This is a genomic window from Kribbella sp. CA-293567, assembly GCF_027627575.1.
Classification (GTDB): Bacteria; Actinomycetota; Actinomycetes; order Propionibacteriales; family Kribbellaceae; genus Kribbella.
In genome coordinates this window covers 1991904-2048189 of the sequence record NZ_CP114065.1, presented here as the reverse complement: position 1 = coordinate 2048189, position 56286 = coordinate 1991904, and the positions used below count along the sequence as shown (strand labels likewise).

At 68.8% G+C, this 56286-nt stretch carries 54 protein-coding genes (2 of these 54 running past the window's edge); 19 read left to right on the top strand and 35 right to left on the bottom strand.

All coding sequences use genetic code 11. The features are described from left to right. The 5 genes in view from OX958_RS09925 to OX958_RS09905 are tightly spaced (at most 30 nt apart) and all read right to left on the bottom strand, a layout consistent with a single transcriptional unit that may run on beyond the window. Window positions 1–1965, bottom strand: partial view of a UPF0182 family membrane protein gene (locus tag OX958_RS09925; protein WP_270136962.1) — the 5' portion only. Its footprint begins 996 nt before the window's first position; the window shows 1965 of its 2961 coding nt (coding positions 1–1965); it begins with the start codon at window positions 1963–1965; the stop codon falls past the left edge of the window. After that, complete coding sequence (locus tag OX958_RS09920) at window positions 1962–2570, bottom strand: PPA1309 family protein (protein ID WP_270136961.1); 609 nt, start codon at window positions 2568–2570, stop codon at window positions 1962–1964. The genes OX958_RS09925 and OX958_RS09920 overlap by 4 nt, the downstream gene beginning before the upstream one ends. Continuing rightward, window positions 2558–3595, bottom strand: coding sequence for a YlbL family protein (locus OX958_RS09915; protein WP_270136960.1), 1038 nt, complete (start codon window positions 3593–3595; stop codon window positions 2558–2560). The genes OX958_RS09920 and OX958_RS09915 overlap by 13 nt, the downstream gene beginning before the upstream one ends. Then, the gene (locus tag OX958_RS09910) at window positions 3592–3831 is read right to left on the bottom strand and encodes a hypothetical protein (RefSeq protein WP_270136959.1); all 240 of its coding nucleotides are present in this window, start codon (window positions 3829–3831) and stop codon (window positions 3592–3594) included. The genes OX958_RS09915 and OX958_RS09910 overlap by 4 nt, the downstream gene beginning before the upstream one ends. A gap of 30 nt (window positions 3832–3861) precedes the next feature. Continuing rightward, complete coding sequence (locus OX958_RS09905; RefSeq protein ID WP_270136958.1) at window positions 3862–4290, bottom strand: molybdenum cofactor biosynthesis protein MoaE; 429 nt, start codon at window positions 4288–4290, stop codon at window positions 3862–3864. 169 nt (window positions 4291–4459) lie between these two features. On the opposite strand from OX958_RS09905, the gene OX958_RS09900 reads away from it, so the two are divergent. Together OX958_RS09900 and OX958_RS09895 are read left to right on the top strand one after the other, a co-directional pair. Continuing rightward, window positions 4460–5761 (top strand): zinc-dependent metalloprotease, encoded by a 1302-nt coding sequence (locus OX958_RS09900; protein WP_270136957.1) that lies wholly within the window; start codon window positions 4460–4462, stop codon window positions 5759–5761. Continuing rightward, window positions 5758–6306 (top strand): NUDIX hydrolase, encoded by a 549-nt coding sequence (locus OX958_RS09895; RefSeq protein WP_270136956.1) that lies wholly within the window; start codon window positions 5758–5760, stop codon window positions 6304–6306. Before OX958_RS09900 ends, OX958_RS09895 begins: the two co-directional genes overlap by 4 nt. A 182-nt stretch (window positions 6307–6488) precedes the next feature. On the opposite strand, the gene OX958_RS09890 is transcribed toward OX958_RS09895, so the two are convergent. The 10 genes from OX958_RS09890 to OX958_RS09845 all read right to left on the bottom strand — a co-directional run bounded on the left by OX958_RS09890 (window position 6489) and on the right by OX958_RS09845 (window position 17840). Next, window positions 6489–6968, bottom strand: coding sequence for a DUF2064 domain-containing protein (locus OX958_RS09890; RefSeq protein WP_270139024.1), 480 nt, complete (start codon window positions 6966–6968; stop codon window positions 6489–6491). Window positions 6969–7187: 219 nt separating this feature from the next. Next, window positions 7188–7826 (bottom strand): response regulator transcription factor, encoded by a 639-nt coding sequence (locus OX958_RS09885; protein ID WP_270136955.1) that lies wholly within the window; start codon window positions 7824–7826, stop codon window positions 7188–7190. A gap of 53 nt (window positions 7827–7879) precedes the next feature. After that, the gene (locus OX958_RS09880; protein WP_270136954.1) at window positions 7880–9859 is read right to left on the bottom strand and encodes a hypothetical protein; all 1980 of its coding nucleotides are present in this window, start codon (window positions 9857–9859) and stop codon (window positions 7880–7882) included. Beyond that, window positions 9856–10488, bottom strand: a complete 633-nt coding sequence (locus OX958_RS09875) for a PulJ/GspJ family protein (RefSeq protein ID WP_270136953.1) — start codon at window positions 10486–10488, stop codon at window positions 9856–9858. Before OX958_RS09875 ends, OX958_RS09880 begins: the two co-directional genes overlap by 4 nt. Next, window positions 10479–10958: a type II secretion system protein gene (locus OX958_RS09870; protein WP_270136952.1), complete on the bottom strand. Its 480-nt coding sequence runs from the start codon at window positions 10956–10958 to the stop codon at window positions 10479–10481. The genes OX958_RS09875 and OX958_RS09870 overlap by 10 nt, the downstream gene beginning before the upstream one ends. Beyond that, a complete protein-coding gene (locus OX958_RS09865; protein ID WP_270136951.1) occupies window positions 10958–12163 on the bottom strand; it encodes a type II secretion system F family protein in 1206 nt (401 codons plus the stop codon). Before OX958_RS09865 ends, OX958_RS09870 begins: the two co-directional genes overlap by 1 nt. After that, complete coding sequence (locus OX958_RS09860; protein ID WP_270136950.1) at window positions 12160–13500, bottom strand: GspE/PulE family protein; 1341 nt, start codon at window positions 13498–13500, stop codon at window positions 12160–12162. The genes OX958_RS09865 and OX958_RS09860 overlap by 4 nt, the downstream gene beginning before the upstream one ends. Continuing rightward, window positions 13497–14591, bottom strand: a complete 1095-nt coding sequence (locus tag OX958_RS09855; RefSeq protein ID WP_270136949.1) for a type IV pilus twitching motility protein PilT — start codon at window positions 14589–14591, stop codon at window positions 13497–13499. Before OX958_RS09855 ends, OX958_RS09860 begins: the two co-directional genes overlap by 4 nt. 246 nt (window positions 14592–14837) lie before the next feature. Beyond that, a complete protein-coding gene (locus OX958_RS09850; protein ID WP_270136948.1) occupies window positions 14838–15278 on the bottom strand; it encodes a type II secretion system protein in 441 nt (146 codons plus the stop codon). 276 nt (window positions 15279–15554) lie between these two features. After that, window positions 15555–17840: a rhamnogalacturonan lyase gene (locus OX958_RS09845; protein WP_270136947.1), complete on the bottom strand. Its 2286-nt coding sequence runs from the start codon at window positions 17838–17840 to the stop codon at window positions 15555–15557. Window positions 17841–18028: 188 nt separating this feature from the next. On the opposite strand from OX958_RS09845, the gene OX958_RS09840 reads away from it, so the two are divergent. Beyond that, window positions 18029–20284 (top strand): FdhF/YdeP family oxidoreductase, encoded by a 2256-nt coding sequence (locus tag OX958_RS09840; protein WP_270136946.1) that lies wholly within the window; start codon window positions 18029–18031, stop codon window positions 20282–20284. Between the two features lie 99 nt (window positions 20285–20383). On the opposite strand, the gene OX958_RS09835 is transcribed toward OX958_RS09840, so the two are convergent. Then, on the bottom strand, window positions 20384–22579 hold the full coding sequence (locus OX958_RS09835; RefSeq protein WP_270136945.1) for an MMPL family transporter: 2196 nt from the start codon (window positions 22577–22579) through the stop codon (window positions 20384–20386). 393 nt (window positions 22580–22972) lie between these two features. Then, window positions 22973–23509 carry a M48 family metallopeptidase gene (locus OX958_RS09830; RefSeq protein WP_270136944.1) on the bottom strand — a complete coding sequence of 179 codons (537 nt, stop codon included), beginning with the start codon at window positions 23507–23509 and terminating at the stop codon, window positions 22973–22975. Window positions 23510–24016: 507 nt separating this feature from the next. Here OX958_RS09830 and OX958_RS09825 point away from each other — a divergent pair. Beyond that, entirely contained in the window at window positions 24017–24175 is a 159-nt protein-coding gene (locus OX958_RS09825; RefSeq protein ID WP_012922897.1) for a DUF5679 domain-containing protein, read from the top strand. Between the two features lie 149 nt (window positions 24176–24324). Next, window positions 24325–25635, top strand: coding sequence for an ABC1 kinase family protein (locus OX958_RS09820; RefSeq protein ID WP_270136943.1), 1311 nt, complete (start codon window positions 24325–24327; stop codon window positions 25633–25635). Window positions 25636–25641: 6 nt separating this feature from the next. Here OX958_RS09820 and OX958_RS09815 read toward each other — a convergent pair whose 3' ends face one another. After that, on the bottom strand, window positions 25642–25809 hold the full coding sequence (locus tag OX958_RS09815) for a hypothetical protein (protein WP_270136942.1): 168 nt from the start codon (window positions 25807–25809) through the stop codon (window positions 25642–25644). Between the two features lie 30 nt (window positions 25810–25839). Between OX958_RS09815 and OX958_RS09810 the strand changes: the two genes are divergently transcribed. After that, complete coding sequence (locus OX958_RS09810) at window positions 25840–26373, top strand: NUDIX hydrolase (RefSeq protein WP_270136941.1); 534 nt, start codon at window positions 25840–25842, stop codon at window positions 26371–26373. Between the two features lie 216 nt (window positions 26374–26589). Here the strand turns inward: OX958_RS09810 and OX958_RS09805 are convergent, their stop codons facing one another. From OX958_RS09805 to OX958_RS09790, 4 genes are all read right to left on the bottom strand, one after another. Next, the gene (locus OX958_RS09805; RefSeq protein WP_270136940.1) at window positions 26590–26808 is read right to left on the bottom strand and encodes a hypothetical protein; all 219 of its coding nucleotides are present in this window, start codon (window positions 26806–26808) and stop codon (window positions 26590–26592) included. 35 nt (window positions 26809–26843) lie between these two features. After that, window positions 26844–27131, bottom strand: coding sequence for a WhiB family transcriptional regulator (locus tag OX958_RS09800; RefSeq protein WP_270136939.1), 288 nt, complete (start codon window positions 27129–27131; stop codon window positions 26844–26846). Window positions 27132–27283: 152 nt separating this feature from the next. Beyond that, a complete protein-coding gene (locus OX958_RS09795; protein ID WP_270136938.1) occupies window positions 27284–27481 on the bottom strand; it encodes a hypothetical protein in 198 nt (65 codons plus the stop codon). A gap of 374 nt (window positions 27482–27855) precedes the next feature. Beyond that, the gene (locus OX958_RS09790; protein ID WP_270136937.1) at window positions 27856–29976 is read right to left on the bottom strand and encodes an ATP-dependent DNA helicase UvrD2; all 2121 of its coding nucleotides are present in this window, start codon (window positions 29974–29976) and stop codon (window positions 27856–27858) included. Window positions 29977–30090: 114 nt separating this feature from the next. On the opposite strand from OX958_RS09790, the gene OX958_RS09785 reads away from it, so the two are divergent. After that, window positions 30091–30330, top strand: coding sequence for a mycoredoxin (locus tag OX958_RS09785; RefSeq protein WP_112243990.1), 240 nt, complete (start codon window positions 30091–30093; stop codon window positions 30328–30330). Window positions 30331–30337: 7 nt separating this feature from the next. On the opposite strand, the gene nudC is transcribed toward OX958_RS09785, so the two are convergent. Then, complete coding sequence (gene nudC / locus OX958_RS09780; protein ID WP_270136936.1) at window positions 30338–31261, bottom strand: NAD(+) diphosphatase; 924 nt, start codon at window positions 31259–31261, stop codon at window positions 30338–30340. Window positions 31262–31304: 43 nt separating this feature from the next. Between nudC and deoD the strand changes: the two genes are divergently transcribed. Both deoD and OX958_RS09770 read left to right on the top strand, forming a co-directional pair. After that, a complete protein-coding gene (gene deoD, locus OX958_RS09775) occupies window positions 31305–32018 on the top strand; it encodes a purine-nucleoside phosphorylase (RefSeq protein ID WP_270136935.1) in 714 nt (237 codons plus the stop codon). Window positions 32019–32038: 20 nt separating this feature from the next. After that, a complete protein-coding gene (locus OX958_RS09770; RefSeq protein ID WP_270136934.1) occupies window positions 32039–32581 on the top strand; it encodes a hypothetical protein in 543 nt (180 codons plus the stop codon). Window positions 32582–32639: 58 nt separating this feature from the next. Here OX958_RS09770 and OX958_RS09765 read toward each other — a convergent pair whose 3' ends face one another. Beyond that, entirely contained in the window at window positions 32640–33320 is a 681-nt protein-coding gene (locus OX958_RS09765; protein ID WP_270136933.1) for a GOLPH3/VPS74 family protein, read from the bottom strand. 117 nt (window positions 33321–33437) lie between these two features. Here OX958_RS09765 and OX958_RS09760 point away from each other — a divergent pair, with 117 nt between their 5' ends. Together OX958_RS09760 and OX958_RS09755 are read left to right on the top strand one after the other, a co-directional pair. Next, window positions 33438–36575 carry an ATP-binding protein gene (locus tag OX958_RS09760; protein ID WP_270136932.1) on the top strand — a complete coding sequence of 1046 codons (3138 nt, stop codon included), beginning with the start codon at window positions 33438–33440 and terminating at the stop codon, window positions 36573–36575. Between the two features lie 19 nt (window positions 36576–36594). Next, window positions 36595–37137, top strand: a complete 543-nt coding sequence (locus OX958_RS09755) for a hypothetical protein (RefSeq protein WP_270136931.1) — start codon at window positions 36595–36597, stop codon at window positions 37135–37137. A gap of 1 nt (window position 37138) precedes the next feature. Here OX958_RS09755 and OX958_RS35270 read toward each other — a convergent pair whose 3' ends face one another. Further along, window positions 37139–37390 (bottom strand): helix-turn-helix domain-containing protein, encoded by a 252-nt coding sequence (locus OX958_RS35270; RefSeq protein WP_333486505.1) that lies wholly within the window; start codon window positions 37388–37390, stop codon window positions 37139–37141. Next, complete coding sequence (locus tag OX958_RS09745) at window positions 37390–37974, bottom strand: DUF2975 domain-containing protein (RefSeq protein ID WP_270136930.1); 585 nt, start codon at window positions 37972–37974, stop codon at window positions 37390–37392. The genes OX958_RS35270 and OX958_RS09745 overlap by 1 nt, the downstream gene beginning before the upstream one ends. 136 nt (window positions 37975–38110) lie before the next feature. Between OX958_RS09745 and OX958_RS09740 the strand changes: the two genes are divergently transcribed. Then, entirely contained in the window at window positions 38111–38647 is a 537-nt protein-coding gene (locus tag OX958_RS09740; RefSeq protein WP_270136929.1) for a Uma2 family endonuclease, read from the top strand. A 43-nt stretch (window positions 38648–38690) separates the two neighbouring features. Continuing rightward, window positions 38691–38858 (top strand): hypothetical protein, encoded by a 168-nt coding sequence (locus OX958_RS09735; protein ID WP_270136928.1) that lies wholly within the window; start codon window positions 38691–38693, stop codon window positions 38856–38858. Here OX958_RS09735 and OX958_RS09730 read toward each other — a convergent pair. Both OX958_RS09730 and OX958_RS09725 read right to left on the bottom strand, forming a co-directional pair. Then, the gene (locus tag OX958_RS09730; protein WP_270136927.1) at window positions 38839–42060 is read right to left on the bottom strand and encodes an ATP-dependent DNA helicase; all 3222 of its coding nucleotides are present in this window, start codon (window positions 42058–42060) and stop codon (window positions 38839–38841) included. The two genes, OX958_RS09735 and OX958_RS09730, sit on opposite strands and share 20 nt — an antisense overlap. Beyond that, the gene (locus OX958_RS09725; protein ID WP_270136926.1) at window positions 42060–45284 is read right to left on the bottom strand and encodes an ATP-dependent helicase; all 3225 of its coding nucleotides are present in this window, start codon (window positions 45282–45284) and stop codon (window positions 42060–42062) included. Before OX958_RS09725 ends, OX958_RS09730 begins: the two co-directional genes overlap by 1 nt. Before the next feature lie 95 nt (window positions 45285–45379). Here OX958_RS09725 and OX958_RS09720 point away from each other — a divergent pair, with 95 nt between their 5' ends. Continuing rightward, window positions 45380–45841, top strand: a complete 462-nt coding sequence (locus tag OX958_RS09720) for an HIT family protein (protein WP_270136925.1) — start codon at window positions 45380–45382, stop codon at window positions 45839–45841. Here the strand turns inward: OX958_RS09720 and OX958_RS09715 are convergent. From OX958_RS09715 to OX958_RS09700, 4 genes are read right to left on the bottom strand one after another with little or no spacing between them, the layout of a single operon-like run. After that, window positions 45838–46338, bottom strand: coding sequence for a GNAT family N-acetyltransferase (locus tag OX958_RS09715; protein ID WP_270136924.1), 501 nt, complete (start codon window positions 46336–46338; stop codon window positions 45838–45840). The genes OX958_RS09720 and OX958_RS09715 overlap by 4 nt on opposite strands. A 42-nt stretch (window positions 46339–46380) precedes the next feature. Continuing rightward, window positions 46381–46677 (bottom strand): MGMT family protein, encoded by a 297-nt coding sequence (locus OX958_RS09710; RefSeq protein ID WP_270136923.1) that lies wholly within the window; start codon window positions 46675–46677, stop codon window positions 46381–46383. A 55-nt stretch (window positions 46678–46732) separates the two neighbouring features. After that, window positions 46733–47575: a TIGR03560 family F420-dependent LLM class oxidoreductase gene (locus OX958_RS09705; RefSeq protein WP_270136922.1), complete on the bottom strand. Its 843-nt coding sequence runs from the start codon at window positions 47573–47575 to the stop codon at window positions 46733–46735. A gap of 55 nt (window positions 47576–47630) precedes the next feature. Further along, the gene (locus OX958_RS09700) at window positions 47631–47897 is read right to left on the bottom strand and encodes a DUF2277 domain-containing protein (protein WP_020385754.1); all 267 of its coding nucleotides are present in this window, start codon (window positions 47895–47897) and stop codon (window positions 47631–47633) included. 86 nt (window positions 47898–47983) lie between these two features. Between OX958_RS09700 and OX958_RS09695 the strand changes: the two genes are divergently transcribed. From OX958_RS09695 to OX958_RS09685, 3 genes are read left to right on the top strand one after another with little or no spacing between them, the layout of a single operon-like run. Continuing rightward, window positions 47984–48610 (top strand): TetR/AcrR family transcriptional regulator, encoded by a 627-nt coding sequence (locus tag OX958_RS09695; RefSeq protein WP_270136921.1) that lies wholly within the window; start codon window positions 47984–47986, stop codon window positions 48608–48610. Continuing rightward, the gene (locus OX958_RS09690; RefSeq protein WP_270136920.1) at window positions 48607–49410 is read left to right on the top strand and encodes a maleylpyruvate isomerase family mycothiol-dependent enzyme; all 804 of its coding nucleotides are present in this window, start codon (window positions 48607–48609) and stop codon (window positions 49408–49410) included. The genes OX958_RS09695 and OX958_RS09690 overlap by 4 nt, the downstream gene beginning before the upstream one ends. Next, window positions 49331–49867, top strand: coding sequence for a hypothetical protein (locus tag OX958_RS09685; protein WP_270136919.1), 537 nt, complete (start codon window positions 49331–49333; stop codon window positions 49865–49867). The genes OX958_RS09690 and OX958_RS09685 overlap by 80 nt, the downstream gene beginning before the upstream one ends. Before the next feature lie 64 nt (window positions 49868–49931). Here OX958_RS09685 and moeZ read toward each other — a convergent pair whose 3' ends face one another. From moeZ to OX958_RS09670, 3 genes are all read right to left on the bottom strand, one after another. Further along, on the bottom strand, window positions 49932–51125 hold the full coding sequence (gene moeZ, locus OX958_RS09680) for an adenylyltransferase/sulfurtransferase MoeZ (RefSeq protein ID WP_270136918.1): 1194 nt from the start codon (window positions 51123–51125) through the stop codon (window positions 49932–49934). A 200-nt stretch (window positions 51126–51325) separates the two neighbouring features. Then, a complete protein-coding gene (locus tag OX958_RS09675) occupies window positions 51326–54064 on the bottom strand; it encodes a Calx-beta domain-containing protein (protein WP_270136917.1) in 2739 nt (912 codons plus the stop codon). Window positions 54065–54246: 182 nt separating this feature from the next. After that, window positions 54247–55164 carry an alpha/beta fold hydrolase gene (locus OX958_RS09670; RefSeq protein WP_270136916.1) on the bottom strand — a complete coding sequence of 306 codons (918 nt, stop codon included), beginning with the start codon at window positions 55162–55164 and terminating at the stop codon, window positions 54247–54249. An 18-nt stretch (window positions 55165–55182) separates the two neighbouring features. Between OX958_RS09670 and ligD the strand changes: the two genes are divergently transcribed. Then, window positions 55183–56109: a non-homologous end-joining DNA ligase gene (gene ligD, locus OX958_RS09665; protein WP_270136915.1), complete on the top strand. Its 927-nt coding sequence runs from the start codon at window positions 55183–55185 to the stop codon at window positions 56107–56109. Between the two features lie 106 nt (window positions 56110–56215). Beyond that, window positions 56216–56286, top strand: partial view of a TetR/AcrR family transcriptional regulator gene (locus tag OX958_RS09660; RefSeq protein ID WP_270136914.1) — the beginning only. Its footprint extends 559 nt past the window's final position; the window shows 71 of its 630 coding nt (coding positions 1–71); the start codon lies at window positions 56216–56218; its stop codon lies beyond the right edge, outside the window.

Genomic DNA, 56286 nt, shown 5'->3' with positions numbered 1-56286 from the left:
CCACGCGTACAGCTCCACCGAACCGTCGAAGGCGTTCACGATGGCCTTGACCGAGTTGCGGATGTAGTTGATCTCCTCGCTCGGCTGCTGCGCGACCGTGCCACGGCCAGTGGTCGTGTCGCGGGTGCTGTCGTCGAGCGCGACCTTCTGCGAGTACGGGAAGTTCGCCGAGGTGGTGTACCCGTCGACGATCCAGACCACCTGGCCGTCGACGATGGCCGGGTACGGGTCGCCGTCCGGGGTCAGCCACGGCGCGGCCTTCTCGACCCGCTCGCGCGGGTTGCGGTCGTAGAGGATCTTCGAGTCGTTGTTGACCCGGCTGGACAGCAGCAGGTTGGCGTCGCGGAACTTGGTGGCGTAGAGCAACCTGTTGCCGAACGAACCGATCGGTACGCCGCCCTTGCCCGCGTAGGTGTTCAGCGTGGGCGGGCCGCCGTCCTGGCCCTCCGGCGTGTCCAGCTCGACCGGAGCGCCGTCCTTCGGGCCGCCGACGATCGAGTAGTCCGGCGACTGCTCACCGAAGTAGATCCGTGGTTCGTAGTCCCCCAGGTCCCCGACCGGCGGCAGGTCCTTCTCGGACCACACCGGCGTACCGTCGGAAGCACGCTGGTTGCCGTTGGCGGCGACCACGCCGTAGCCGTGGGTGTAGACCGTGTGGTCGTTGTTCCAGTTGCGCTGCCCGGCCGGCAGCCGGTCGATCTCGACCTCGCGGACCGCGATCACGGTGTCGCGGGTCTCGTTGCCGATCTTGTACCGGTCGACGTCGAGGTCGGTCGGGAACGAGTAGAAGCCACGGACCTGCTGCAGCTGCTCGAAGGTCGGTCCGACCACGCTCGGGTCGATCAGCCGGATTCCCGGCAGCACGCCCGCGTCCGCCACCAGCTGGTCCGGCGAGGCCTGCGTCTTGGCCTCGTAGTTGATGATCTTGGTCTTCTCCAGACCGTAGGCCTGACGGGTCGCCTCGATGTTCTTGGTGATGTACGCCGCTTCCTTCACCGGCTCGCTCGGGCGGACCCGCAGCTGCTGGAGAGCAGCCGGCCAGAGCGCGCCGAGCAGGATCGCCGACAGGACCAGCACGACGGTGCCGACGCCCGGCAGCAGCCAGGTCTTACGGACGACGTTGGCGAAGAAGAGGCCGGCGCAGATCACCGCGATGACGGCCAGGATCTCCTTGCTGGGCAGCACCGCGTTGTCTCCCGTGTAGGAGATACCGGTGAAGAGCCTGCTGTCGGAGGTCGCCAGACCGTAGCGGTCGAGCCAGTAGCTGAACGCCTTGAGCAGCACCAGCAGGCCGAGCAGCACCGAGAACTGCACCTGCGCGGCGCCGGAGGCCTTCTGGCCCTTCGCCGACGGGCGGAAGCCGCCGTACAGGTAGTGGGTGATGATGGCCGCGACCAGGGACAGCAGCACGATCGAGTAGCCGAAGCCGAGCAGGACGCGCAGCCACGGGTAGTCGAAGACGAAGAACGCGATGTCCATGTTGAAGTGCTTGTCCGGGATGCCGAACGGGGTTCGGTTACGCCAGGCCAGGAAGACCTTCCACTCCCCCGACGCGGCAGAGCCACCGAAGACGAGCATCAGGGCCGCCAGAGCGCCGATCGCGATCTTGCCGCGTTGCTGCAGCAGATCGCCGTACCGCTCGAAGCCCGGGCTGGGCGACGGTGCCAGGGCGACCCGCGGACGGGTCCGGTAGGCGATGATCACGTTCGCCACCACCGCGGCCGCCATCAGCAGGCCGACCACGACGAACAGCAGCACCCGGGTGCCGAGCACCGTGCTGAACACCGAGCCGAGATCGACCGACCGGTACCACAGCCGCTGGGTCCAGACGTCGGTGAAGACGCTGAACAGGATGAGCAGCACGACCAGGGTGGCGATCGTTGGTAGCAGGGCCCGCGGGCGCTGGCCGGGCGTACGCCTCGACCGCCTCGGCTCCTCCGGCATGTCGTAGACGCCGTCACTCATGGCAGCTTCTCCTCGTTGTCACTGGTACCGCCCAACACGGAACCCGGACCGACCGCGGTCGAGGGCTCGAATGTCAATGACAGTACTTGGCAGAGCGTAGGGACCAAGTCGACGCCGGTCAGTACGGCGCTGTCCTCGTCGTGGGTTCGCAACCGGACGGCACCGAAGCGGTCGCCGTCGCGCAGGACGGCGGCCACCATCCGTACTTCGTGTCGGCGCGGGTCGCTGCCGGCCAGCTGGGCGAGCTCGGCATCGGTGTCGGCGCCGCTCTCGGCCGAGGCCGGCAGCACGACGCGCTCGACCGCGACGGCGCAACCGCTCACTCCGTCGGGCCACTCGATCCGGGCCAGCGCCTCGGCCAGGTGTTCGTCGTCCATGCCGCCGGGCAGCTCGCCCTGGGCCACCGGGGTGAGCGGCTGGGAGGCGTCATCGGCGCCCAGCTCAGCCGCCAGTTGCGGCTCGGCGGCCAGCAGGTCCTCGGTCGGAACCAGCGCGAACAACTGCGCGGGCTGGTCCCAGCCGGCGCTGCTGACGTGCCGCTCGATCTCGATCACCGCCTGGCCGAGCGCGTCGGAGTACTTGTTGTCAGGTCCTACTTCGTGCATGCCGGGACGTCTCCAGTTCCACTGGCCAGTGCTTTCAATGCCTCGACCGCCTCGTGCAGGGTGGTGATCTTCACCAGGCGGATACCGTCCACCCCGGCGTGCAGGGCGGCTTCACAGTTCGGTCCGGGGACCAGGAAGACGGTGGCGCCGTCGTCCTTGGCGCCGGCGATCTTCTGCTGGATCCCGCCGATCGCGCCGACCTGGCCGAGCGCGTCGATGCTTCCGGTCCCGGCGACGTGCTTGCCGGCCAGCAGGTCGCCGTCGGTCAGCTTGTCGTAGATGGCCAGCGCGAACGCCGTACCGGCACTCGGACCGCCGATGTCCTGCCCGAGGTTCACGGTGACCTTGACCGGCGAGTCGACACCGATCGAGATGCCGACCATCGGTCGGGTCTCCTCGCCAGGGGTCGCGGCGGTCTTCAGGACGACGGTCTGCTGCTTGCCGCCGCGGGTGATCAGGAAGCTGACGTTCTCGCCGACCTTGTGCTTGCGGACCAGCTCGCCGACCTGCGGGACCTGGCTCGGCACCACCCCGTCGATCTCGAGCACGATGTCGCCGGGCTTGAGCTTGCCGTCGGCCGGGCTGCCCTTGGAGACCGTCGAGACCTTCGGCTTGTACGGCACCTTGGCCTCTTGCAGGGCGGCCGCGACGGCACTGTCCTGCGAGCCGGTCATCTCCGCGGTGTTCTGCTGCTCGACCTCGTCGGCGCTCTGCTCCGGCGGATAGATGATGTCGCGCGGGAACAGGTCGTGGTGCGGGTCCAGCCAGTTGCGCATCGCCTGCGGCAGGGTCAGCTCACGGTCGGGCGAGGTGACCGAGACGGTGGTCAGGTCGAGCTGACCGGTGGTCGGGAAGGTCGCGTGGCCGGTGATCTCGATCACCGGCTTGCCCTTGGACTCACCGAGGGTGTTCTTCACCGGCCCCGGGCTGAACGAGACGAACGGCACCGGGAAGACGGTGACCAGTCCGAGCGTGATGACGAGCACGACGATCGAGGTGACCAGCGTGGCGGTACGACGTGTCACGAACCCTGCCCTGCGATCTTGAGTTTCCGGAAGAGCCCGCGCAGCCCGCGGCGCGGCTCAGGGGTGGAACGGGGACCGGGCGCGGCCACCGCCTCGGTGAAGCGGCGGAACTCCTCCACCGACGCGAAGGCACCACCGGACCGGCGGGGACCTCGGGTCCGCCCACGCCAAGCCGCCCAGCACATCGCCAGCCCGGTCGCGACCAGCGGGAACGCCAGCCACGCCAAAACCTTCATCCGGCCACCTTCATGCGCCCAGAGTACGGGTCAGCAAGCGCCGACCCACTCGCTCGCACCGTCGCTGAAGTGCTGGTGTTTCCAAATCGGAACCTCCGCCTTGAGGTCGTCGATCAGCTGACGGCTGGCGGCGAAGGCGAGATCGCGGTGCGCGGCGGCCACCGCGACGATCACGGCGGCGTCGCCGATCGCCAGCGGGCCGGTGCGGTGGACGGCCGCCAGAGCGGTCACGGCCGGGTGTTGCGCGCAGATCCGCTCGGCCACGACCCGGAGGTGCTTGAGCGCCTCGGGGTGCGCCTCGTAGCGCAGCTCGTCGACCGGGCGGTCGTGATCGTGGTTGCGGACGGTGCCGACGAACAGCGTCGTCCCGCCGGCGCCGGGGTCGGCGACCGCGGCCAGCACCTCGTCGCTGGACAGCGCCGTGTCGCGGATGTCGAGCAGCCTGATCGCCTCGGTCATGATGGTCCCTTACTCTCTGCGTGCACATACTGTGTACACGACCGCACCAGCGCGTGCCGCCGTGTGACCACGGTAATGCGTTCGCCTGTGGAGGAACGGAGCCGGGGAACCAGTACGTTGGAGTAGTACGCCCCCCAGTAATGGCCACAGCACAGGAAGGCCCACTCCGATGAGCGACGAACCGGACAACCCGTTCAAGGGAACTCCGTTCGAGGCCATGTTCCAGCAGTTCTCCGGTGCGGCCGGCCCTGGTGGCGCTGACGGCGTAGACCTGAACGCGATCTTCGCGCAGGTCCAGCAGCTGCTCAGCGGTTCGGGCGACGGCAAGCCGGTCAACTGGGACCTGGCCAAGGACATCGCCCGCAAGACCGTCTCCGCGGCCGGCGACCGCTCGGTCACGCCGACCGACAACGAGCGGATCGCGGACGCCGTCCGGCTGGCCGAGCACTGGCTCGACCCGGCGACGACCCTGCCCGAGGCATCGGCCACCTCGGCGGCCTGGAGCCGGGCGGAGTGGGTGGAGAACACCCTGCCGGTCTGGCAGACGGTGGTCGACCCGGTCGCCGAGCACGTCGCCGGAGCGATGGGCGGCGCGCTGCCCGCCGAGGCCGCGCAGCTGGCCGGACCGATGGGCGGCATGCTCCGTCAGCTCGGCGGCTCGATCTTCGGCGCGCAGGTCGGGCAGGCGCTGGGCGAGCTCGCGGGCGAGGTGGTCAGCTCCTCCGACATCGGCCTTCCGCTCGGCCCGGCCGGGCAGGCGGTGCTGATCCCGGACAACGTGGCGAAGTTCGCCGAGGGCCTGGGACTCACCGACGAGGACGTCCGGCTCTACCTCGCGCTGCGCGAGTGCGCGCACCAGCGGTTGTTCGCCGGGGTGCCGTGGCTGCGGCAGCACCTGTTCGCCGCCGTGGGTGACTACGCGGCCGGGATCGAGGTCGACAGCGGCAAGATCGAGCGGGCGATGTCCGAGATCGATCCGCAGAACCCCGAGGCGATGCAGGAGGCTCTCGCGGGCGGACTGTTCGAGCCCGAGGACTCCGAGGCGCAGAAGGCGGCACTGGTCCGGCTGGAGACGGCGCTCGCGCTGGTCGAGGGCTGGGTCGACGACGTCGTCCGCGAGGCGACCAAGGACCGGATGCCCTCCGCGGTCCAGCTGGCCGAGACCGTACGCCGTCGTCGCGCGGCCGGCGGTCCGGCGGAGCAGACGTTCGCGACCCTGGTCGGCCTGACGCTGCGGCCCCGGCGGCTGCGGGACGCGGCGAACCTGTGGGCCGCAGTACGGGACGCTCGGGGGATCGAGGGTCGCGACGAGCTGTGGTCGCACCCGGATCTGCTGCCGAGCGCGACCGACCTGGACGACCCGATCGGCTTTGCTCAGCACGCCGGGGAGCTGGCCGACATCGACATCAGCGACTTCCTGGACGAACAGGACGGCGGCGACAAGCCGGCGGACGGCCCGTCGGACAAGTGACGCTGCACGACGACGCGACCGCCGTACTGACTCGCTGGACTCCGCCTGACAACGAGCAGGCGGAGCTGCGGGAGCACTATCTGAAGTACCTCGCGTCGCACGAGGACGGGATGTGGCGCAGTTCGCGGCCGGAGCATCTGACCGCGAGCGCGCTGGTTGTCGATGCATCCTCGCCGAGGGTGCTGCTGACTCTGCATGGCGTGGTCAATCGGTGGCTGCAGCTCGGCGGGCACTGCGAGCCGGGGGACACGACGCTCGCCGGCGCTGCGCTGCGGGAAGCTGCCGAGGAGTCCGGCTTGGCTGGGCTGGTGATCGATCCGGTGCCACTGCAGTTGTCGCGGCACGAGTTGACCGCGGGTGGGTGCCTAGGGACGTTTCACCTCGATGTGCAGTTTCGGGTGAGCGCTGCCGCGGGGACGGAGTACGTGGTGAGCGAAGAGTCCCACGATCTGGCGTGGTTCGAGGTCGATGCGTTGCCGGACGGTGTCGATCGGACTGTGGTCGAACTGGTCGACAGGGCTTTCGTACACAAGGACAGGCAGTAGTCACGTGCCGGCCCGCGCACGGGTCTGCGGCCGTCGTCGCTCCCCCCTTCCCCGCGCTGCCGGTAGCACCGCCCCTGAACGGCACCGGCAGATCGGTTGCGACGACGGCCACTGAGGTCCCCGTGATCTCCCCCGTATCCCCGCTGCATGGTGAAACGAGCCAATAGCGAGAAGGTGACGGCTCAAGAACCTCGAAGTACGGATCTGGTGGCATCCCAGCCTTCGAGGCCGGGGTCTAGTCGCGCAATGTCAGCGTTCGACCGCAGACGGTGCCAGCCAGGGCCCAGGGCGATGGCGTGGCGGCGGGGCTTGAGGTGCTCCAGATCCGCCAGTGGGGTGTCGAATGCTGGAGCGGCGGCCGCTACCCACGCAGCGGTGGGGAGCTTGATGCCGATGGCTGCCAGCGAGCCGTCCTCGGCGGGCGTGACAGCCAAGTCTGCTGAGCCCAGGGCGCGGAACAGCTTGCCGATCAGCAGGCCGGGCAGGTCCGGTACGTCATGGCTGACGGCGACGACGGCCGCAGCAGGGCCGGCCTGATCAACTGCATCGAGCACAGGACGGTCCGCACCAACGGAGTACACCGGAGTGTCAGGCCAAGTCAGCGCCGCCACTTCGGCGAGAGCAGCTTCGTCTCCACCAACGACGGCTACCGCGACATCCACTCGGTCAAGAGACGCCAGTACTTCGTACGTGTCCTCGGCAAGCGCCAGCCGCCAGGCGTCGGCGGCGCGCCCGGGCGGGGCCCAAGTGCCCACAGCAGGAACGACCAGAACCACTACACGGCGATCGATCACTGCGCCGGTTCCAGCGATCGCAGGGTCAGCATCTTCAGGCCCTCCACAGCTGGTAGCTCTTCCCGGGAGAGCCTAGCCCGCCCGCCGTTACGAGGACTCGAGCAGGCCCAGCCTGAGCGCGGTCATGATCGCCTGGGCCCGATTGGAGGCGCCGAGCTTCTCGTACAGACGGGCCACATACGTCTTCGCTGTCGAGAGGCTGACGCAGAGCGAGGTCGCGATGGCACGGACGGACAGCCCCTGGCCGAGCAGCGAGAGCACCTCTGCCTCGCGCGGGCTCAGCAACGGCTGGGCAGCCGGCTGGTCCCGTCTCGCCATCGCGGAGGCCAGACCGGTCGCCGTGAAGCTGGTAGCGGCGACCGCCGCGTGGCGGATGGCGGCGAGGATCTCCTCGGTCGGCGCTGTGTTCGTGACGAAGGCCGACACTCCTGACGCCAGCGCCTTGAACAGGACGTCGTCCCGGCCGTCCGAGGCGAGCAGGACGATACCGAGCTCGGCGTACTGGTCGCGGAGTTCGCGGGCCAGCTGCAGGCCGTCCAGATCCGGCAGGAACGCGTCCAGTACGACGACGTCGGGCTCCGTCTCGGCCACCATCGCCGCCGCCTCGGCGCCGAGACCTGTGTCGCCGACGATCTCCAGGTCCGGTTCCCGCCCGACGAGCCCGGTCAGGCCGAACCTGACCAGCGTGTGGCCGTCCACCACCACGACCTTGACCTGCTCACTCATTGTCTCGTCTCCCCCGGCCACCGAATGCACCCACGATCGCGCCAGAACCCCCATCAGCCGGGCCGCCACCAGCCGAGGACCGTGACTTTGCGCCGGCCCGGGTCGGGGTCTGCCGGATCGGCGTCGACCAGGCCGATCTTGGCCTGCAGGGCCGGCTTCCCGCTCGGCGCGCAGAGCAGCGCCCCAGGACACAGGTAGACGGACAGGTGCAGCCCGAAGGTGAACCCCGGGGAAACATCCGGCAGATCGATCGCCACACCAGTGAGACTGCCCGTTATCGAAACCCGCAAAGCACGAATCACCAGACCAGCTTCGACAATCGGCCGATTTCCGCCGGTGACGGTGAGATCCAGCGCTGCTTCCGGCGCGTACACGGTGCCGTCGACGACCACGTTCCCGGAGATCAGCGCGCAGCCGGCAGCCGGGTAAGGGCCTTCCACGACACAGCCACTTCCCTTGCGCAGCGAGGGTTCGCGGTAGCTGAGCTCGAGCCGGATGGCATCGATGTCTTCGGTGTCGTCCTTGGCAGTGAGGCCCGCCGTGAGCGAGATCGTCGCTCCGGTGAACGTTCCACCGTAGACAGCACGCGCCAGCGACCCGGTCCGTGAGGCATCGAGTGGAATCGTTGTCACCCCGTACGCCGGTCCGCCTGGCCGCCCGGTCACCGAAGCGGTGAGCGGCGCCCCCGGCCCGACATCGACGGACAAATCGAATCTGTCGGAGGTCAACGGGTCGCTGTGCCGGTGGGTGATCTTCAACTCGGCCGATTCGAGCACCGAGCCCACCGGGAGCGCGCCGGCCTGGTTGTAGCCGCTCAGAGTGAGTCCGGCGCTGTCGTTTGCAGCCGTGCTCTTCCAACTGGCGGCTTGATCGTCTACCGCCCCCAGCCGCCCAGGTGTCGCCGACAGGCCAAACTTGCTGAGCAGCGAGACCGCAGTGGGCCGCAGTACGTCGCTGCTGATTGTCTCGGAGCCACTGGTGAGCCCATAGATGGCTACAGGCGGTTTGCTGGCCGAGTAGCTCCCGCAGACCTCCGCCTTGCCCGCCTCGATCGCCAGGCGACTGGAGCCTCCGAAGATGAACTGCACGCCTGCGGTGGAACCGCTGAGCGGGCTGGCGCACGCGCCGGGGATGATCGCCGGTACGGCCGGTGCAGCGACGACAGTGCCTGCGGGGCTTACTGGGGTGCCCGCTACCAGCGTGCCGTCCTTCATCGTCCAGATGTTGCTACCGCTGAGCAGAGGGTTGGTGGTGTTGTGGAAGTCGAAGTAGTAGGTCCCGGGCTTGAACCACCACGTGCTGTTCCGGCAAGGGCTACTGCCGCTCATCATCGCCGAAAGCGCCGCCGCGTCGTCGTAGTAGCCGGGGATGAAGGTGACTACCGAGTTGGGGGTTGTGCAGGCAGGCACTGAACGGTGGACGGGCACAGTGGTCACCGTCGGCGCATAGCCGGGGTCCAGTTGCGGAGTACCGCCTAGGCCGCACAGGGGCGCCAGTACTTCGCCTGAGCACAGGCCTCGCGCGGAGAGAGCGCCGGTAGCCGACAAAGTCCCGCCGCTGACGTCGATGGACGAGTTGGAGAAGACCTTGCCGCGCACGCGGAACGTCGAGTCGGCCGGCTGGGAGACGGAGATCGCCGCCTCACCGGGGTCGGTGCTGAGGGCGAGGATCGCGTGCTCCGGCCGGTTGCAGTCCGCGCTGCTCGTGCACTGCACGATGACCTGCTTCGGCTCCGGCTGGCACTTCACCGCCACCGGACTCAGCCCGTCGAAGGCGAGTAGCGAGAGCGTGTCCGACAGACCGAAGCAGCGCTGGCCCGGCTCACCGTTGTAGGAACTGTTGCGCAGGTTGTTGATCGCCGCCTGCATGGCTCCGTCCGCCGTGTACGACGCGGCTGCCTCGTCCCGCAGAGCCTTGGTCACCTGCTGTGCCGAGTCCGCCCTCGTCAGCAGCGCGGCCAGCGCCAGCGCGACCACGGTGATCACCACGAGCACCATGAGCAGTGACGACCCGTCCTCGCCACGCCTCCTCATGATTGCCTCCGCAGTCCACTCAGCACGATCTCCTGGTCGCCACTGGACGGCTTGGTCGCGACATATCGCAGCGTCACCGACAGCGGCGCGGCGACCGCAGTACACGGTGTTGAGCAACTGACGGCCACACTGCCCGGTTTCACGTTCTCCGACAGCCGGACATCCGACGACGGGGTGCTCGAGCCGACACATCTCGCTCGGTGCAGCTCGAGTCCCCCGTCGCCGGGCTTGAGGTAGTACGCGACCACGGCGGTACGGCGTACTGGCGGGGCAACAGAGAGATCCCAGTCGTCCGACAGCAGGCGCAGCGCGGAGACCGGTACCGGTCCGCAGGGCGTGCCGCCTACGTCGTCGGCCGCGTCGAGCTGGAGCGACGACTTGAACGGCAGGGATCCTCCACTGATCGCCGCGCTGTAGTCGCGCAGGCCGAAGGAGGCGACGTCGCGGGCGAAGTAGACCGCGCCGAGTTGCTCGTCCTGGGACAGGTCCAGCCGGTCCGAGGTCGCGCTCATCTGTTTGAGGGCGCTGATGACCAGGTCGGACAGTGCCAGCGACACCACTCCCATCAAGGTCATCGTGATCAGTACCTCGAGCAGCGTGAAGCCACGTTCGTCACGCTTCACGAGCACGGCGGGTCCTCTGTCCCACAGGGCTTCCGGAGTACGACGTCCAGGGACTCCGACGCCCGCCCGTCGGCGCTCTCGACCGAGATCCGCAGCTTCTGCAGGCCCCGATCCGGGAGGCACAACGGCAACCACAGCGCGCCGGTCCAGTACTTCACCGAACCCGCGACCACCCGGGCGGTGAACCCGGCAGGCGGCGTGAACCCCGGTACGACGTACGAGCCCGCGGTGGCGCAGGCGACATAGTGGCCGTTGGCAACATATTGCTGCAGCGCCGAAGCGTAGTTGCGGACGGTCGTGCCCGCCGTGGCCTCCTTGCGCTGGACGTCGGACAGCAGCACCGTCGTGGTCAGCCCCGACATCACCGCCACGATCGCCACCCCCATCAGCGAGATCGAGACCACCAGCTCCAGCAGACTCTCACCCCGATCACCCCGATCACCCCGACTCCCGGGCCCTTCCCCGTGGACGCGCATCAGCCCTGCACCTGCCGGAACACGCCGTACATCGCCGACACCAGCGCGATCGCGACGAACCCGACCACCGCGCCCATCACGACGATCACCGCCGGCTCGAACAACCCGATCAGCTTCTTCAGCTTGTAGTCCAGCTCGCCCTCGTAGTACTGCGCCGTCACCTCCAGCTGACGATCCAGCGTCCCCGTCTCCTCCCCCACTCGCAGCATCTGCGCGGCGGTCCCGGGGAACAGCCCGGTCGCGGCAAGTGGCCGGGCGAGCCCTTCCCCGGCGAGCATCGCGGTCATCACGCCGGCCAGCGCCCGCCGGAACACCCGATTGGGCAGCGCCCCGGTGGCGATGCGCAAAGCCTGTGGCAGTTGGACTCCGGCGGCGAGCATCGACGCGAGGATGCGGCAGAAGCGCTCCACCAACGCGTACCGGACCGTCCCGCCGATCACCGGCAGCGCGAGGAACAGCCGGTCGCGCAGATAGCGACCAGGAGTCGTACTGAGCAGGTACCCGAGCGCCAGGACGACCAGTCCGGCAACGATCATCAGCGCCCACCACCACTGGGTGAGGAAGTCCGTGACGCCGAGCAGGATCTTGGTCGGCAGCGGCAGTTCGGCGCCCAGGCTGTCGAAGAACTCCTTGAACCGCGGCAGCACGAAACCGGCCAGCACCACCATCGTCACCAGTGACATCACCGCGACGACGCCGGGATAGATCAAGGCTTGTTTTATCCTCCGATGCGCCTCCAGATCGCGTTCGAGGTACCGCGCGAGCTGGGCCAGCACCGTGTCGAGCCGGCCGCTCAGCTCGGCCGACCGCAGGATGCCGCGGTAGTACTCCGGGAAGATCCGTGGATGCCGGTCGAAGCAGTCCGACAGCTTCTCCCCGTCGCGCAGGCCGTCCTCGACCTCGTACATCATCCGCCGCACCGTCATGTTGTCCGACTCACGGCCGAGGCTGTGGACCGACTCCGTCAGCGGCATCCCGGCCTGAACGAATGCGCCGAGCTGGCGAGTCAGGTGCATGACCTCCTCGCGCTTGACCCGTTGGGCCGTGAGCTCCATCTTGAGCAGCCCGGGCTTCTCAGTCAGCCGGATGTTGCGCAGCTCGCGCTCGTACAGCGCCAGCTCGGCATCCTCCCGGGTGTCCGCGCGAGTGGTACCGCGCTTGGTCCTGCCGCCGGGTTCCACCGCGACGTACCCGTACCGCGTCATCGCAGCCCCACCGTGTAGATCGAGCGGACGACTTCGGCGACCGTGGTGACGCCACCCTGGACCAGTCGCGCGCCTTCTTCCTGCAGGGTCCGCATCCCTTCGTAGCAGGCGGTCTTGCGGATCTCGGCGAGCGGCGCGTGGTCGACCACCAGCTCGCGGATCGCGTCGGTGACCGGCATCAGTTCGTACACCCCGGTCCGTTCCAGGTAGCCGGTGCCGGCGCACTGCTCACATCCGGCGCCACGCACCAGGCCGCCCAGTGGCACCGCGACGCCGGTACTGCGGAGAAACGCGACCTCGGGCGCGGGTGGTTCGTAGTACTCACGGCAGTTGACGCAGATCCGCCGGATCAGCCGTTGCGAGACCACAGCGCTCACCGACGACGCCACCAGGAAGGGCTCGATCCCCATGTCCAGCAGGCGGTGCAGCGCGGTCGCGGTGTCGGTCGCGTGCACCGACGACAGCACCAGGTGCCCGGTCAGCGCGGACTGGACCGCGATCCGGGCGGTCTCGGCGTCCCGCATCTCACCGACCAGGATGACATCAGGATCCTGCCGCAGGATCGCCTTCAGCCCGCTGGCGAAGGTGATCCCGGCGGCCTCGTTGATCTGGATCTGGTTGATCGAGGCGTAGGAGTACTCGACCGGGTCCTCGATCGTCATGATGTTGCGCTCGGGACTGTCGATCTCGCTCAGCGAGCCGTAGAGCGTGGTCGTCTTGCCGCTGCCCGTCGGTCCGGCGCAGATGACCATCCCGTACGGCGTCCGCAGCAGCGTCGCGTAGCGCTCGGCCAGCTCGGGCGCCATGCCGAGCTGCTCCAGCCCCAGTTGCTCCAGCCGGAACAGCATCCGGCTCTTGTCGAGCAACCGCAGGACCGCCTTCTCGCCGCCGACGACCGCCGTGGTGGAGACCCGGATGTCGACGTCGCGGCCCTCGATCCGCATCCGGATCTGGCCGTCCTGGGAGCGGCGGCGCTCGATGATGTTCAGGTCGGCGAGCACCTTGATCCGACTGAGCACGGCCGGTCCCATCGTGCCCGGCAGCTCGACCTGGTCCCGCAGCGCGCCGTCGACGCGGAACCGGACCCGGACCCGGTCGTCGTGCGGCTCGATGTGGATGTCGGAGGCGCGGTCGCGCAGCCCCTGGGTGATGATCAGCAGGACGACCTGGACCACCGGCGCGTCCTGGTTGTCGACAGCGACCTCGGTGGGCGTGACATGGCTGTCCTGGAAGGCACGCACCCGGTCGTCGATGCCGGCCAGGGCACTGTGCGGCAGATGCTGGGTGGTTGCGGCCTGCTGCGCCTGAGGCGCGGTTCCCCGTCCGCGATGTTTCATGGTCTGGTTCCTGCTCCTGTCCTCGGCCGGACCTCGAGTTCCTTGGGATGCGCGCAGCGCGAGACGGCATCGGCGTACGAGATCTCGCCGGCCTGGAGCAGCGCGGACAGGGACTGTTCGAGGGTGATCATTCCTTCGCGCCGCCCGGTGACGAGCGCGTTGCGGAGCTGGTGCGTCTTGCCTTCCTTGATCAGGTTGCGGATGCCCGCGTTGGCGACCATCACCTCGAAGGCCGCGACCAGGCCGCCGCTGGTACGCGGTACCAGCCGCTGGTAGACGACCCCGCTCAGCGCTGCGCTGAGCTGCACCCGGACCTGGCACTGCTGCTCGGCCGGGAAGACGTCGATGATCCGGGCCAGCGACTGCGCGGTGTCGTTGGTGTGCAGGGTGGCGAAGACCAGGTGGCCGGTCTCGGCGATGGTCAGCGCGAAGCGGATCGACTCCAGGTCGCGCATCTCGCCGACCAGCAGCACGTCGGGGTCCTCCCGCAGCGCGGCGCGCAGGGCGTCGGGGAACGAGGCGGTGTCGCTGCCCACCTCGCGCTGGTTGACCGCCGAGCGGCGGTGCTCGTGTACGTACTCGATCGGGTCCTCGATGGTGATGATGTGACAGGCCCGGTCGGTGTTGATCTGGTGGATCACCGAGGCGAGCGTGGTCGACTTGCCCGAACCGGTCGGGCCGGTGACCAGGACGAGCCCCTGGTGCAGCTGGGCGAACTTGCCGACGATCTCCGGCAGGCCCAGCTCGGACACCGTCGGGATGCTGCGCGGAATGATCCGCAACGCGATCGCGGTGTCGCCGCGCTGGGTGAACGCGTTCGCCCGGATGCGTGCGTTCTGCCGCCAGGAGAAGGAGAAGTCCTGCTCGTAGGTGGTCTGGTGGACGTTCGCCCGATGCGGGTTGAGCATCTCGGCGAGCAGGGTGTCGGTGTCGGTCCTGGTCAGCACGGTCCGGTCGGCGACCGGTCGCAGCACACCGTGGACGCGCAGCTGCGGCGCCATCCCCACTGTCAGCAGCAGGTCGGTGCCGCCGGCGTTCCAGAGTTCTTCGAGCAGCAGGTCGACCCTGCCGCCGGGCGCGGGAACTTTCATCGAATCCCTTCCGGATCGATCGGAGCCGCCCGCCGAGGTGGCATACCGGCTGCGAGGACAGCCGGTATGCCGATGGCGACACGGAACGACGGGCCGGTCGCCAGCTGGTGGGTCACTCGGACGGCACTGCTTGCAAGGCAGCGCTCGGGCGGTACTGCGGGCTCCCCTCAGCGGATGGACCGGCCCTCCTCCGAGCCGGTCCACCCGCCGCCGCGCCGAGAGGAGCGCGGGAGGGGCGGGAATCGATCAGGTACAGGCGCCGGTCGCCGTCACCAGCCCACCGACGCCGAGGGTGATGGCGTAGCCGCTGCCGGCCGGGCGTTCACGGAGCAGCTGGTTGACACCGACGGTGAGCTCCAGCCAGCCGGCCTCCCCCGCCGGCGGGTAGGCGCCGTTCTTGGCGTAGTACGCCTCCACGGCGACCAGTACGGTCTTCTTGTCGGTCTTGCAGGCGGCAGCGTTGCCACGGTCCTGGATGCCGCTGACGGCGAAGACGACGATCCCGGACAGCACGCCGAGGATGACGACGACGATCAGCAGTTCGATCAGGGTGAAGCCGGATTCGTTCCGGCGGCCGGATCGGTCCCGGCCGGAGTGGGCTCGGTGGACGCGGCGGGTCGATGGCTGGTTCGAGGCACGGTGGACGGTTCGGGCGGCCAGAACGGCGGCCCGAAGGCGGTCTTTCATGGTGCTTCCTTTGCAGATGCTCCGGCAGGCGACGGAGACAGGGTCTTCCAGGCGCGGCAACGCACGACGGAACGGCCGGCGTACCTGGGTCCGACCCCTGGACCCGGTGCGCGGAGCCGACGCTCATCCCCCCAGATGCCGCTTTGCTGCCGCGTCAAACACTCGTCTCTGCAAGGCCCGCGTCACAGCGGGTGAACGGCCGGACGTTCCGAGCCGAACGGCCGGAGCTTCGGGCTGACCAGCTGACACCTGTCGGCTGATCGCCCGACGCCGGTGTCACCTCGGCAGCGGCACCTTCGACCAGTCGAGGTCCGAGGCGAGATAGAACCCGGGGTACGACGGCTGGTTGTACGCCGTGTTCTGCCGCGCGACCTCCACGCGGTACTGCGGATCGTGCATCAACGTGTAGAGCTTGCGGTCGGTCACCTCGGTGCTCAGGTAGATCCGGATCGCGCTGCTGCCGGCCGTGCGAACCAGTAGCTCTTCGCGCCAGTCACCGAGGATGTCGGCCACCAGTGACGGGTTTCCCTTGGTGCCGTTGTTGGTCAGGGTTCCGGTCGCGGTGAGCAGCGTGCCGCGGTGCCAGTCCTTGATGGTCGGCGTCACCGTGCCGGCGCCGTCGACGATCTGGGTGGTCATGTCGGCGGCCCAGCGGATGCTCTGGTTGGTCCCGGGATACGCGGTGCCGAGCGCATCGCCGTCCGCACTCCGCAACCGCATGGCCCAGGTCTCGAGACCCGGCTCGGTGGAGTCGATGTCGCCGACCATGCCGCGGCCGGTGTCGCGTCCGGAGTACTCGCCGTAGATCACCTGGCCGGTGGCGGCATCCCGCAAGGCGTACCCGTACGGCGCTGAGGTGGCGCCTTCGTGCACGGTGAAGATCTCCTTGCCCGGCCGCTGCGGGTCGATGTCGGTCACGTGCATCGCGTCGCCGTGTCCGAGCCTCGCGACCGCGCCGGGGTCGGCACTGGACGGCGGCAGTACGTCCTTGGAGCTGTAGAGCACCTCCCCGTCGTCGTCGATCGTGGCGGACCCGTAGACGATCTCCTGCTTCCCGTCGCCGTCCACGTCGGCCGCACTCAGCGAGTGGAACCCCTGCGTCGTGATCGAGCCGTACTGCGGATCCGTGCCGTCCCGGCCGTGCGGACTGTCGTTGAAGGGGTTGGTCATCGGGGTCCAGCCACTGTCGACCGCCCAGCCTCGGGTGATCTTCCTGCCGTTCCAGCCGTAGGTGGCGATCGTCGTACGGGTGTAGTAGCCGCGGGCGAAGACCGCTGACGGGCGGGAGCCGTCCAGGTAGGCGACGCCGGCCAGGAAGCGGTCGACGCGGTTGCCGGGCTCGATCCTCGACATGGCGTAGTCCCCCCAGCGCAGGCCGTCGTCTGCTCTGCCGGGCTGGTAGCGGGTCGTCTCGAGTTCCCGCCCGGTCCGGCCGTCGAAAACCGTCAGGTACTCAGGACCGCTGAGGATGAAGCCCTCGAAGTCGCGAAGCTTGTTGCGCTCGCTACGGCTCGGCGCGTAGACGTCCATGAAGTAGTCGACGAGTGCAGCGGCATCCGTACGGACCAGTGGGTACTGGTAGCGCTGTTCGATGCCGAAAGCGGCTTCCAGCGTGGCTGGCCACTTGCCGCTCTTGACCTCGGGCTGGTCCTGCCACTGCTGGAACATAGCGACCAGGTGCTCGTAGTAGCCGGCCTTGCTGACCCGGTAGTCGTCACGGTGGCTGTAGCCCGCACGGCGGTCCGCTGCAGGCATGGTGATGTAGCGATCCGACCTGACCCGCCCTGAGCGGTCATAGCTGGTCGTCTTGGTACCAGGCGCCGTCTTCAGCATCAGCTCGGAGCGGCCGTCACCATCGAAGTCGTAGACGAGGAACTGCGTGTAGTGGGCTCCGGCCCGGATGTTGACCCCAAGGTCGAGTCGGTGCAGCAACGTCCCATTGGCCTTGTAGGTGTCAAGGTAGACGTTGCCGGTGTATCCGATCTGGGACACGTCCTTGGCGTTCGACGGGGTCCAGCTGACGACGTACTCGTACTGGCCGTCGCCGTCCGCGTCGCCGACACTCAGGTCATTGGCCGAGTAGGTGTACGGCTCACCGGCGGGTGTGACTCCGTCGGCGGGCTTACGCAGTGGAAGGTCGGTGTAGCCGTTGGACCACGGTGTGACGCTGGCGCTGCGGTCCTGCTCCCGGCCCTTGACGACGGAGACGACCCGATAGTGGGAGCCCTGGCCGCCGGTCCGGTCCAGGTAGTTGGTGCTGTCCGTGACGGTGGCGATCCGCTTGCCGTCGCGGTAGACGTTGAAGTCGGCTCCGGTGAGTCCGTGCTCGGTGCTGCCCGTCGCCTCCTTGGCCAGTAGGCGCCAGCTGAGGAAGACGCCTTCGCTGGTGCTGGTGGCGACCAGACCGCGGTCGAGCTTCTCGAGCTGGGGTCGGGCCTGCGGCGGGTGCGCCGCGTACGCCGTACTGGCTGTGGCAGCGGCAGCGGCAGCGGCAGTGGCGGGGGCGCCTGCGGTGGCGAGCAGAGCGGCGAGGACGAGGGCTGCGACTCGGCGGAAGGTCATGGCGGATCCTTCGGGGCGAGAGGTGCGGTAACCGCTTTCCATTCGCACGCTAACGCGACTTGCCCGGTCCGTCGACGGTTCTGTCCGCAACCGGTCGGGACCGATCCGTCGCGATCGCGCGGCGGTGGCCGGCATCGGCGACGGCTATCAACCCTGCCTGTGCCGATAGGACGATTTACAGTTGAACCATGGTCGACATCGAACAGCCGAAGAAGAAGGCCGCCGGCGTGCCTGCCGTGCTCTCGTCGTTCAAGTTCGGTTTGCGCGAGATGGGCCCGGTCCGGACCGGCAAGGTGTTCCTCAAGATGAACCAGGACCGCGGCTTCGACTGCCCGTCCTGTGCCTGGCCGGATCCGGACAGCAAGCGCAAACACTCGGCGGAGTTCTGCGAGAACGGGGCCAAGGCGGTCGCCTGGGAGGCGACCCGCAAGCGGGTGCCGCGGGCGTTCTTCGCCGAGCACTCGATCGAGGACCTGCAGCAGATCTCCGAGTTCGAGCTCGGCAAGCTCGGCCGGATCACCGAGCCGATGCTGCTGCGGGCGGGCGCGACGCACTACGAACCGGTCGGCTGGGAGGAGGCGTTCCAGGTCGTCGCCCGGCACCTGAAGGCGCTCGACGATCCCGACGACGCGGTGTTCTACACCTCCGGGCGGACCAGCAACGAGGCTGCGTTCCTCTACCAGACCTTCGTCCGCGCCTACGGCACGAACAACCTGCCCGACTGCTCGAACATGTGCCACGAGTCCTCCGGTACGGCGCTGACGCGGGTGATCGGCAGCGGCAAGGGCGCGGTCACGCTGGAGATGCTCGAGGAGTCCGAGTTGATCGTCGTGGTCGGGCAGAACCCGGGCACCAACGCGCCGCGGATGCTCAGCCACCTGGAGATCGCGAAGAGGAACGGCGCGGACATCGTCTCGGTGAACCCGCTGCCCGAGCCGGGGCTGATGAACTTCAAGAACCCGCAACGGCCGTCGGGCTGGGTCGGCAAGGGCACCGAGCTGGCCGACCAGCACCTGCAGATCCGGATCGGTGGTGACCAGGCGCTGTTCCTTGCCGTCGGCCACTTGTTGCTGCAGGCCGAGGCAGACGCGCCGGGAACCGTGCTGGACAAGGCGTTCATCGAGGACCACACGAGTGGGTACGAGGTGTACGCCAAGCACAACGCCGAGCTGGACTGGGCGGCGGTGGAGCTGGCGACGGGGCTGACGCGGGCGGAGATCGAGGAGTTCACCGCTCGCTTCCTCAAGTCGAAGGCGACGGTGATCTGCTGGGCGATGGGGCTGACGCAGCATCGCGAAGCGGTTGCCACCATCACCGAGATCGTCAACGTGCTGCTGCTGCAGGGCAACATCGGCAAGCCGGGCGCGGGGCCGTGCCCGGTGCGCGGTCACTCGAACGTGCAGGGCGACCGGAGCATGGGCATCTGGGAGCGGATGCCGGACGCGTTCCTGGACCGGCTGGACCGTGAGTTCGCCTTCACTTCGCCGCGCGACCACGGGATCGACGCGGCCGAGACGGTGCACCGGTTGCGGGAGGGCGCCGTCCGGGTGTTCTTCGCGATGGGCGGCAACTTCGCGATGGCGACGCCGGACACCGACGTCGTCCACGAAGGCCTCCGGCGGTGTGATCTGACCGTGCATGTGTCGACGAAGCTGAACAAGTCGCACGTGGTGACCGGGCGCGAGGCGCTGATCCTGCCGACGCTCGGACGGACCGATCACGACCACACGCCGAACGGGCCACAGTCGGTGACGGTCGAGGACTCGCAGGGCGCAGTACATCTGTCGACGGGGAACCTGGTGCCGCCGGCCCCGGAGCTGAAGTCGGAGATCGCAATCGTCTGCGGGATCGCCGCGCTGGTCGTCCCCGAGGTCGGGCAGATCCCCTGGGCGGACTTCGCCGACGACTACAGCCTGATCCGGCAGCGGATCGGACGGGTCTGCGACGGGTACGAGGACTTCGAGCAGCGGTTGCAGGCGACAGGCGGGTTCCTGCTGGCGCATGCCGCCCGGGACAAGCGTGAGTTCAAGACGTCGGACGCGAAGGCGCAGTTCAGCGCGAACGACCTGTCCTGGCTGCCGACCGAGCCCGGCCGCCTGCTGTTGCAGACGATGCGCAGCCACGACCAGTTCAACACCACGATCTACGGCCTGGAGGACCGCTACCGCGGCATCCACGGCACCCGCGAGGTCGTCTTCGTCAACCCCGACGACCTGAAGGCGCTGGGTCTGGAGGACGGCCAGCTCGTCGACATCATCAGCGAGTTCGCCGGCGTGGAACGCCGGGCCAACGGCTACCGCCTGGTCTCCTACCCCACCGCCCGCGGCTGCGTCGCGGCGTACTACCCGGAAACCAACGTCCTGATGTCGGCCGACGACCTGGCCAAAGGCAGCAACACCCCCGTAGCCAAAGGCCTAACCGTCCGCCTGCAACCCTCGCCCTAACCCCCGCTCAAGCAAGAGTTACCTTGCCGGCCGGATGGTTACCCCCGGTCAGAACCTGGGGTAACCATCCGGCCGCGGGGGTAACTCTTGGCCAGTGGGTCAGCCGACGGGGGTGAGTTCCCGCTCCTCCTCGGGAGCTGCTGCCGGCGCCGCGTGCTTGGCGGGCTTGGAGCGGAGCCATTTGGGGGCCCACCAGTTGGCGTCGCCGAGCAGCGTCATGATGGACGGGAGGACGACCGCGCGGATGATCGTCGCGTCGATCAGGATCGCCACCGCCAGGCCGACGCCCAACTGCTTCATGTCCAGGGTGCTCAGGGTGGCGAAGACCGCGAAGACGCCGATCATGACGGCGGCCGCGCTGGTCACCACGCCTGCCGAGCCGGTGATGCCTTCGGCAACGGCCTGCTTGGTCGGGACGCCTCGGAGTACGGCCTCGCGGATCCGGCTGACCACGAAGACGTGGTAGTCCATCGAGAGGCCGAAGAGGACCACGAAGAGGAACAGCGGCAGCCAGGAGACGACGGCTCCGTTGGAGCGGAAGTCGAGGAGGCCCTCGGCCCAGGTGTTCTGGAAGACCGCCGTGATCACCCCGTACGCCGCTCCGGCGCTGAGCAGGTTGAGTCCGATCGCGGTGACCGCGACGACGACCGAGCGGAAGGTCACCATCATCACGATCATCGTCAGCAGGAGCACGAACCCGATCACCAGCGGCAGCTTCGACCTGGTGTGGGCCGCGTAGTCCACGTCAGCCGCGACGAACCCGCCGACCGCGTACTCCACTCCCGGCACCTTGCCGAAGGTCTGCGGCATCAGCTCCGTCCGCAGCTTGGTCAGCGAGTCCCGCGCTTCCTGGCTCCCACCCTCGTACGGCGTGGCGACCTCGAACACCGACACCGTGCCATCGGCGGAGACCTCAGGCTCTTCCAGCCCGTCCTGTGCGTACAGCTTGTCCGACTGGGTCTTCTTGATCAGCTCACCGAACGCCGCCTTCACCGCGGCCTGCTCGCCGGCCGGGGCCCGTACTGCGACCTCGTGGCTGGTGCCCGTGCTCGGGAAAACCGCGGTCAGCCGGTCGTACGCCTGCATCACCGCCGTGTCGCGCGGCAGGTCCTCGGTGCCCGGAAACTTCAGGTTCATCCCCAGCGCGGGTGCCGCCACGGCGAGCAGCGCGGTGACAGAGACCAGCAGGGTCGCGATCGGGTGCTTCAGAGCCGGCTTGAGCAGGGCCGGCCACAGACGCGGGTTCGTCTTGTTCGCCGTGAGGCGCCAGATGAGCGGGATGCGCGGGCGGTCCACCCAGCGGCCGAGCTTGGCCAGGATCGCCGGAAGCACGGTCAGCGAACCGACCACCGCGACGGCGACCACGAGGATCGAGCCGACCGCGAAAGAGGAGAAGACCGCGTCCCGAGCCAGGAACAGACCCGCCATCGAGATGATCACCGCGGTGCCGGAGACGACGACCGCATGTCCCGAGGTCGCCGCGGCCACCTCGACCGCGTCCAGGTGGGTGCGGCCCTTGGCGCGCTCCTCGCGTTCACGGCGCAGATAGAACAGTGAGTAGTCGACGCCGACCGCCATACCGATCAGCAGGATGACGCTGTTGACCGCGTCGACCGCCGGCACCAACTGCGAGGCCGCGGCGGAGAGTCCGATCGCCGCGACCACCGCGGTCAGCGCGAGCACCAGCGGCACGGCGGCCGCGATCAGGGCGCCGAAGGCGAGCAGCAGGATGATCAGCGTCACCGGCAGGCTGAACATCTCGGCCCGCTTGAAGTCCTCGCCGAGGGTCTCATCCAGCGCCTTGCCGATCGACTCGCCACCGACCTGTTCGACCCGCAGCGCCGGGTAGTCCTGCTGGACCTTCGCGGTCGTGTCGAGCAGCGGCTGGACCCGGTTGTCGTCGTCGCCGTCCTTCAGCGTGACCCGGACGATCAGCGCGTCCTTCTTCGGTGACAGGATCGGCTGGGCGACCTCCGCGACCCCACCGAGGGCGCGCATCCGCTCAGTCACCACGCCAGCGACCTGGTTGGCCTGGGTCTGGTCGAGCGCCCCGGACTTCGGCGTGATCAGCACGCTCTCGACGTCGTGGTCGGGGAAGTTGCCGGACTTGACGATGCTGTCGGCCCGGGTCACCTCACCGATGTCGCCCTCGTTGGTCGACTCCTTGGTCCCGGTCAGGTTGCCGACCGCGAAACACGCCACGACCACGACCACCCACATGGCGATCGCCCGCCACGGATGGGTGGCACTCCAGCGTGCGGCCCGCACCGTGAGTTGTCCCCTGGAACTGGACATGGTGACTCCTACCCCTCTGCGCCCGCCTCTGGACGCCCCTCCCAGCCCGGCCCGACGCCGACTGCTGGCTACGGGTCTCAGCTTTCGTTAAGGAAGGCGTCGGCCACCATGCAGGAAGCCACCGAGTCCACCCTGGTGCCGTCCCCACCTCACCCTGGGGATGTCCACAGGCCGGCACTGAGGAAACCGCTTGCTGACGAGCAGCTCGGCGCGCGGGCCAGGCGCGGGCCGAGCCGGTTCTCGGACGCGGCGGAGCCGCACCACACATCAACCTCCCGATTCAGGCGCGGCGGCAGGCGCACTGAGCGTGCCGCGCCGTGCCCGGCGGAGGTTGGTGTGTGGTGGCGGTCCGGCCCCTAGGGCTACCCCGGCCGGGCCCTCTGCAAGCCAGGGTCAGAAGTCCTCGAGATCGAGGGTGGAGGCGGCTGAGATGCCCTCCAGATATCCCTCGGCACGCTCGGCCTTGGGGTAGCGATGGACCAACTCCCAGAACGCCGCGTTGTGGGACGGCTCCACCAGGTGAGCCAGCTCGTGTACGAGGACGTAGTCCACGACCCAGGCCGGCATCGACTGCAGCCGGGTCGAGAGCCGGATCGAACGGTCGGCCGGAGTGCAGGATCCCCAGCGTCGATTTTGGTTCGAAACCCACCTGACGGACGCAGGTTCGGGCACTTCGGGCAGGTGGCGACACGCGAGATCGTGTGCTCTGGCCAACAATTTTTCGTCCGACACGCGGGATCGGCTGCGCTGCTTCTCGAGCCGCTGGAGCATGGTTTCGACCCAGCGCGCCTCCTCGATGGCAGACAGCCGGTCGGGCATCAGCACGATCACCCGTTCACCGTCCCGGTAGGCGCTGACGGTCCGCTTGCGCCGCTTGCTGCGGCGGATGTCCACGTACGACGGGATCGGGCGCGGTGGAGAATCGGCCATGAGTCGAACCGTACCGCCTGATTCGCCCAGATTTCTTCTGTCCACATCCTGTGAATCGACGTTTTCGCAGGTCAGATGCCTGTTGGCGAATCCGTGGACGCCGGTTGTTCACATCGTGTTCCCCCGGTCGTCCACAGTGTCGCCCGGCGCGCCCCACAGCTTGCCCACAGGTTTATCCACAGGGGTGGACAACGTGGACTTGTCAGCAGGCCAGTCAGCTCCTAGCGTCGGTTCCAGCAGGCTCCCGGACCGCCTCCGGGGCCACTCGGAGGGGAAGCCGAGCGGTTCCGGAGGCGGACGACCGGGAGCCTGCTCTGCGTCACCGGCGACTGCGGAGAACGATTTCCAAGCGGCACGCTGAGCGGCAGATGGGCTTGAGTCCCTCTCCGGCTGCCGTAGGGTGAATCCCGATTGGGCCGAACGGCCTACGGCAGGACGGTCTGCCGAAAGCATCCACGACGGCCGGGGCGTACGCCCCGGCTGGTATCAAGCAAGGAGAGGGCCCTCATGGCAGAGACCTGGAGCGGCGAGTTCTACTGCGTCAAGTGCAAGGCCAAGCGCACCGCCGACGGCGAGGTCAAGGTCAACGACAAGGGCACGCGCATGGCCAAGGCCAAGTGCCCCGAGTGCGGTACGAACCTGAACCGGATCCTCGGCAAGGCCTGACGCACCAAGTCGTAGGGGCGGTGGTGCGGCCTTCGGGTCCCACCACCGCCCCTTCGCCGTTGGCAACCGAAAGTATCCCGAAACACTTGTGATCAGACTCGCGGTGCCCCAGCCGTGATCCTGCTTGAACGACCGGACAGAATGGGGACGTGTCCGACCTCCCCCGCAAGGCCCTCAGCCGTACGGCGAAGCTGGCGAGTCTGCCGCTAGGTGCCGCCGGGCGCGCGACCGTCGGGCTCGGCAAACGGATCGGCGGCGCGCCGGCCGAGGCCGTGGCGGCCGAGTTCCAGCGCCGGACCGCCGACCAGTTGTTCTCCGTCCTGGGTGAGCTCAAGGGCGGCGCGATGAAGTTCGGGCAGATGCTGAGCTTGATGGAGTCGGCGATGCCCGAGGAGTTCGCGGCGCCGTACCGGGCGACGCTGACCAAGCTGCAGGACTCCGCCCCACCGATGCCGGCCTCGACCGTGCACACGATCCTGTCCCGGGAGCTGGGCAAGCGCTGGCGGGACCGGTTCGAGGAGTTCGACGACCTGCCCGCGGCGGCCGCGTCGATCGGCCAGGTGCATCGCGGCACCCTCAAGGACGGCCGCGAGGTCGCGATCAAGCTCCAGTACCCCGGTGCCGCCGAGGCGCTGCGGGCCGACCTGAAGCAGCTCGGCCGCTTCGCCCGCACCTTCGGCGCCCTGGTGCCCGGCATCGACATGAAGCCGTTGATCGCCGAGCTGCAGGAGCGGATCGGTGAGGAGCTCGACTACGACCGTGAGGCCCAGGCCCAGCAGCAGTACGCCGATGCCTTCAAGGACCATCCCGAGTTCGTCGTACCGCGGGTGATCAAGCACTCCCCCACCGTGATCGTGTCCGAGTGGATCGAGGGCAAGCCGCTGTCGGGGTTCATCACCGACGGCACCCAGCAGGAGCGCGACGAGATCGGCCTGAAGTACGTCCGCTTCATGTTCAGCGGACCGTTGCTGGCCGGCCTGCTGCACTCCGACCCGCACCCGGGCAACTTCCGGGTGATGCCGGACGGCCGGCTCGGAGTGGTCGACTTCGGTCTGTGCGCCAGGCTCCCGGACGGCTTGCCGCCGGCGATCGGGCGGCTGCTGCGCATCTCGCTGGAGGGTGACGGCGACGCGGTTCTGAACGGGTTGCGCGCCGAGGGGTTCATCAAGCCGCGGATGGAGATCGATCCCGCCCAGCTGATGGACTACCTGGCGCCGTTCGCGGAGCCGGCCCGCGAGGAGTCGTTCCAGTTCAGCCGGGAGTGGATGCGGGCGCAGGCCAACCGGACCAGCGACTTCCGCTCGCCGAACGCCACCATGGGGCTCAAGATCAACCTGCCCCCGTCGTACCTGCTGATCCACCGGGTCTGGATCGGTGGCATCGCGGTGCTGTCCCAGCTCGAGGCGCAAGCGCCGTTCCGGTCGGTGCTGGAGGAGTTCCTGCCCGGCTTCAGCGACTGAGCCCGGTCACCACCAGGCGCTGTCGAGTTTCCCCTCGATACCGCGGACGTTCTCGCGGGCACAGCGGTCGCAGTACAGGAGCTTCTGACCGTTCTCGATCGAGGTGACCCAGGTCAGCGGCAGGTCCTCGGTCGGCGCCTGCGTGCCGCACAACGCGCAGCTCGGGGTGGTCATGGGGACGATTCTGCACCCTAGGCTGCGGGCATGCGATGGCGGATCCATGACGAGACCGAGGCCTGGGGAAACTCCTGGCTGAGCGTGCGCAGGCTCGATGTCGAACAGCCTGACGGGGAACGGCTGGACTATCACGCGGTGCGGCTGCGGCACGTCGCCGCGGCGGTGGTGACCGATGGGAACGGCCGGGTGCTGCTGATGTGGCGGCACCGGTTCCTGACCGACCGGTGGGCGTGGGAGCTGCCGATGGGGCTGATCGAGCCGGACGAGTCCCCCGCCGAGGCGGCGGCCCGCGAGGTCGAGGAAGAGACGGGCTGGCGGCCGGGCGAGCTGCGGGAACTCGTGTACTCCGAGCCCGCGGCCGGGATCATGGACTCCGCCCATCACGTCTTCCGGGCCACCACCGCGGTCCGGATCGGGGAGCCGACCGAGCGGAACGAGTCCGACCGGATCGAGTGGATACCGCTCACCGACGTACCGGGGATGATCGCCCGGCAGGAGATCGTCAGCGGGATCTCCCTGGTCGGCCTGCAGCAAGCATTGCTGCGGGATCTGCTGGGCTGAGCCCCTGAACGTGCCGAGAGGCGGCATCCGCTGGATGCCGCCTCTCGGGGTGTTCAGCTCCGACCGGAGCGACGGTCCCCCTGGTCCGTACTGCCGGTCGTTGCTCGCGTGGCTTCGGCGGGGTGTCGGAGATCGGCTCCTACCGCGTCAGCCAGGTTTTCGGCTCAGGCCGGCCGGACCGTGACGGTCCGGCCGGTGGCTGAGAGCCGGGGTGGATCAGACCAGGCGGGCGAGGGTGAGGCGTGCCTTTGCACTGGCCCTCTCCGCGCGCCGCGTGGCCCGTTCGGCCTGCTTCTGCGCCTTGGCGAGCTGGCTCGCCAGACGGAAGCGCCGGTTCTGCTCGGCGTCGATCAGCAAGGACCGACAATGAGCACGAGCGAGATCTTCTTGAAGTAAATGCATTTCAACTCTCCTGGGTGAAGTCTGGGTTTTCATGGTTCTGAGTCTCGATTCGGGATGGGTTGGGGTCGTCAGGCCGCGGTCACGGTGTCGCACTTACGTGGACGGCCGCGAGGCCGCTTCCGGGCGACCACCGCACCCTGGACGAACAGCTGGCCTCCCCACACTCCCCACGGCTCGGAACGCTCGAGCGCTCCGGCCAGGCACTCGTTCACCAGCGGGCAGGTGTTGCACAGAGACTTTGCGTACTCGACGTCCGCCGGGGATTCGGCGAAGAAGAGTTCTGGCGCGTAGGACCGACAGGGCAGGTCCTGCGACGTTGCAACCTCGTTGTAGGCATCGAGGAAGCTAACGCTCATTCCGGTCACCTCCTAGTGACTGTCTTGCTGTGTTCTCTTGCTGTCTTCGACGGCCCACCGGTTGGTGACCGCCAAACTCATCGGGACAAACAAAAGGGCCGCGGGACCCTGGGTAGGGTTCCGCGGCCTTGGAGGTGCCGGCTGACTTGTCGTCAGACCGGTGGACTCCATGCTCGAGAACCCTGACCGCCGTGCTTCACATCGCCGACAGCTCCGCCCTTGATCGGGGCAACGCCATTGGCGAGGATCACAACGGTCTCGACGTACAGACGCGACTGGAAGGCGCCCTGGATCGGGGCGCACGGCAGCGTGACGGCGACGTCGGTCGGCTTCATCGTGGTGTTGACCATTTCCCAGGCACCTCCTCTCGTTGTGGCGAAGTGAGCGGCAAGCTCATCGCTGTGGTTTGAAGTTTTCGGCCAGCTTTCGACCGCAGAAAGAACAGTACGCTGACCTCGCCGGAGGCCGCAAACTATTTATCGCAGGTTTTTGAAGTTGGCCGGAAGTTGCCGCTGAGTGAGCGGAAAACTTGCCCCGGCCGACCGGTCCAGCACGCTCCGGCGTACCGGTGGCACCCTCCGAGACCGTTGCCCCTGACATCTAGTTGCCAGGAACCGGCCCGTCGTCTGCCACCAGCAGAAAAACCCTCCACCGAGTGTCGCGGCCGGACCGCCAAGCCTGCAAGGGCTTTTCGGTGACCGGCGGGTAATTGAGGGCTCCAGCGTCAGCGGGTGCAGATGTTCAGCACGGATTCGCCGTACTTCGTCAGCTTGGTCCGGCCGATACCGGCGATCCGGAGCAGCTCGCGCTGGTCGGTCGGGCGGGCCTCGGCGATCGCGGTCAGCGTGGCGTCGGTGAAGATGACGAAGGCCGGCAACGACTCCTCGGCCGCCTTGTCGGCACGCCACTCGAACAACGCGTCGAACAGCGCCTGGTCCATCGTCGACGGACAGTCCTCGCAACGGCCCAGCTTGCGGGCGGCCGGCTCGGTCAGGCCACGGCCGCAGACCCTGCACTTCGGGATCGGCAGGTCCGAACGCTCACTGCGCTGCGCCCGGGCGCGGGGCGACGGCTCCCGGTCGCCGGACCGCGGCGTACGGACACCGATCGGGTCCAGGAAGCGGGTCGGTCCACGGCTGGCGCGGCCACCCGGCGAGCGGGCGGCCGACCAGCTGATCGAGAGCTGGTCCTTGGCTCGGGTCACGCCGACATAGAAGAGCCGCCGCTCCTCCTCCACCTGCGCCGGGGTCTGGGCGTAGGTGATGGGCAGGGTGCCCTCGTGAGCGCCGACGATGAAGACGCAACCCCACTCCAGGCCCTTCGCCGCGTGCAGGGTCGCCAGCGTGACTCCCTCGGCCAGCGGCGCGTGCTGGATCGAGGCACGGCGGTCGAGCTCGGCCATCAGCTCCACGATCCCCGCCTCCGGATGGGCGGCGCCGAAGTCGGAGGCCATCGTGACGAGCGCGCTCAGTGACTCCCAGCGGTCTCGCACCGCGCCGGTACCGGCCGGCGGATCGGCTGTCCAGCCGGCGCCGCCGAGGACGGCCCGAACGGTGTCGACCAGGTCTTCACCGGTGTCGCCGGCCTTGGCCTGACCGCGCAGCAGCAGGGCGGCCTGCCGGATCTCGGCCCGCTCGAAGAACCGCTCGGCGCCCTTGAGCATCGCGGGAAGCTTGCGTTCGGCCAGCGCCTGCTCGAAGTTCTCCGACTGGGCGTTGGTGCGGAACAGGATCGCGATGTCGCGCAGCGCGGTCCCGGCGTCGTTGAGCCGGGAGACGGCCCGGGCGACCGCATCGGCCTCGGCGACCTCGTCGGAGTACTCCCGGTACGTCGGCTCCGGTCCGGCCTCGCGCTGCGAGCGGAGGGTGACCCGGCCGGGCAGTCCGGACGCGCCGGCCGCGTCGAGGACCTTGTTGGCGACGTCCACGATCTGCGGGGTCGAGCGGTAGTCCCGGACGAGCTTGATCACCTGAGCGGTGGGATGGCGCTGGGCGAAGTGCACCAGGTTGGCCGGATCGGCACCGGCCCAGGAGTAGATGGTCTGCGCCGGGTCGCCGACCACGCAGACGTCCTCCCGGCCGCCGAGCCACAGGTCGAGCAGGCTCTGCTGCAGCGGGCTGACGTCCTGGTACTCGTCGACCACGAAGGTGCGGTACTGCCGGCGGATCTCGGCCGCCACCCGCTCGTCCTCGGCGAGCAGCGCCACCGCGCAGAGCAGGACGTCCTCCAGGTCGATCCGGCCGCGCTCGAGCTTCACGTCCTCGTACGCCGCGAAGACGCGGGCGATCGTGGCCGGGTCGAAGGCCGCGAGGGCCCTGGCCGACTCCGGCGCGAGCTTGGCGTAGTCGTCCGGCCGGACGTTGCTCACCTTGGCCCACTCCACCTCGCCGGCCAGGTCGCGCAGGGCCGGGGTGTCGACGCGGACGCGGCAGCGGTTCGCCGCCTCGGTCAGCAGCGGGAACTTGCGGTCGACGATCGGCGGCAGCTCACCACCGAACACCTTGGGCCAGAAGTACCGCGCCTGCCTGAGCGCGGCCGAGTGGAAGGTCCGCGCCTGGACGCCGTTGGTGCCGAGCTGGGCGAGCCGGCCGCGCATCTCACCGGCGGCCCGCTGGGTGAAGGTGACGGCGAGGACGCGGGCCGGGTCGTAGGTGCCGATGCGCACGCCGTACGCGATGCGGTGGGTGATCGCGCGGGTCTTGCCGGTGCCCGCGCCGGCCATCACCACGATCGGGCCGTGCAGGGCGGTCGCGACGGCTCGCTGCTCGGGGTCGAGCGCCTCGAGCAGTTCGTCGGCGGACCGGCCGAGAACGGCCTGCGTGATGTTGCTCACGGACTGGGACATGCGGGAACAGGACTCCGACCGGCAGGGTTCAGTAACAAGGTAGAGAGCCACCTTATGCGGGCGCCCGGACAGTTTTCGGCCGCCCGTCCCCACGCAGAGACGGAGCGAGCCACGATGGCGGCATTCACGATGTACTCGACACCCTGGTGCGGCTACTGCCACCGCCTGAAGGGCCAGCTGAAGCGGGCCGGGATCGAGTTCACCGAGGTCGACATCGAGCAGGTTCCGGACGCGGCCAAGATCGTCGAGAAGGTCAACAACGGCAACCAGACCGTGCCGACCGTGGTCTTCCCCGACGGCACCGCGATGACGAATCCGTCGATCGCCCAGATCGCCGACAAGCTGGTCGCCTAGCCTCCGGTCACCAACTGCCGGTGAGTTCCTTGCCGTACCAGCCCTCGATCAGGCGGCGGGAGATCGAGATGTTGCCGGGGAGGGCCATCGTGCCTGCCTCCACGAGGGCGGCCAGGTCCTCCCGGCTGAACCACTTGGCTTCGGCGATCTCGTCCTGGTCGACGTTGATCGCGTAGCCGGTCGCCCTGGCGTAGAAGCCGAGCATCAGGCTGGACGGCAGCGGCCAGGGTTGGCTGCCGGCGTACTCGATCTCTTCGCCGACGACCACGCCGGTCTCCTCGAAGACCTCCCGGCGTACGGCGGCCTCCAGCGACTCGCCCGGCTCGACGAACCCGGCGAGGGTCGAGTAGCGCCCCTCCGGCCAGGCCTCGTTGCGGCCCAGCAGTGCGCGGTCCTGGTCGTCGGTGACGAGCACGATGATCGCCGGGTCGCTGCGCGGGAAGTGGTTGAGCCCGCAGTTCGGGCAGTGCCGCACGTGGCCTGCGTCGACCACCTCGGTGTGTGCTCCGCAGTTGGCGCAGTGAGTGTGTACTGCGTGCCAGTTGGCCAGTCCGACCACGTTGACCGCTATGCCGGCCTCCCGGTCGTTCAGTACTCCGCCGACCTCGCGCAGCCCGGCGTACGACTCGTCCGGCTCACCACCAACCAGTACTGCGAACACAGCGCGCCCGTCGGCTGCCTGCCCGGCGCCCCGGACCCAGTCGATTCCCAGGAAGATCCGCAGACCGTCAGGTGCCGCGGCGGGGGGCACCAGCCGGAGCGCAGTACGGTCTGGTTCCACTGCCAGTTTGTCGCCTGCTACTACCGCTACCTGGGTGTCTTCGGCGGCCCAGGCCTTCTCCAGCCACTCCACGTCCCGCCGTCGGTCAGCGGCGCGGTCCAGGACGGAGCGGGACAGCGAGAGGGAACCAGGAACGATCGAATAGGCCACGGCTTCAACGTATCTCGCCCAGCCACCATGAGAGCATCCCGGCATGAGTATTCACATCGCCGCCGAGAAGGGGCAGATCGCGCCTCGCGTGCTCTTCCCCGGAGATCCGCTGAGGGCCAAGTGGATCGCCGAGACCTACCTGTCCGACGTCACCTGCTACACCGAGATCCGGAACATGTTCGGGTTCACCGGCACCTACAAGGGTGAGCGGATCTCCGTGCAGGGGTCCGGCATGGGTCAGGCGTCGGCCTCGATCTACGCCAACGAACTGTTCGCCGAGTACGACGTCCAGACCCTGATCCGGGTCGGCACCTGCGGCGCGCTGACCGAGGCCGTCCGGGTTCGCGACGTGATCGTGGCGATGTCGGCCAGCACCGACTCGCAGATGAACCGGCTGCGTTTCCACGGCATCGACTACGCGCCCACCGCGGACTACAAGCTGCTGCGCGCCGCTGTGGACGCTGCCGAGGCGGCCGGACTGAACGTGCACGTCGGCCAGGTGTTCTCCGGCGACCTGTTCTACAACGACCGGCCCGACCTGGTCTCGCGGACCGCGGAGTACGGCGTACTGGGGATCGAGATGGAGGCCGCCGCGCTCTACACGCTGGCCGCCAAGTTCGGCCGCCGCGCGCTCGGCATCATGACCGTGTCGGACCACCTGATCACCAAGGAGGTGACGTCCGCGGAGGAGCGGCAGACCACCTTCTCCGAGATGATCACGATCGCCCTGGACGCGGCGATCGAGGTACCGGTCTGAACCGGGTCGCCGTCGCGCTGGTGAGCACTGCCCTGCTCTTCGGTACCACGGCCTGTTCCGGTTCCTCGGACAAGGCGGACACCCCCGGTGAGGCTCCTGGGGGTGCCGCGTCCGGAGAGCCTGCCGGCTCCAGCGGCAAGCCGTCCACCGACACTGCGCTGCCGGACATCCCTGCGACTCAGGTAGTCGCCGGACTGACCAGTGCCGGCTACAAGTGCGGCGCTGACGGCTCGTACGCGATCTGTACCGCGGACAAGGTGTCGGTCTGGGTGCTCGCCGGGACCCACCCGCGGTCGCCGGTCGTGTCGCTGCACGCCGCCGGCCCGGTTGCCACCGCTACTGCGGAGATCGGGTCGAAGCTGCCGCAGGTGCTCGAAGTGGCGCATATCAATCCCCGCACGGAGATCACCGACTGGTTCGGCAAGCTCGGTGCGCAGCCTGCGGCGCAACTGGCCGCGGGTGACTGGAAGGTCGGCTGGTCGACCGAGGTCGGCACCGAGGAGCCGGGAGCGCACCTGACGCTCGAAGACCAGCTCTGCAAGGTGAACTGCCAGCCGGAGTAGCGCTGGATCGGAACCGCCGTCGCGGCATCGGCTCGACGGCGGTTCCTCCAGCTGCGGATCAGGAGCTGCCCGCGGCGCCGGCAGAGCTGGCCACGACGATGGAGGCCGTGACGGCGGCCTGCATCTCTTGAACCGCCTTGCGGACCGCACTGGCGGCCCAGTCGGATTCCGCGATCTCCTTGGCCCGCTGCTTCAACGCCTTCTTGTCGACCGCGTCGGTGACAACCTTCGGTACGACGTTCAGGGCGCTCAGCAATGCGATCAGCGAGGCCGTGCGCTCGTCCGGCTGGGTGCCGAGCTTCAGGACGTTCTCCAGCCCGGTGCGGACCTCCGCCTCGTGCCTGGCGTCCTTGGCCGGCCACCGGGTGACCGGGAAGAGCCCCAGCACTTTGCCCTGGTCGGCCTCGAGTACACCCCGCTCAGCGAGCCGCACGAGCAACTGGTCCCGCAGCTTCTTCGACAACTTCCCCATCAGGTCCTTGGGCTTGGACCCCGGCTTACCCGCCAGAAACGCCAACCGCTCGTCCAGTACGGCGTCCCCGGTCGGCGTGGTGTCCAGCACCTTCAGCCGGCCTTCCTTGACTTGCTCCCCCGGCCCGGCGATGTCCACCTTGCCCAGCAGCGTCAGCTCGATCAGCACGGCTCCACCGAGCGCGTAGTCGAGCCCTGGCGACCCGGCGATCGGCTTGCCGCTCTCGTCGTCGTACAGGAGCAAGGCGAGGTCCTCTGCGATCAACATGGATCCAACTTAGGAGGCGGAGGCCGCCACCGGCATCCCCCTGACGGGCTACCTCGCGGATCCTCCGCGAGACGGCTGCCGCGCCGTTACTCTTGACCTCGGGGAGTAGGGGGCGCGGTGGCAGAGATCAGCCCGCTGGCGATCGACTACACGGACTACCTGGCCGAGCGGACCCGTGGCTTCGTCGGCCGGGACTGGGTGTTCGGCGAGCTCGCTGACTGGCTCGCGGATCCCGACGGGCCGCGATGCTTCCTGCTGACCGGCGAACCAGGCGCCGGCAAGACCTCGGTCTCGGCCCAACTCGCCCGCTTCTCCTCGGGCGCGGCGCCCGCACCGATGCCTTCCCTCGGTCCCGGTTTCCTGAGCGCGATCCACTTCTGCTCGTTCCGGGACCGACGCTGGATCAACCCGCAGGTTTTCACCGAGTCGCTGACCGGGCAACTCGCCGCCCGCCATCCCGCCTTCGCCCGAGCCGTACTGCGCAGCGTCGCGCCGACGGTGGAGATCAGGCAGCACGTCGAGCAGAACTGGGGCAGGCTGGTCGGCGCCGAGATCGGCACCCTGATCGTCACCGCGAGCACCGAGGACCTGTTCGGCCGGCTGGTCCGCGAACCGCTCGAAGCTCTCGGTGAACCGGTCGTGATCCTGGTGGACGCGCTGGACGAGAGCCTCGGCTACACCGGCGAGGTGACCATCGCGGAGCTGCTCGCCCGCACCGAGAACCTGCCGGCCGGAATCCGGTTCATCGTCACTTCACGGCCGGACCGCGACGTACTGCGGAGGTTTCGTGCCGCCCGCGAGCTCACTCTCTCCCCCGGTCGCGAGTCGCCGGCCGGCGTACCGCTGCAGGTGCTCCAGGACGTGCAGGACTACATCGTGCAGGAGTCACTGGACGAGAGACTGGCCGACGACCTGCCGATCGGCCGCTTCGTGGCCACCGTGCGCGATCGCAGCGAAGGCAACTTCCTGTACGTGCGGCAGTTGCTCCGGATGCTCGGGAACCTGCCGACCCCGATCACGGCCGACTCCCTGACCACCCTGCCCGCGGCGCTGGACGAGGTTTACCTCGACCTCCTGCACCGGTTGGCCGGGAGGACGCGGACCGCCTGGTCGCAGTACGGGCCGGTGCTCGGCATGCTCGCGGTAGCGCAGGTCCCGCTCACCGAAGCACGGATCGCCGCCTTCACTTCGCTCCCGCTGGGCGTCGTCCGCACCGTCCTTGCCGAGGTCCGGCAACTGCTGGAGACCGACGAGAAGCTGGCCGCGACGACCCGCAGCTATTCCCTGTACCACGCGTCGTTCGGCGAGTTCCTGCTGGACGCCGACCGGGCCGAGGAGTACTGGCTGGACGGCGTCGACCTGCACCGGACCGTCGCGCTGCACTTCTGGAACACATATCGGCACGACTGGCAGCAGATCCCGACGTACGGCCTGCGGAACTTGGCGGCCCACCTGTTCGAGGGGAGGGAGCACGACCGGTTGCAGCAGTTGATCGACCAGGACTGGATCGCAGTGCGGCACCGACGACGGAGCTACAGCTACGACGGGCTTCTCGACGACGTGGACCTCGCCTGGCGTGCGGCCGAGGGAGTGCCCGGCAGCGAGGTCCGGTGGGCGTTGACCGTGGCCAGTGTGACCAGCATGGCTCGGGACATCTCTCCCGACGTCCTCGGAGCCTTGGTCGCGACCGGAGTGTGGTCCGTCGCTCAGGGGACCATGCAGGCGCGGCGAGCAGCAGCCGGCGAGGCTCGCTGCAAAGCGATGGCGCTGATGGCGCCGCACCTGCCGGAGCCGAGCCGGACCGAACTGTACGACGAGGCGCTGGCCGAGGCCGTCCACATCTCCGACCCGGAGAACCGGAGCCGGGTTCTCACCTGGTTGCTTCCTCGACTGCCCAGTGGCCTACGGACCGGCGGGCTGATCCGTACTGTCGAGGCGATCGAGGAGCTGAGCGATCAGCAGCGGCAGCCGGGTGGGTACGGCGGGCACTACGGCAGCGGTGCGGGCGTGCGGTTGATCTACACAGGCACTCGTACCGAGGCCTTGCGCCAACTGTCCGAGCTGCTGGCCACTGAGGAGCTGGCTGCCGAGCAAGTCACCGCTCAGCTGGCTCAGGGCAGCATCTCCCCCGAGGCAGCCGCGCGGCTCACTGCCGGACTTCCGGACCAGCCACCCGAGCTGTCCGAGCTCAGCTCGACCGACGCGCTGCTCACTCAGGTCAACGCCGACATCAGGATCGACGACGATCACCTCCGCCGTGACGTCATCGAGGGTCTCCGCCGTCCCTCGTTGATGAGCGAACCGCCTCGAGTAGGCGCACCCGCGCGTCCGGTTCCGCGGTACTCGTACGGTCAGTTCGCGCTGGAAGACCAGCGGCTGCTCGATCAACTCGGCCCTCAGACAGCGCGGTCGCTGGTGGAGTTGCTGAGTGGCTTGCCCGGACCGGAGGCCGAGCGGACAGCTGACCGGGCAGCAGCGCTCGTGCAGCGCGGCGGCTGGTTGCGGTACCAAGAGGCGGGCCGTGCTCAGGAGTGGATCGAGCAGACGCTCGATCAACTGCGACAACTACCGCACAGCGACGCCATCGATCGGCTGACTCAGGCGATCGCGGCTCAGGCCATCAGCAGCGCACAGCAGGCGGTCTACGGAAGGGGATACGACAGCTGGAACACCAGGCACCGCATCGGTCTCCTGATCCGGCTGCTCCCGCACCTCTCCGAACCCGCCTTGACCACCGCGGCGGGTTCCGTTCTCACCCTGCTGGTCGACGAGTTCGCCGACAAGCTGACCGTCGACCAGACGGCCACGCTCGCCTGGCACCTCCCGGCGCACCTGCTGTCGAGAGCCGAGCCGGTGTTCACCGAAAGCCCGATCCCGCGTTTCCTCCCGGCCGAGCTGGTCCCGGCGGCGCTCCAGGTCGCCAGGCGGAGCAAGAACCGTGAATGGCTGTCGGCCTGCGCGGACCGGCTCAGCGGCGCCGATCTGCTCGAAGTACTGGCGGTCGCTCGTGAACTCGGCGGTCAGGAACTGCAGACCGAGCTTCTCGGGCGACGGGCCCCGGCGTTCGCACAGCTGGACCGCGTTGTCCTGCAAGAGATCTGGTCAGCGACGTTGCGCGAGCTGAGCAGTCTCGGCCGGCCGGCTTTCCTCTCCCGCCTGCGCCCGCTCGGCCCGGTGATCGAAGCGCTCGGCGGTCAGCACGCCGTCGCTGAAACCGTGCAGGCCATCGAGGACGTGGGACGCTGGTGGCCATGATCGAGCTCGGGGAGGGTCGATGCCGGATCCGGTGACACTGGCAGTACTGGGAGGCTTGGCGGCGACCGAGGGGATCAAGTTCCTCTACGGTCAGGCAGGCGAACTACTGAAGGCCTGGCGGGAGCGCCGCAAGGACGAGGAACTCGAAGTACCGATCGCTCCGGCCGAGATTCTGGACGGTACGCCGGGACCGGCGACCGTCGATGTCGCGGTGCTGGCGGCGCGGCACCTCGAACTGGTGAAGCTGGCCGGGGCGTTGTCGCCTTATGCGCAAGGACTCGCGGAGATCGACCTGGGCGATCCGGAACTGGCGGAACAGGCCGGACAGTTGCGGGGGCTGCTCGAGGCGGCGTACGGGCAGCGGTTCACTTTTCGCGGGGAGTCGCGTGAGAGCACTGGCACTCGGGTGAGTATTCGGCAGGTGCTCGGTGAGGTCGCCGGTGAGGTCGTCGGGGTCCAGGGAACGGCCGGCTCCGATGCCACCGTGGTGGTCGACCAGCAGGCGGATCAGGTCACCGCCGAGGGATCGGTCACCGGCTTCAAGGGCGATCTCGGTCGCTGAGTCAGCGGTTGCCGAGGCGGATCAGGTCGGCGGGGGTGCAGTCGAGGGCGTCGCAGATCGCGGTGAGGGTGCTGAAGCGGACCGCTCGGGCGTGGCCGTTCTTCAGGATCGAGAGGTTGGCGACGGTGACGCCGACGCGCGCGGCCAGCTCCACCAGGGTCATCTCGCGGGCGACGAGCAGTTCGTCGAGGTGGATGGTGATGCGGTGCTCGGGCTGAGTGCCCGGTTCGGCAGCGAGCGCACGTTTCGGCATCAGATGACGGCGTCCAGCTCGGTTCGCATCTCGTCCCCTCGGGCGAGGAGCTGGGCGACGGCGGCGAAGACGAAGCCGATCACGAGAGGCCAGAACGGCGTGCCTTCCGGTTTGATCGCCGTCCCGGAGTCGAGCACCGTCGCCGCCAACGCCGAGAGCGCTCCGGCCGCGACCACCCAGGCGGCGAGTCCTCCGAAGGCGGTGAGCTTCGCGATGAACATCAGCTCGCGCGCCGAGTCCGCAGTGAAGGGATCGCCGGCCTCCGCGGTCCGCAGGAGTGCCGCCAGCCTGCGGGCGACCTCGGCGAGCAGGGCGGCGCCCGGCAGGATCGTGGCGAGCAGCAGCAACCGCTGCGCGAGCGATGGATCCGCCAGGCTGAAGGGCAGGCGGCCGTCGGGGTCGACGATCGCGCCGGCTTCCACTCCGCCGACGCCGTCCAGCCCGGACAGCAGGGAGCTCGGCAGGTCCAGCACGACCGAGGAGCGGGGGATGAAGGCGATCACCAGCACCGCGACGGCGGCGCACAGCGTGACGCCGTACGCGATCGACGCGGTGATCCGCAGCCGACGCAGCCAGGTGCTCATCTGCTGATCCATGCGACCCAGCTCCTGACATATCGACAAACGATGCGGATATCGAAAAACGATATGGTCAAGCCGGCTGGACGTCAACTGTGGATAACTTTCGCCGTGGCCGGCCGGTTTCCGCGATGCTTGACCGGTGATCGAATCACTGACGAATCTCGGAGAGGCGCCGCCCGTGCGTGCCGAGCGAGCGCCGGACAGCCGGCGGTACGAGGTGATCGACGGCCGGATGGTGGTGACGGGCGTGCAACCGCCGGCGCACCAGGCGGCGGTGGTCGCGCTGATGGTGCTCCTCAAACAGGCCTGTCCCGCTGGGCTGCTGGTGTCGGTCGGTTCGCTCGGCTTCCGGCCGACCCGCCGGTTGCTGCTTCGCCCCGACCTTCTCGTGACGTCCCGCGCGGAAGCCGGACCGGCGTACGTCGAGAATGCGGTGCTCGCCGTGGAGGTGCTGTCACCGACCACCCGGGTGGCCGACGTGGTGACCAAACGCGAGCTGTACGCGGCGCACGGCGTACCGGCGTACTGGCTGCTTGATCCTGGCACCCAGGAGCTCACCGTCCTGCAGTTGACCGGCGAGCACTACGTCTGCGAAGCAGTCCTTCAAGGCGAAGAGGCCTTCACCACGTCCTTCCCGTTCCCTGTCACCCTCTCCCCCGCCCAGCTCCTCAGCTGACCGGGGCAGCTCGGGGCAGCCGCCGATCTGGCCTGCCTTGCGCTTGTCCGAACCTGAGCTGGAAACGCTGACGGTGCTCGAGCTGGTGAGCGGCCGGTACGTCGAACGTGCCATGGTCAAAGGCGACGAAGCATTCGACGCTGTGGTGCCGTTCTCCGTGCGGGTGGTGCCTGCAGAGCTGGTCCGGCGGGTCAGCCGTTCAGGAGAGTGATCAGTTCGGTGCGGTCGGGGAGGCTTTCGGGGCGGACGACGTCGCCCGTGCGGACGTAGTAGAAGGCGGCGCCTACCTGGGTGACCGGGAGGCCGAGGAGCTCGGCCCAGGCGACTCGGTAGATGGCGAGCTGGAGTGGGTCGGCGGTTTCGCTGCGGCTGGTCTTCCAATCGATGACGTCGTAGCCGCGGGAGCCGTCGGGGCGGATCACCTGGTAGACGGCGTCGATTCGGCCGCGGACCATTCGGCCGCCGATCGCGAGGGCGAAAGGCGCCTCGATCTCGTACGGCATCTTCTCGCCGTACGGGCCGACGCGGAAGGCGTCCATCAGCTCGGTCAGGTCGGTGTCGTCGACGATGTCCTCGTCGGCCGCGCCCGGCAGGTCGTCGGGGTCGAGCAGGAACTGCTGGCCGAAGTAGCTTTCCACCCAGGCATGGAAGCGGGTGCCGAAACGCGCCGCCCGGTTGGGTTTGCGCGGCATCGGCCGGGCCAGGTCGGCGGCCAGTCCGTCCGGGTCCTTGGCCAGCCGCATCACCTGGGTCGCCGACAGCGAGGACGGCAGCTCGACGTCGTACGCCTTGCGACTGCGGCTTTCTCTTGCCTCCGACAACAATCTTTCCAGCTCGGAGTCCCAGCGCGCGACCGTGGCCTGCTCGTCCAGCAGCAGCGAGTCCTCAGCGTCCTGCGACGGGCCTTCAGCGCGTGACAGCTCCACCAGTGCCACCGATTCGAGCCGGCGCCGGTACGCCGCTTCGTCGTACGGCGCGGGCCACGGTGCGAGCTTCTGCTCGGCTAGCTCCGGGTTCTCCTCGTCGACCTCGGGTTGGGGCGCCCAGGCGACGACCCGGTCCCCCGCGTGCTTCTTCAGCGTCTCCAAGTACGACGAGGGGCCACGCGGCCGCTTCTGCGTCGGCCCCCACCAGTGTCCGGTCGCGACCAGGATCTCCTTGGCGCGGGTGAACGCGACATACCCGAGGCGTCTTTCCTCCAGCGCGTTGACGTCCTTGCACTCGTCGGCGAAGGCCTTCAGCCCGGCGTTCGACAGGTCGTGAAAGGTCGGCAGGGTGTCGGCGTCACCGCGCAGCGGCCAGGGCAGCACCTTCGCGTTGGTGGTCCACTTGTCGCGTCCGCGATCCGACGGAAACACCTTGTTCACCAGGGTCGGCACGAACACGATCGGCCACTCGAGCCCCTTCGACCGGTGCGTGGTCAGCAGCTTCACGGAGTCCGCCTCGCTCGGCACGGCGAGGTCGAGACCGGCCGCGTACTCCTCTTCGGCCGCAAGGTAGGCCAGCAGCCCGTCGAGTGAGCCGCTCGACTCGGTGGAGACAAAGTTGCCCACCGCATCCAAAAACGCGGCCAGGTGGTCCCGGCGGCCGGAGTCGACGTGATCAGGAGTCGCGGTCAGTTCGACGTCCAGACCGATCGTGCCGATCACTCGCCGGACCAGATCGAGAAGCGGCTCCCCCGCGTGCGCGCGCAGCTCACGCAGCTCGGTCGACAACTCCTTGAACCGCTCGAGTGCCTCCGGCGAGTACCCCCAGCCGGCCGGACCGGGATCGTCGACGGCTTCGGCCAGCGAGATGACCTCGGTCGAGTCCATCCCGGCCACCGCGGCATCGAGGGCCGCGACCAGATCGTCGGCTGCCGGGCGATCGCCGGCGTCGGCGAGCGTGCGGGAGCGATTGGCGAGCAGGGCGAGATCGCGGTGGCCGATCCGGTACCGCGGTCCGGTCAGGATGCGCAGCATGGCGGCGTTCGCGGTCAGGTCGTTGACCGCTTGCAGGGTCGCGACGACATCGACGACCTCAGGCAGCGCGAGGAGCCCGCCGAGGCCGACCACCTCGACCGGGACCTTCCGGCTGATCAAGGCCTCGTGCACCGCGCTGAGGTCGACGTTGGTGCGCATCAGGATGCCGATGTCCTTCCACCGGCGGTTCGGGGTCCTGTGAGCGGCGACGATCGCGTCGGCGACCCACTCGATCTCCTGTGAGCGCGTCTCGAACAGGCCGACCGTGATCGCGCCCTCGGGTGCCTCGGGCGGCGCTTCCAGCGGGATCACGCCGGGATGCTGCTGGTAGAGCTCGGTCGCGTGCTGGTTGGCGGCCGCGAGGATCCTGCTGCCGCAGCGCCGGTTGACGCTCAGGACGTACCGTCGGGACGGCGTACCGTCGGCGTTCTTGAAGTGTTCGGGGAACTCGTCGAGGTTGGCGACGGAGGCACCGCGCCAGCCGTAGATCGCCTGGCAGGGGTCACCGACCGCCGTGACCGGATGGCCGAACTGGCCGAACAGCGCGGTCAGCATCCGCCGTTGCGAGACCGAGGTGTCCTGGTACTCGTCGAGCAGGACGACCTTGAACCGCTCCCGCTCGATCACCGCCACCTCGGGACACTCTTCGGCCAGCCGAGCGCCGAGCGCCATCTGGTCGGCGAAGTCGACGACGCCGCGCTCCAGCTTGTAGGCCTGGTACTCCTCGACGAGTTGCAGGATCTCGCCGCGCTTCAAGGCGGTCTCGGCGAGCTTCTTCACGTCGACCGTCTGCTTGCGAGCGGCGGCGACCTCAGCGCGTACGGCTTCGTCGTGAACCCGTACTTCGTCGGCACCGAGCAGGTGGTCGGCCAGCTCGCCGTCGAGCGACAACAGACTGTTGACCAGCGTCGGCACGTGATGGGAGGCGAACCGGATCGGTCCGTTGGACCGGCGGACGACGCGACCCGCCAGCTGGAACCTGGTCGCGTCGGCCAGCACCCGCGCATCGGGCTCGAGACCGAGCCGCAGGCCGTGCTCGGCGATCAGCGTGCCGGCGAAGGCGTGGTACGTCGAGACGACCGGCTCGCCCGGCTCTTCGGGCTCCCAATTGGGGACGTTGCTGCGCAGGTGAGCGGCGAGGATCGGGTGCTGGTCCTTCGGCAGGGTCGAGCCGAGTACGCCGGCCTTGGTGAGGTCCTCGCGGATCCGCACGTCGAGCTCGTTGGCCGCCTTCTTGGTGAAGGTCAGGCCGAGCACCTCCTCCGGCTGCACCTGCCCGGTACAGATCAGCCAGACCACGCGGGCAGCCATCGCGGTCGTCTTCCCCGAACCGGCTCCTGCCACGATCACTCCGGGCGCGAGCGGTGCCGTGATTGCCTGCAGTTGCTGATCGCTGAACGGGATGCCGAGCAGGTCGCACAGCTCGGCCGTCGTCTCCAGTTTGGCTCTCATCAGACGATCTCCCGGCCTTCGGGCTGGATCGGGCACAGGCCGCGGACGTCGCAGCGATCGCATCCCGGGTTGCGTTTGGCGATGAACTCCTCGGAACGCACCATCGCCTCGGCGTCCTCCACTGCTTCGTCCAGCCAGGTGCGGCCGTCCTCGTCCGGCTGCAGGGGCGCTTGTCCCTGCACCTTGGGGAGGCCGACGTCGTCGTGGCGCAGCTGGACCAGCTCAGCTCCACCGCTACGCGGCTCCTCGCCGAGCTTTTTCATCTGGCGTGACTCGAGGGCGCGCTGGTAGATCGCCAGCTGGACATGCCGCTCCAGCGCGGGCTTGGTCGGCACCGTCCGGCCCGTCTTCAGGTCGATCACCCGGAGCGCGCCGTCGCCGTCCTGCTCCAGCCGGTCCATCCGGCCCTTCACCCGGACCGCGGGCTTGTCCTCGTCGGGCAGCAGTACGTCGAACTCCACCTCGGTGCCGAGCAGCGTCCGGTCCGGCCGCCCCTTGTGCCACGCGACGAAGCGCCGCAGCGCCAGCTCCGCCTCGACCCGCTCCCGGTCCGAGATCCACGACGACTCGAACTCGAGCTGCGTCCATACCTTGTCGAGCCAGCCGTTCAGCTCGTCGATGTCGGGCGGCAGCGTCTCGGTCGCGACGGCATCGGCGAGCGTGTGCAGCACCATGCCGAAACCGATCGCCGCCGTACTCGGAGTCTCGCCACCCGCGCGACGCTGCAGGAACCAGCGCAGCGGACAGTCGACGATCGTCGTCAGCGCGCTGCCGGACAGTGGCACCGGCAGCTCCGGGTCGGTGATCGGGCGCTCCGACTTGGTCCGCTCGCGCACACCCCACCAGCGTTGCGGATCAGCGGTCGGGACCAGCGCGTACTCCCTGTCGTCCACCGCGTCGGCGAGCTGCGCCAGCCGGTCGGCCGCCACGCGCTTCAGAGCGGGTGACGACGCCGGGTCGGCCAGGACGCAGCGCAGATCGGCGACGAGACCGGGCAGCGACAAGGGCCGACGCGGCCTGCCGGCGACCAGCTTCAAAGGAATGTCCAGCTCGGCCAGCAGGCGGGAAGGCTGATCACCGTCGGCCTCGGGCGCTTGCACCGCCGTGACGATCAGCCGCTCGCGGGCTCTGGTGATCGCCACGTAGAAGAGGCGTCTCTCCTCGGCCAGCAATGCGCCTGCTGACAGCGGCTCGACCAGACCGTCGGGCCCCAGCCTGTCGGGCTGCAACAGCGAACCTCGGCGCCGCAGGTCGGGCCATTGCCCTTCCTGCACGCCGGCCACCACGACCAGCCGCCACTGCAGACCCTTCGACCGGTGCGCGGTCATCAGTTGCACGCCGGCTTCCCGGTACGTCGCGTCGAAACGGTTGTCGGCCGCGATGTCCAACGCCTCCAGCTCGGCCAGGAACGTCGCCACGCCCTTGAAGCCGATCTGCTCCTCGGCCCGGCTCGCCGCGTCGAACAGCGCGCAGAGCGAGTCGAGATCACGGTTCGCCGTACGGGCTACCTCGCCGCCGCTGTTCGCCTGGCCGCGCAGTCGCCGCAGCCACGGGGACTCCGACCACAGTGACCACATCACCTCATCGGGGGCCGCGCCGGCGGTGACGATGTTTCTTGCCTTGAGCAACCTCTCGCCGAGGGCGACGAACCGCGCCTCGGCCGGTGAGGCTTCTTCGTCCAGCAGCAACGGGTTCATCAGTGCTTCGCGAAGCAGCTCGTCGGACGATCGCGGCAGCCGCTCACCACCCGCGGCCTCGCGATCGCGCTTGCGCAGTACGCGGGCGAGCCGGCGCAGTTGGCCGGCATCCATCGCGCCGAGCGGCGACAACGCCAGGGCGCGCACCACGTCGACCGCTAGGGTCGATGGATCTGCGACTGCTCGCAGTGCCAGCAGCATGGGCCGCACCGCCGGCTCGCGGGACAGGGGCAACTCGTCGCCGGCGACGTCGACCGGGATGCCCGCCGCGGCGAGGGCGCGGCGCAGTGGAGGGATCGACCAGCTGCCCGATCTGACGAGCACCGCCATCTCGTGCCAGCCGACGCCGTCTTGCACGTGCGCGCGGCGGAGCAGGTCGGCGATGTGCTCCAGCTCGGCGCCGCTGGTCGAGTACAGGTTGGCCTCGACCTTGCCCGGGCCGTAGACGCAGGAGCTCGCGTCGGGGTTGCGGAAGCGGTCGAAGGTGTCGCGGTCGAGTGTGCCGGGGACGCCGAGGCGGTTGACCACGTTGCGCGAGACACGTTGCAGCGTCGAGCCGAAGCGGCGGGTGGTGGCGAGCGCGATCTGGGCGGCCTCGTCGCCGTTTGCCGTACGGAACTCGTCGGTGAAGCGGAGCAGGCCGCGGACGTCGGCGCCGCGGAACGTGTAGATGGACTGGTCGGGGTCGCCGACCACGACCAGGTCGCGGCCGTCGCCGGCGATCGCCTGGAGCAGCTTGGTCTGGCCGGGGTCGGTGTCCTGGTACTCATCGACGAAGACGGCCTTGAACTCCTCGCGGAGCCTGGCCTGCACGTGCGGCTGCTGCGCGAGGATGACCGCGCGGTGGATCAGCTCGGAGTAGTCCAGGACCTGCTCGTGGTCGAGGATCTGCAGATACTCCTCGAAGAAGTCACCGACCGCGACCCACTCGGGGCGGCTCGCGGAGTGCCCGATCGCGGACAGGTCCTCCGGGTCGAGGCCGAGCTGACGCGCCTTGCCGATCACCGCCTGCACTTCCTCGGTGAAACCGCGGGTCTTGAGCGCGGGATGCAGGCTCGACGGCCACTTGGTGACGCCGACCTCGCGGCTGCCGCTCAGCGACTCGGTCAGCCGCAGCGTCTGCTCGGGACCGGACGGCAGCCGCAGTGGCACGTCGAACGCGTCGGCGGGCGTGAACCTGCGCAGCAACGCGTAACAGAAGGAGTGGAACGTCATCGACGGCATCACCCGCGTCGTCTTGCCGAGCCGCGCGGTGATCCGGTCGCGCAGCTCCGTCGCGGCCTTGCGCCCGAAGGTCAGCACCAGCACCTGGTCGGGACTCAGACCGCGATTGCCGACCCGGTCGACGACTGCCTCGACGAGCGTCGTCGTCTTGCCGGTGCCCGGCCCGGCGAGCACCAGCAACGGCCCACCCGGATGATCCACCACCGACTGCTGGTCAGCATCCAGCACCGGCGCCTCGGTGACCCGGGCCTCATGCCCGTCACCTCGCACCAAGCGATACCTGGAACCCGATCTGCTGACCATGGCCTCATCCCATCAGACCCCACCGACAATCCGCGGCGGCACCCGCCAGGTGCTCGCTTTCCTTCCGCCATTCGGACATCTGCCAGAATTTCGGCATGTTCAACCACCAGCCGCCCGGCTACGACTGCCCGCTGTGCAGGGTTCTGAGTGGCGGCGAAGACTCCTTCACGACGCAGTCCGACATCGTCCGCCGGACCGACCGTGCGATGGCGTTCGTGTCGTCCCGCTGGTGGCCGAACAATCCCGGCCACGTTCTCGTCGTCCCGGCCGATCATCACGAGAACCTGTACGACCTACCCGCGGCGGCCGGGCATGCCGTGCACGATCTCGTCCGTGAACTGGCGATCGCGATTCGATCGACCTACGACTGCTCGGGAATCTCGACTCGTCAGCACAACGAGCCCATGGGGTACCAGGACGTCTGGCACTACCACGTGCACGTCTTCCCGAGGTACGAAGGTGACGACCTCTACCTCGGTCGGCACAACAACACGCCGGCCACCCCGGCCGAGCGGGCGCCGTACGGTGAACGCCTCCGTGCCCACTTCGCGAGCTAGCCGAGCACTTTGCTGTAGAAGACTTCGGCGTACTTGTCTTCTTTGTGCGGTTCGCCTTCAAGGTAGCCGTGCTTGAGGTAGAGGGCGCGGGCTTCGGTGAGGTCGAGGCGGGTGTCGAGGCGGATGCGGGAGACGCCGAGGGCGCGGGCGGTGCGGTCGATGGCGGTCAGCAGCGCGGCGCCGCCACCAGTTCCGCGGAAGGCCGGCTTGACGTAGAGGCGGGCGAGCTCGGCGGTGCGGTTGGGTTGCAGGCGGAGGCCCGCGCAGGCGGCCGGCCGGCCGTCGTACTGGCCGACGAGGAAGACACCGGTCGGCGGTGCGAGGTCGTCGCTCGGCGCGCCGGCCAGGCCGGTCTCGATCTCCTCCGGCGTCCCCGGGCGGCCCAGATGCAGTTGGTAGTACCGATCGGCGACATCCACGTAGTACTCGCGGAGAAGCTCCTGAGACTCCACCGAGTGCACCCCGGCCACTTCCACAAACCACTCTTCGACTGCCACGCCCAGCAGTGTGTCACCCACCGCCGACAAGTCTCACCGGAATTACTCCTCGGGGTTCCAGCGGGAGTGGCGGAGGTTGACTTTGCCGTTGGTTACCCGGACGCCGTCGCCGCGGAGGAGTTCGAGTTGCTCGTCGCCTACCTCGTCGGCGGGGATGCCGCTGGCGCGGATGACTCGCCACCAGGGGACGCCGCCGCCGTACTCGCGCATGATGGCGCCGATCTGGCGGGGGCCGCCCTGGCCGACGTACGCCGCGATGTCGCCGTACGTCGCGACGCTGCCTGGCGGAATCGACTCGACCGCGACCAGCACGGCCTCCACGTACTCCTCCCGGTCCATCCCCCTACGCTATCCATCCCTGCCGACAGGCTTGCGCGGGCGAGGGGTGCCGGGGTCAGGCGAGGGCTTTGGCGAGGGATTCCAGGATCGAGGGCGGGGCGTCCAGGGGCAGGTTGAGGACCACCAGGTCCACCCCGGCTGCCTCGTACGCCGCTGCGCTGGTGAGCGCTTCGTCGATGGCCTGGGCGAGCGGCTGGTCGGGGTCGATGCGGACGTTGACCGAGCAGGTGATCTCGGTGACGTCGCGGTCGAAGGTCTCGCAGTGGGTGACCAGGATGTCCTTGAGGGGCTTCCACTCCTCGGGGCTCGGGACGATGACGTTCCAGTGCTGGGCCCAGCGGGCGACGGCGCGGAGGGTGCGCTTGGGGCCCTTGCCGCCGATCGTGATCGGGGGGTGCGGGGTCTGCACGGGCTTCGGTTCGCAGTACGCGTCGGTGAGTTTGACGTACTGGCCGTCGAAGTTGGCGACCTTCTGGGTGAGCAGCGCGATCAGTGCCTCGGTGCCTTCGTCGAAGCGGTCGAAGCGTTCCTTCAGCGGTGGCAGCTCGATGCCGTAGGCGTCGCACTCCAGCTGGTTCCAGCCGGCGCCGATGCCGAGCTCGAGGCGGCCGCCGGAGATGATGTCGGTGGTGGCCGCCATGTTGGCGAGGACGGCCGGGTGGCGGTAGATCATGCCGGTGACCTGGCAGCCGACCCGGATCCGCTTGGTCGCCTGGGCCAGGGCGGCCAGCGTCGTCCAGGCCTCCAGGTTCGGGCCGGCCATGTCGCCGCTCAGCGGGTAGAAGTGGTCCCAGTGCCAGGCCGACTCGAAGACCTCGAACTCGTCGGCCGCAATCCACACGTCCCGTAGCTGCTGCCAGCTCGTGTGTTCGGGCCTGGTCTTGATCGCGAACCGCATCCGCCGCCTCCTTGGTAAGGGTTTTCCACCGCAACCTACCCCAGGGCGGCGACCCTCAGTCCAAGCCGAGACGAGCCCGTACTTCGGGCCTGCGCAGCGGCGGCACGGTCTGCGGCGGCACGCGCCGCTCAGGCATCTCCTCCAGCAGCGCCTCGGTGATCTTGGCGACCTCGGCGGCGGCGCGCTCGATCGGGCCCCGGGTGGTCGCACTGAGCGAGCCGACGCCGGTCACCTTGCGCACGTACTGCAACGCCGCCGCGTAGATCTCTTCCGAGGTCGCCGCCGGCTCAAGTCCACGAAGAACGGTGATGTTTCTGCACATACGAAAACAGTACGACCCGGCGGGGACAAAGACTCGAGATCTACGAACCATTGACTTGCCTACGACCCTTAGGTTTTCCTCAAGGCATGAGCGCAGCCGGCACCGACCGCCGTAGCCTCCGCAGGCAGCAGACCATCGACGAGATCCTCGACGTGTCGGTCGCCCTGATGGAGACCGAGGGCGTCGCCGCGCTGAGCCTGTCCGCGGTGGCCAGGCAGTTGGGCATGCAACCACCGTCGCTCTACCAGTACTTCCCGTCCAAGCTGGCGATCTACGACGCCCTCTTCCAGCGCGGTGCCGAGCAGTTCCGGGACGCGCAGCGCACGGCGAGGATCGGCACGGCGCCGGAGGATCAGCTCGAGGTGGCGGTCACCGCGTTCAGTCGCTGGTGCATGGCGAACCAGGTGCTGAGCCAATTGCTCTTCTGGCGTACGGTGCCCGGCTTCGAACCCTCCCCCGAAGCTTTCAGGCCGGCGGTCGAGGCCATCGAGGACGTGACGTTCTGTATCCAGCAGGAGGTCGATGCCGGCCGGCTCCACCAGGACGCCACCAGCGACGAGGGCATCGCGTTGTTCACGGCGATCACCGCGGGGGTGATGTCGCAGCAGTTGGCGAACGAACCACAGGCGACCTTCGAAACCGGCCGCTTCACGCAGTTGATGCCGATCGTGATCGAGATGTTCTACCAGCGCTACAGGGGGACGAAGAGATGACCAGGACAGCGATATCCGCGCGGGAGATCGGCCGCGCCGACCGCGCTGCCGCCCGACGCCACCGCGACACCGAACTGACCGCCTGGCACGACCTGATGAGCAGCCTCGACGACGCGGAGTGGAAGCGCCCGACGGTCTGCGCCGGGTGGGACGTCGCCGACATCGTCGGCCACCTGTGCGGGCAGGCCGAGGAAGTGAGCAAGCCGTGGGCTTACCCGTTGCGCGATCGCCGGGCCCGTCGCGTCTATCCGGACGTCGGGCTGCTGGACGCGCACATGCTGATCCAGGCCGACGATCACCGCGGTACGCCGTACGCCGAACTGCGCACACGTTTCGACAAGGTCTGGTCGAAGGCGACCAGGACCATCAGCCGCAACCCCGCTCTGCTCCGCCGGCTACAGATCAAGGTGGAGGGCGTCCCCGGTTTCGAGCAGCTCGAACTCGGCTACATCCAGGACATCCTGCTGGCTCGCGACCTGTGGATGCACCGCGACGACGTCTGCCAGGCGCTCGGGCGCGACTTCGACGCCGGCCCGTACGCCGGTGAGGTCGTCGCGCAGGTGATGCTCGATCTCGTGGACGGCCCGTTCTGGCCCGGTACGCCGGTCGTGCTGATCCTCACCGGCCAGGGAGGCGGCAGTTACCGGCTCGGCCAAGGCGAGCCGATCGCCACCGTCAGCACCGACGCGGTCGGCTACCTGCGGACGGTGTCGGGACGCGATGACCAGCCCGTCGTGGTGGTCGTCGACGGCGACCCGCTCGGCGCCGAGGCCGTCGCCGGCTGCCGGATGCCCTTCTGAAGCACGAGAACGGTCTGCTGTCCGCTGGCTCGACGTCGACTCCGCCCTGCCGAGCGTCCGGCTGACCGGAACCGCCTTCGACGTCACGAAGGCGGCCACCGCCACGGTCACCTACGCCGGATCCGACAAAGCGGCCAAAGGCTGGGTCCGGGCGAGCAACCGCGCGTACTACCTCGGGACCGCGACCGCGACCGCGAAGGGTATCTCCGTCTCCCGCAGCGTGCAGGCGAAGCGGCTGTTCCTGATCGCGACCAAGTGCGTGACCTGTGGCGGTCTGAACGTCTACTACAACGGCAAGTACGTCGGTACCGTGAACCTCTACAAGGCCACGACCGAGTACCAGGCGAGCGTGCCGCTGCCGGTGCCGGCGACCTTCCTGACCGGGTCGGTCCTGCTGACCACCCGGGTGGCCGGACAGGTGCACCAGATCGACGGCCTCGCCGTCCGCCGTACCTGAGCGACCAGCGAAAAGCCCGGCCCTCGGACTCGAGAAGTCCGAGGGCGGGGCTTCGGCTACTGACTCAGTAGGCGGGCTGGGACGGATCGATCTGGTCGACCCACGCGACCACGCCGCCGCCGACGTGCACGGCGTCGGAGAAGCCGGCGCCCTTGACGATCGCGAGCACCTCGGCGGACCGGACGCCGGACTTGCAGTGGAAGACCAGCTGCTTGTCCTGCGGGAGCTTCTCCAGCGCGACCCCGGTCTGGAAGTCGGCCTTCGGGATCAGCACCGAGCCGGGGATTCGGTTGATCTCGTACTCGTTCGGCTCGCGGACGTCGATCAGCTCGAAGTCCTTCTCGCCGTTGTCCTTGAGCTTGATCCAGTCGTTCAGCGTCTTCACCGAGATGGTCGAGCCGACGGCCGCGTCGGCCGCCTCCTCGGTGATCGCGCCGCAGAACGCGTCGTAGTCGACCAGTTCGGTGACGGTCGGGTTCTCGCCGCAGATCGCGCAGTTCGGGTCCTTGCGGACCTTCAGCGAACGCCAGTTCAGGTCGAGCGCCTCGTAGATGTTCAGCCGGCCCAGCGACGGGTCGCCGATCCCGGTGAGCAGCTTGATCGCCTCGGTCACCTGGGCGGCACCGACCGACGCGCACAGCACGCCCAGGACGCCACCCTCGGCGCAGGACGGAACCATGCCGGGCGGCGGCGGCTCGGGGTACAGGCAGCGGTAGCACGGCCCGTGCTCGGCCCAGAAGACGCTGATCTGGCCGTCGAAGCGGAAGATCGAGCCCCAGACGTAGGGCTTGCCGAGCAGCACCGCGGCGTCGTTGACCAGGTACCGGGTGGCGAAGTTGTCGGTGCCGTCGACGATCAGGTCGTACTGCTCGAAGATCTCGAACACGTTGTCGTTGTCGAGGCGGACCTCGTGCAGCACGACGTTCGTGTTCGGGTTGGTCTCGAGGATCGACTCCTTGGCCGACTGGGCCTTGGACTTGCCGACGTCGGACTGGCCGTGGATGATCTGGCGCTGCAGGTTCGACTCGTCGACGGTGTCGAACTCGACGATGCCGAGCGTGCCGACCCCGGCCGCGGCCAGGTAGAGCAGCGCGGGGCTGCCCAGCCCACCGGCGCCGATCACCAGCACCTTGGCGTTCTTCAGCCGCTTCTGGCCGGCCATCCCGACCTCGGGAATGATCAGGTGCCGGGAATAGCGGCGGACCTCGTCGATGGTCAGCTCGTCGGCCGGTTCGACCAGCGGTGGCAGCTGTGGCACGTGGCACTCCTCGTCAGCGGGAAACTTCGCGGGACTTCGGGGTTCAACCATCCGTCCCTCCCCCATGTTCCCGCACCACCCCAGGGCAGGCCCGCCAGGTCCGCATCCCGGACCGGTCGTCTCAGAAACGAGAGGACGGCGCCCACCGATGGGAGGTGGCGGACGCCGTCCGGCTCAGCCCGGGGCCGCGGCCCCGGGGATCAGTCGTCGTCGGTGATCGTGCCGGTCAGACTGACCGGCAGCTCGAGATCGGTCCCCTCGCCCTCGGTCAGGTCGACGGTGAAGGTCTCGGTCGGCTCCTGCACCTTGTCGTCCACCAGATCGACCTCGAGCTCCCCGGTGGTCCGGCCCGCCTCGATCACGCTCCAGACCCCACGATCCGGCTCGCCGGTGGTGGAGCCGCTGTCGTCCGGCACGGTGAAGTCCTGCCGGACCACGGCGGTGCCGTCCTCGGCCTGGCCGCTCAGCCAGACGAACTTGTCGCTCGGCGCCGACAGCTTCAGCGGGAACTTCAGCGTCTTCGCGTTCTCGGCCGCGGTAGCGTGCCCGACGGTCAGCGTCGGCGTCGGGTCGTCGTCGATCACCTCGCCGTTGCCGAACGACTTGCCGAGCAGCGCGTCGTGCGGCGCCGACAGCACCAGGCTGAAAACCGAGTCGTAGCTGTCCCGGGTGTTCCCGGTGATCGGCACGGTGATCTTCTGCTTGGTCTGTCCGGGCCTGAAGACGAGCTGCTTGACCACCGAACCGACTGACGGGCTCTCGCTGGCCGTTTCGGCGTACACGGTGACCGGCCGCGGGCTCGGCCGCGACAGCGTCACCCAGAACTCGGCGTTCTGGACGCCCGAGTTGCCTTCCTGGAACTTGCCGACGTCGGTGGCCGACAGCCGGGGCAGCTTCGACGGCGCCGACTTGCCCAGCCCCGGGGTCGAGAACGCCAGGTCGCTGACGAACACCGAGCCGGCGGCAGCCTTGTCGGTGACCAGTTCGATCGCGCGGACGTCGCGCAGGTCGATCCCCTTCAGCGAGCTGGTCGGGATCCGTACCGTCCGCAGCAGGTTCTTCGGCAGGCCCATCTCCGGCGTACCAGGCATCCGCAGCAGCGCGTCGCTGACCGCCGACACCGGTACTGCGGCCGCCCGGCCCTTGCCGTCCACGACCCGAACCGTCAGGTCCGTCCTGGGCGCACCCGACGGGTCAGGAGTCGCCCGGAACGTCAGCACGGAGTACCGGCGGACGTCGCGCTGGAACGCATTCAAGTTGATCCGTACTGCGCCCTTGCCGGTCCACGTGAGCTTCGTGACCGCTGTGGTCGGCGTGTTCGGAGCCAGGTACGACTCGACCCAGTGCGGCGAATCAGAGCCGCCGCCCGGCGAGGTCAGACACGTCGCGGCAGGAGCAGCCGCCTTCGAGGCCTCGTCCACCCCGGCGCACACGGTGGCTTTCGCCTTGCCGGTGACCGCGCCGGCCGGCAGCGCCTGGTCTAGACGGCTGACATCCCGCCGCGATGCCGCGGGAGCCTGCGAGACGACCCGTACGACGGCCCGCCCGGCGGAGGCCGGATGCGCGTTCGACCCGTCGAGCAGCGGCAGCAGCTTCGTCTCGTTCCCGAGTTGCAGCCGGAAGAAGCCCGCCACGTACGCCGTACCGACGGCTTGCTGTTCCTTGGCCGTCAGCCGGCCCGCGTACTTCGCTCCGCACGGCGCGGCCTTCTCGTCGTCACTCCACCAGTCGTCGTTCGACGGTGCGGCCGACTGACCCGGGGTCCACTCGGTGTTGAAGAAGTTGTGGTTGGCGCCGAGCACCGTCACGGTCGAGCGGGCCGCGGCGTCGCCGGTCACGGAGTACCGGGTGTCGTCGTAGAACTTCTGGCCCTGCAGGTCGGACACGTCCCCGTCGCAGTACGGCAGGATGACGCTCATCGCGACACCGGGCACGGTGGCCCGGGCGAAGTCGGTCGGCGCCAGCGGCAGCACCGCGCGGATGCCGTACTGCCCGCCGCGATCGGCGTTCAGCACCGCGGCGCGGGCGACGCCCTCGCCACCGCGGGAGTGGCCCATCAAGCCGATGTTCTGCAGGTTCACCTTGCCGACGAACTTGCTGCCGAACGGCCCACCGCCGACGGTCGACCACTTCTTCCACAGCGCCAGGTGCTCCAGGATCAGCTCGGCCCGGGCCTGCGCGCCCTGGTCGTAGACCCCGCCGTCGAAGGCGTTGACGGCGTTCGCGCTGATCGAGACGACCTGGTACCCGTTGCTGGCGAGTGCCTTCGCGGCTCCGTCGTACCCCCGGTAGCTCGGGATCGGCTTCTCGCCCTTGGCGCACGGCCAGGGCGCGGTCGGCTCCGAGGTCGCATCGCCGTAGCAGACCGAGTGACGGCCGTGCAGGAAGACCACCAGCGGCCGCGGACCGAGTGCGCCCTTCGGTGCGTAGACCTTGCCGACGACCTCGGCCTGGTGGCCGAGACCGGGCAGGAAGACCGCCTGGTCGCCGAGGTCGTACTCCCCCGTGTCGACCGCATATTTGCCGGTGGCACCGGGATCGACCGCCAACGGCGGGCCCTGCGGCGCCTTCAGCCACTCCTTGTCGGTGGTCGCGCCACCGGCCAGGCTCTTGCCCTTCTTCCCCTTGCCGCGGCCCAGGTCTCCCGACCAGACCAGCTGGACGTCCTTTGCCTTCAGCAACGACGGGTCCGGCGTCACCAGCGAGACGTTGCGCCGGTCCGGCGACTGCTTCGCCACTCCGACCGGTTCGCCGTTCACCGCGATCAGCGGCAGCGCGTCGCGCATCGGCGCCGGCGCGTCCAGACGCAGCGTGACCCGGTAGCCGCCGGCCACCGGCTCCACCACCCAGTCATTGCCCTTGGCAACAGATGGCTCAGGCGGAGCGGCCTGGGCCTGACCTACCGGGGTCAGCAGCGCTCCACCGAGCAGCGCAAGCACCAGCCCCGCTCTTCCGAATACCCGCACAGCGGTCCTTTCGTCAGCAGACAGATCACCTGCCTGACTCCGGGTCCGGGCAAATGGTTGTCCTGGGCGACGAAATGCTCGCAGGATCATCCCGTGGGATGACATCGGCACGCCGATGCCCTCCCCAGGTCGGTACCGCGGGCCGCGGCGACCTGCTAGCCGATCAGCTGCCGGAAGGCGCGCTCGACTTCCTGCGGGTGCTCCATCTGCGCGACGTGCCCCGACTTCGGCAGGTAGAGCAGCCGGGCGTCGCGGAACGCCTGCTGCGCCTTCGTCCGGATCCGCGCGTCGACGAGCCGGTCGCGGCCGCCGTACACCAGCAGGACGGGACAGCGGACCTTGGCCGCGGCCGCCCACAGCGATCGCCGCGGTGGCGCGAACTGGGAGTAGAGGATGCTGCGAGCGCCCTCCAGGGTGGCCTCCGGTCCCCAGGTCTGGGTGTCGCGGGCGCGCAGTTCGGCCTCGTACGCCTCGAGCACCTCCGGCGGCAGCAGGCGAGGCTCACCGAAGATCACCGAGAGCGAGGCCTTGAACCGCCGCTCGAACGGGATCCGCCGGGTCCGCTCCAGCACGGCCTTGCCGAGTCGCGGCGTGGAGACAGCCGTGAACCACACCGCACTGGCCGACACCCGTCGATGCGGAAGCGCCGGCGAGACCAGCGTCAGCGAGGCCACGTCGTCCGGCCGCCGCGCCGCGAGAGCCACCGCGGCCGCGCCGCCCATCGAGTTGCCGAACAGGTGCACCGGCTCGTCGAACTCCTTGGTCATCAACTCGCTCAGCAACTCGGCGTGCTCGTGGATGCCCCCCATGCCCGCCAACGGCGGGGTCCGGCCGAAGCCGGGCAGGTCCGGCGCGATGCCGCGCACCGTGTCGTTCAGCAGGTGCCCGAGCGTCGTCCAGTTCAGGGAGGAGCCGCCCAGCCCGTGCACGAAGAGCGCCGGCGGGAGCGTCTTGTCCGCGTTCGGCACGTCCCTGACCAGCAGTTCGGCCCCCGAGACCGGCACCGTGCGGGCCGGCCATTCCTGCGTTCCGAGCGGCACCGCAGCGCCGGTTACTGCCCCGTAACTCTCCATTGGTGCATGGTAGGACGCATGGTGGCCGGACCGAAGCAGTTGACGACCGAGGTCGACGGACAGCTGATGAAGCTGACCAATCTCGGCAAGGTGCTGTACCCGCAGACGGGCTTCACCAAGGCCGAGGTGATCGACTACTACCTCCAGGTGGCGCCGCTGCTGCTGCCGCACCTGTCCGACCGTCCGCTGACCCGCAAACGGTGGCCGGACGGCACCGCGGCGGCGTACTTCTTCGAGAAGAACGCACCCCGCGGTACGCCGGACTGGGTCCGCACGGTGACGCTGCCCACCCCCGGCAGCTCCACCGGCCGGGACGAGGCGGACTTCGTGATCGCGGACGACGTCCAGACCATCGTCTGGCTGGCCAACCTGGCCGCGCTCGAGCTGCACGTCCCGCAGTGGCGGATCGAGCCGTCCGACCTGGGCCGCAACCCGATGGCGGACCTGATCGTGTTCGATCTCGACCCGGGCCCCGGAACGACCATCGTCGAGTGCTGCGACGTCGCACTGGCCCTGCGGGAGCTGCTCAACCACTTCGAGCTCGAAGGCTGGCCCAAGACCTCCGGCAACAAGGGCATGCACCTCTACGTGCCGATCGAGCCGGCCTCGTCCCGCGCCACCAGCGCCTTCGCCAAACAGCTCGCCGAGCAGCTCGCCGAGGCGCTGCCGGAGAACGTCACCGCGAACATGACCAAGGCGCTGCGGCCGGGCAAGGTGTTCATCGACTGGAGCCAGAACGCCAGCGCGAAGACCACCCTCGCGCCGTACTCGCTGCGCGGTGCCGAGGAGCCGAGGGTCTCGACGCCGATCGACTGGGACGAGGTGGCGGCCGCCACCGAACCGGCCGATCTGACCTTCCTGCCGGCCGACGTCCTGGCCCGGATCGACGAGTACGGCGACGTCCTGGCCGGTCTGTACGACGAACCGCGGCCACTGCCCTCGTAAGGATCACCGGGGACCGAAGCTACTGACGGGACACAACGCTGGGTAGGATTCGGTTCAACTATCCGGGGGTTCGCGCTCCCGGGCCGCACCACCGAAGGAGCCCGACGTGTCGACGACACCGGAGACCGCGCCCAAGCGCGGCAGCCGCCTGCCTCGGCTGGCCCGCCGCGCTCAACT

What these genes read in the sequence shown, in the direction of transcription:
- OX958_RS09860 (WP_270136950.1), bottom strand. Translation starts at nt 13,500, where the DNA reads ATGAAACATCGCGGACGGGGAACCGCGCCTCAGGCGCAGCAGGCCGCA.
- OX958_RS09910 (WP_270136959.1), bottom strand. Translation starts at nt 3,831, where the DNA reads ATGAAGGTTTTGGCGTGGCTGGCGTTCCCGCTGGTCGCGACCGGGCTG.
- OX958_RS09710 (WP_270136923.1), bottom strand. Translation starts at nt 46,677, where the DNA reads ATGGACCGGGAGGAGTACGTGGAGGCCGTGCTGGTCGCGGTCGAGTCG.
- OX958_RS09730 (WP_270136927.1), bottom strand. Translation starts at nt 42,060, where the DNA reads ATGAGAGCCAAACTGGAGACGACGGCCGAGCTGTGCGACCTGCTCGGC.
- OX958_RS09880 (WP_270136954.1), bottom strand. Translation starts at nt 9,859, where the DNA reads ATGAGGAGGCGTGGCGAGGACGGGTCGTCACTGCTCATGGTGCTCGTG.
- OX958_RS09795 (WP_270136938.1), bottom strand. Translation starts at nt 27,481, where the DNA reads ATGGTCAACACCACGATGAAGCCGACCGACGTCGCCGTCACGCTGCCG.
- OX958_RS09705 (WP_270136922.1), bottom strand. Translation starts at nt 47,575, where the DNA reads ATGCGGTTCGCGATCAAGACCAGGCCCGAACACACGAGCTGGCAGCAG.
- OX958_RS09690 (WP_270136920.1), top strand. Translation starts at nt 48,607, where the DNA reads ATGACCAGGACAGCGATATCCGCGCGGGAGATCGGCCGCGCCGACCGC.
- OX958_RS09720 (WP_270136925.1), top strand. Translation starts at nt 45,380, where the DNA reads ATGTTCAACCACCAGCCGCCCGGCTACGACTGCCCGCTGTGCAGGGTT.
- OX958_RS09855 (WP_270136949.1), bottom strand. Translation starts at nt 14,591, where the DNA reads ATGAAAGTTCCCGCGCCCGGCGGCAGGGTCGACCTGCTGCTCGAAGAA.
- OX958_RS09900 (WP_270136957.1), top strand. Translation starts at nt 4,460, where the DNA reads ATGAGCGACGAACCGGACAACCCGTTCAAGGGAACTCCGTTCGAGGCC.
- OX958_RS09810 (WP_270136941.1), top strand. Translation starts at nt 25,840, where the DNA reads ATGCGATGGCGGATCCATGACGAGACCGAGGCCTGGGGAAACTCCTGG.
- OX958_RS09765 (WP_270136933.1), bottom strand. Translation starts at nt 33,320, where the DNA reads ATGTTGATCGCAGAGGACCTCGCCTTGCTCCTGTACGACGACGAGAGC.
- OX958_RS09700 (WP_020385754.1), bottom strand. Translation starts at nt 47,897, where the DNA reads ATGTGCAGAAACATCACCGTTCTTCGTGGACTTGAGCCGGCGGCGACC.
- OX958_RS09835 (WP_270136945.1), bottom strand. Translation starts at nt 22,579, where the DNA reads ATGTCCAGTTCCAGGGGACAACTCACGGTGCGGGCCGCACGCTGGAGT.
- OX958_RS09725 (WP_270136926.1), bottom strand. Translation starts at nt 45,284, where the DNA reads ATGGTCAGCAGATCGGGTTCCAGGTATCGCTTGGTGCGAGGTGACGGG.
- OX958_RS09865 (WP_270136951.1), bottom strand. Translation starts at nt 12,163, where the DNA reads ATGACGCGGTACGGGTACGTCGCGGTGGAACCCGGCGGCAGGACCAAG.
- OX958_RS09830 (WP_270136944.1), bottom strand. Translation starts at nt 23,509, where the DNA reads ATGGCCGATTCTCCACCGCGCCCGATCCCGTCGTACGTGGACATCCGC.
- OX958_RS09805 (WP_270136940.1), bottom strand. Translation starts at nt 26,808, where the DNA reads ATGAAAACCCAGACTTCACCCAGGAGAGTTGAAATGCATTTACTTCAA.
- OX958_RS09885 (WP_270136955.1), bottom strand. Translation starts at nt 7,826, where the DNA reads ATGAGTGAGCAGGTCAAGGTCGTGGTGGTGGACGGCCACACGCTGGTC.
- OX958_RS09695 (WP_270136921.1), top strand. Translation starts at nt 47,984, where the DNA reads ATGAGCGCAGCCGGCACCGACCGCCGTAGCCTCCGCAGGCAGCAGACC.
- OX958_RS09845 (WP_270136947.1), bottom strand. Translation starts at nt 17,840, where the DNA reads ATGACCTTCCGCCGAGTCGCAGCCCTCGTCCTCGCCGCTCTGCTCGCC.
- OX958_RS09840 (WP_270136946.1), top strand. Translation starts at nt 18,029, where the DNA reads ATGGTCGACATCGAACAGCCGAAGAAGAAGGCCGCCGGCGTGCCTGCC.
- OX958_RS09790 (WP_270136937.1), bottom strand. Translation starts at nt 29,976, where the DNA reads ATGTCCCAGTCCGTGAGCAACATCACGCAGGCCGTTCTCGGCCGGTCC.
- OX958_RS09785 (WP_112243990.1), top strand. Translation starts at nt 30,091, where the DNA reads ATGGCGGCATTCACGATGTACTCGACACCCTGGTGCGGCTACTGCCAC.
- OX958_RS09755 (WP_270136931.1), top strand. Translation starts at nt 36,595, where the DNA reads ATGCCGGATCCGGTGACACTGGCAGTACTGGGAGGCTTGGCGGCGACC.
- OX958_RS09815 (WP_270136942.1), bottom strand. Translation starts at nt 25,809, where the DNA reads ATGACCACCCCGAGCTGCGCGTTGTGCGGCACGCAGGCGCCGACCGAG.
- OX958_RS09920 (WP_270136961.1), bottom strand. Translation starts at nt 2,570, where the DNA reads ATGCACGAAGTAGGACCTGACAACAAGTACTCCGACGCGCTCGGCCAG.
- OX958_RS09905 (WP_270136958.1), bottom strand. Translation starts at nt 4,290, where the DNA reads ATGACCGAGGCGATCAGGCTGCTCGACATCCGCGACACGGCGCTGTCC.
- OX958_RS09850 (WP_270136948.1), bottom strand. Translation starts at nt 15,278, where the DNA reads ATGAAAGACCGCCTTCGGGCCGCCGTTCTGGCCGCCCGAACCGTCCAC.
- OX958_RS35270 (WP_333486505.1), bottom strand. Translation starts at nt 37,390, where the DNA reads ATGCCGAAACGTGCGCTCGCTGCCGAACCGGGCACTCAGCCCGAGCAC.
- OX958_RS09745 (WP_270136930.1), bottom strand. Translation starts at nt 37,974, where the DNA reads ATGAGCACCTGGCTGCGTCGGCTGCGGATCACCGCGTCGATCGCGTAC.
- deoD (WP_270136935.1), top strand. Translation starts at nt 31,305, where the DNA reads ATGAGTATTCACATCGCCGCCGAGAAGGGGCAGATCGCGCCTCGCGTG.
- OX958_RS09670 (WP_270136916.1), bottom strand. Translation starts at nt 55,164, where the DNA reads ATGGAGAGTTACGGGGCAGTAACCGGCGCTGCGGTGCCGCTCGGAACG.
- OX958_RS09800 (WP_270136939.1), bottom strand. Translation starts at nt 27,131, where the DNA reads ATGAGCGTTAGCTTCCTCGATGCCTACAACGAGGTTGCAACGTCGCAG.
- OX958_RS09685 (WP_270136919.1), top strand. Translation starts at nt 49,331, where the DNA reads ATGACCAGCCCGTCGTGGTGGTCGTCGACGGCGACCCGCTCGGCGCCG.
- ligD (WP_270136915.1), top strand. Translation starts at nt 55,183, where the DNA reads ATGGTGGCCGGACCGAAGCAGTTGACGACCGAGGTCGACGGACAGCTG.
- OX958_RS09825 (WP_012922897.1), top strand. Translation starts at nt 24,017, where the DNA reads ATGGCAGAGACCTGGAGCGGCGAGTTCTACTGCGTCAAGTGCAAGGCC.
- OX958_RS09870 (WP_270136952.1), bottom strand. Translation starts at nt 10,958, where the DNA reads ATGCGCGTCCACGGGGAAGGGCCCGGGAGTCGGGGTGATCGGGGTGAT.